Raw genomic sequence first — 57,671 nt, forward strand, 5'->3', positions numbered from 1 at the left:
AAGAAGCGGCGACTATTTTAATGGTGACCCATGATCCGCTAGCCGCAAGTTATTGCAAGCGCATTGTCTTTATTAAAGATGGTGAATTAATTGATGAAATTATCCAAAACGGCAACCAAAAAGAATTCTACGATTTAATCATGGTGAAACTGGCTGAGATTGAAGGTGTCGATAATGAATTTTAATCAGTTTGTTATAAGAAACACGATTCGAAATAAGCATTTATACTTGGCTTATTTCCTAAGTACAATGTTTTCTGTGATGATCTTTTTTACGTTCACTGGTTTTGTCTTTCACCCAGCCTTAGCTAATGGTTTAAATCCTAAAGCACAAATGGGAATGACGGCTGCGGCAATTATAATCTATGGTTTTTCTTTCTTATTCGTTTTATACTCGATGGATGTCTTTATCCAATCTCGGAAAAAAGAGTTTGGAACCTTGATGATTCAAGGGATGAGTCCAAAACAGTTAAAGAAAATGATTTTTATTGAAAACTTAGTGATTGGTTTCTTTGCTACAATTTTTGGTAGCATTTTAGGTGTTGGATTTTCACAGTTTATTTTATGGATTAGCAATTTATTAATGCATCTAGGTTTAGGTTTTTATTTGCCAGTGATGCCGTTTATCATTACTGTCATTTCATTTGCGGTCTTGTTCTTAGTAATTTCTTTCTTTATTCAATTCCGCTTGCCAAAAGCGACACTTCAAGAGCTATTAAAAGCAGGAGAAATGGGTAAAGGTGAAATCAAAAGCTCTAAAGTTAAATCTTTCTTAGCCGTGTTGCTTTTAGTTGTCGGTTACGGAATTGCTTTAGTTGCTAAGGGACAGTTAGTTTTAATGGTGATGTTCCCAGTAATTTTCTTAGTTATTTTAGGGACAAAATTCTTATTTGACCAATTGAGTGTTTCTGTCATTGAACGTTTAAAACGGAAACCAAAAATCTTTTGGAAAAAAACCAATATGGTCGTTTTATCAGATTTAGCATTCCGCATGAAAGATAATGCACGTTCGTTCTTTTTGGTTTCGGTGATATCAACGGTTGCTTTTGCTGCCATTGGAACGTTATACGGCGTGAACGAGATGATTTTTAAAGGAATAAGTTCTGTACCGTACGAACTGACATTGTCTGATTCGACCAACCCAGAAAATCAAGAAATGAAACAATTTGCGACAAAAACATTCCAAGAAAAAAATATTCAGTTTGATGAAGTGGAGTATCCACAATTTACAACAAATGAAGGTATCCGCTTAATTCAAGCATCAGAATATAATAAGTTAGCAAAAATGATTGACGAACCAACGATTGATGGGAATAGCGTAGTTAATTTAAAACAAGAAAATGTTCCTTCAGATATGTTTGTGGACGTAAAAACAGTTAGTTTAGCTAACAATCAAACTTTAAAAGTCGATAAAATCTCTAAAACCAATGTTTTGCCAACAGCTGGAGGGATTTTAGTTGTTCCTGATACAACACCGTTAGACGGAGTTAAAAGTGAAATAAATACCATTTGGCAGCCCAAAGCAGGAACTGATCGTGAAGAATTGATAAAAGCAGAAAATATTATTGGTGACAAGTATCCCATGTTACTAGGAACAGCTGCAATGTCGGCAGCCATTACGCAATTTTATACGCCAGTTCTATTTGTCGGACTATTTATCGGTATCGTGTTCTTTGTTTCGGCGGGTAGTTTCTTATACTTCCGTTTATACAGTGATATGAATACGGACGTTGAAAAATTCAAGATGATTTACAAACTTGGTTTGACGAAAAAAGAATTGAAGAAAATGATTTACCAACAAGTAGGTATTTTATTCTTTACACCGATTGTTGTTTCATTTATTCATGGAGCTGTTGCTTTGAAAGCAATGTATGCCGTGTTAGATCAACCAATGCAATTAGCTGGCTGGGAAGTTTTAGGCGTTTTCTTATTGATTCAGGTCGTTTACTATTTAATTGCTAGAACGTTCTACTTCAAAAAAGTTTATCACTTAGTGAAAGATTAATTATAAAAAATCGTTAAGCATGCACGCTTAACGATTTTTTTTGATGTTCTTCGTGATATTGCATTCAAAGTGAGAATACGTTATAGTTATGAAGCGAATGTAATAGCAGAAATGAGGAAAAGAAATGCAGAAAGAATCCATTTATGGACTGACGAGAGAACAGCTTGTGGACTGGTTTTTAGCCCATGGCGAGAAGAAATTTCGCGCAACACAAGTGTGGGAATGGTTGTATACAAAACGTGTTGCTTCATTTAGTGAAATGTCGAACATTTCTAAATCGTTGATGACTTTATTAGAAGAAAATTTTTCATTAAATCCATTAAAACAAGTCATTGTGCAAGAAGCGCAAGATGGTACCGTGAAATATTTATTTGAATTACCAGATAAAAATATGATTGAAACAGTCTTAATGCGTCAAGAATATGGATTATCTGTTTGTGTGACCACTCAAGTTGGTTGCAATATTGGGTGTACATTTTGTGCTAGTGGGCTATTAAAAAAACAAAGAGATTTAACTGCTGGCGAGATTGTTGCCCAAATTATGTGGGTGCAACATTATTTCGATGAACGTGGGTTGGATGAACGTGTTAGCCATGTCGTTGTGATGGGAATTGGTGAACCATTTGATAATTACGCCAATGTCATGAACTTTTTACGAACGATTAATGATGATAAAGGCTTGGCTATTGGTGCCCGTCATATTACAGTTTCAACAAGTGGTTTAGTGCCAAAAATTCGTGAATTTGCAGACAGTGGACTACAAGTAAACTTAGCAATCTCATTACATGCTCCTAACAACGAAGTCCGTACATCAATTATGCGGATTAATCGTAGTTTTCCAATTGAAAAATTAATGGCAGCAATTGATGAATACATTGAAAAAACCAACCGACGTGTTACATTTGAATATATTATGTTGAGTCAAGTGAACGACCGACCAGAACATGCTCAACAATTAGCAGATTTACTACGGAATAAGAAAAAACTTTCTTATGTTAATCTGATTCCGTATAACCCAGTGAGTGAACACGATCAATATAGCAGAAGCTCTAAAGAAGCGGTTTTAAAATTTTATGATGTACTCAAAAAGAATGGCATCAATTGTGTTATTCGTAAAGAACACGGAACAGATATTGATGCGGCTTGCGGACAATTACGCAGTAAACAAATGAAAAAAGAAAAAGTCAAAAACCAATAACATAGTTAAAATCGGATCAGAAAGGTTTCTTTTTGATTCGATTTTTCGTTTATTTAATAAAAAATCGTCGGTTTTTCAATTCTTGTTTATAAACAAAAGATGAATGCTCTAAAACTTTTATGACAAATTTTCTTTTTGTGGTTTTCAAACTTGAAATTCTAAAAGAAATAGCTATACTGAAAAGAGATCGTCACAGAATTTTTCATGAAAACAGCTATTATTTTCGTTATCTTTTCAAGAAAGTGAAATTTTGTTACGCTTGTTTAGTTTAAATGAAATGAGGGAGTCTATGGAGAAAAAGCAATTAAAAAGAGAGATAACAACGTTTGGTGCGTTATCCACGGTAATGGGTACGGTGATTGGCGCTGGTGTTTTCTTTAAAGCTGCGAGTGTCGTTGGACACGCACAGTCAGCTAGTTTAGCTATCTTTGCTTGGGTGTTAGGTGGTGCCTTAACCATTTGTGCAGGATTAACCAGCGCCGAACTTGCTACAGCAATCCCTGAAACAGGTGGCGCAGTGAAGTATATTGAATATACATATGGTAAATTAGCTGGTTTTCTTTTAGGGTGGGCACAAAGTATCATTTATTATCCTGCCAACATTTCGGCGTTATCCATTATTTTTAGTACACAACTAATCAATTTGTTTCATTTATCGGCAAATTTATTGATTCCAATTGCCATTCTTGCGGGAACCAGTATCACGATAATTAATTTATTAGGAACAAAAATTGCTTCTTTGGTCCAATCAACAACATTGGTGGTAAAACTGATTCCAATTGCCTTGATTTCTTTAGTAGGATTATTTACTCCAGGACAGGTAGCTGTTTCACTTTTTCCTGTTGAAACAACAGCGAATACTGGCTTTTTAGTTGCTTTTAGTGGCGCCTTAGTCGCCACCATGTTTGCTTATGATGGCTGGCTAGGTGTGGGTAACGTGGCTGGTGAAATGAAGCGACCAGAAAGAGACTTGCCTAAAGCCATTATTTTTGGTTTGTTATTGATTACTTTAATTTATGCTTTAATTAATTTTGTATTTCTAAAAACATTACCAATTGAGCAAATCGCTGGGAATTTGAATGCAGCTTCGGATGCTTCTGTGGCTATTTTTGGACCAATTGGCGGCAAAATCGTAACTATTGGGATTTTAATCTCTGTATATGGTGCGTTAAACGGCTACACAATGACAGGGATTGGGATTCCTTATGCCTTAGCCTTAGATAATCTGATGCCTTTTAGTCGTCAGTTTCAAAAGTTGTCTAAACGCTTTGTTGTTCCTTACGTTGCTGGAATTTTCCAGTTAGCTGTAGCCATTATCATGATGTTTTTCGGGACCTTCGATTTATTGACGGATATGTTAGTTTTTGTTATGTGGCTGTTTAATCTATTAATTTTCTTAGCCGTTTTTATTTTAAGAAAACGAGAACCTGAATTAAAACGACCGTATAAAGTTCCTGGCTATCCAATTATTCCAATTATCGCAAGTCTAGGTGGTATCTTCATCTTGGTTACAACGAGTATTACACAGCCTATTCTAGCATTGATTGGTATAGGAATTACGCTTCTAGGAATTCCAGTTTATTTAGTTAATAAACAAAAAACGAAGCCAAAAACGTAAACAATCCAATCGGATTATCATAGTTTTTCTCAAAAATTTTGTGATTCAGAGAAATTTTTGAAAACTAAACGCAAGATTTTTTTAGTATAATACTAAGTGTCTAGGAGTTCCACTATTTTGGGGAAGATAGATGGACAGCGCAAACTTCAAAAAAAGAACCTTCATCTTACTGGTGAAGGTTCTTTTTTTTGCTGAAATCATAAAATAAATGCGTAGTTTATTAGTGAGAGGAGGAAATGAATGACTGAAAATGTAAAAAAATTAGCTCATCAATTAATTGAATGGGGCGTCCTTCATGGGGCGCAAGACGTTTATTTTTTACCCAATGATACTGAAATAGCCATCTCTTTTCGGACAGGGATGCAACGGACACCTTACACACAAGTTTCCGCAGAAATAGGCGAAAAGTTAATTTTCCACTTTAAATTTATCGGTGGTATGGATGTCGGAGAAAGACGAAAAGCGCAATTAGGCGCGACAACTTATCTAATTGGCGAGACGAAGCAACGCTTGCGTTTATCATCTGTGGGAGATTTTCAGAATCGAGAGAGCTTGGTAATTCGTTTTTTGCACCGATTTGGTGAACAAGCTGAACATTTTTTCTTTCCCCACCAGCTAAATGAAATTGAAGCATCTTGTCAGAAACGAGGACTTTATTTATTCAGTGGGCCAGTTGGTTCTGGGAAAACAACAACCATGTATCGTGTGGCTAAACAAAGAAGTGGCGAACAACAAGTGATAGCGATTGAGGATCCTGTTGAAATTGAGGAAAAGCAGTTTTTACAGTTGCAAACAAATGAAAAAATTCAGTTAACGTACGAAGCCTTAATCAAAGTTTGCTTGCGCCATCATCCTGATATTTTGATTATTGGTGAAATTCGTGATGGCGAGACGGCTCAAGCAGTTATTCGAGCCGCCTTAACGGGTCATACTATTTTTGCGACAATTCACGCCCGTAACTTATTGGGGGTGCAACGGCGTTTGATAGAATTAGGTGGCCCAGAGCATGAATTGGCTGAATGCTTGCAAGGTATCATTTATCAACAGATTTTGACAACCACGATTAATAAGGAACAAGTAGCGGGAATTCTTTATGATTATTTCTTCTTTAAGGAAGCTGTTATAAAGAGTAGTTGGCAAAAGAATCTAAGAAAGGCATGGGCGTATGGGTTTATTACAGAAAAAACGTATTTTCAAGCCATCGAATAAATTAACGAAAAAACAACAGCAGCTTTTTCTGAAACTATTAGCGGATTTGCTTGCAAATGGTTTTAATATACAAGAAAGTTTTTCCTTCATGAAAAAATCAAACACCTTACCTCAGCGCAGTATAACTTTTTTAGTTGAAGGCTTTTCCTCAGGCATTGCCTTACAAGCTTTAGTCGAAGAATTAGGATTTTCAACAATGGTCTCGGCACAATTGTCGTTTGCTACTGCACACGGGGATTTGGTAGGGACACTACAAGCGATTTCCGAACATTTTTTTCAAACGGAAAAATATCGGCAACAGTTCTATAAAATAATTAGTTATCCGCTGCTCCTGATTGCTTTTTTGATTCTCGTCATTGTTGGTATTCGGCAATTTTTATTGCCCCAATTAATGGAAAATGATGCCAATAGTTATTCTAAAAATATTGGGATTCTTCTGATTGTTTACAGTCCATACATTCTGGTTACCTTAGTTTTTGTCCTCTCATTTAGTTTCTTCATTTTAAACCGTTATTTGAAGCATCAGTCTGCTATTCAGCGGGCCTTCGTATATCTGAAACTGCCAATTATCCGTGGCCTTTATCGGGAATACGTCAGTGCTTTTTTTGCACTAGAATGGGGGAAGTTGCTTGCACAAGGATTAGAAATGAAAGAGGTCATCGATTTGATGCGCCATACAACCAATTACCCCTTAATGAAAGAATTAGCTGGAGCAATTAGTGAAGGACTGCTAGTTGGTGAAACCTTACATAGACAATTAGCTGCTTATCCTTTTTTTACAAAAGCATTGGGTTTAATGATTCAACAAGGAGAAGTAAAAGGAAAATTAGGCAAGGAGTTGATGGTTTATAGTAATGTCTGTTTCCAAGGTTTTTTCAAAAAAATTGAACGAGTCATTACTCTCGTTCAACCACTTATTTTTATCATAATTGCTTGTTTAATTATCGGTGTTTATGGGGCAATGTTGCTGCCTATTTATGGCAATATGGAAGGAGTTTTATAATGAAAAAGAAACAAAAATACGCGGGGTTTACATTATTAGAAATGTTGATTGTCTTATTGATTATTTCCGTATTGATTTTACTTTTTGTCCCTAACTTAGCGAAACATAAAGAAACAGTTGACAAAAAAGGCAATGAAGCAATCGTAAAAATTGTAGAATCACAAATCGAGCTCTACACACTAGAAAAAAATAAGACGCCTTCCTTAAATGAATTAGTCAACGAAGGCTACATTACTAAAGAGCAGTTAGATAAATATACAGCAGAAAAGCAATGAACAAGTCAGCAGGATTCACATTAATGGAAACACTTGCTAGTTTAACGATTGTTTGCTTTATGACTATGCTCCCAACACTCGCTATTCACCGCTGGCAAGAAACATTAAAAATTGAACAGTTTCTTGCTACGGTAGAAAAACAACTTCGTTTTGCGCAACAGCAAGCAATTGTTTTAGAGGAAACACAAGAAGTTTGGTTTTTTGAAGAACAACAAAGCTTTTCATTTCCTGATAAATTGAACCAACCAGCTCGAAGGACTTCGCTAGCTGTACCTGAAAAAATGACAGTGAGTGGCCCAAGTAAACTCAGTTTTCTTCATTCGTCAGGGAACAATGGCCGTTTAGTGAAATATATTTTTACTTGGACTGAAAAGAAACAGCAACTTATTTTACAATTTCAGATGGGGAGTGGCAAATATACGAAGAAAATTAACTATTTATAGCGGTTTTATTTTATTAGAGAGTCTCGTTAGTTTTAGTATTGTATGTGTGGTAGCAGGGATATTCTCCCTGACTATTACACAATTAATTCAGCAAAATTATCAACGGGAGCAAGAATTAACGCGCACTCGTCTAGGATACGAAGCAATTTTATTTTTAGAGCAGACGGGTGATTTACGTTTCAAAGAGCGGATATATCAAGGAGAAACTTACCGATTTTCTTTGATGGAGAACGAGGGAAGAAGGATACTAAAAGTCACAGATTCAAGAGGAGCGATTTTGATTGGTCAATAAAAAATATGCGGGTTTTACAATGTTAGAGTGTTTAGTGGCACTAGTCGTTTTAAGTTGTATGTGTCAATTGTTTCAGTTGATGATTCAACAAAGTTTTATCGGAAATCAATATTTGAAAAACAATGATTCGAAATCCTGGCATATTTTTTTAATTCAATTAGAAAAAGAATGTCAAAAGCTCGTTTTCCAAACAGGCTCTGCTCAAGAGATTTCTTTCCTCGACTCAGAAACAAACAAGACTATTTCAATTCAAATCAAAGAAGATAAAATTATTAAGCGAGTCAATGGTAAAGGCTATCAACCGCTGTTAATTGGTATCAAAAATGGACAGTTTAAAAATGAAGGACAATCGTTTACTTTGGAAGTTACTTTTACTTCTGGAAAAACATTTGATAGTTTTTTTCCGATAAAGGGAGAATTTTAATGAGGCAAAAATATTCAGGAAACTTATTGTTCACGGCCATGGCCTTTGTTTATTTGATGAGTTTTCTCGCCCTTCAGTTACTAGAAGAACGTCAGTTAACACAAAAATTTACGCAAGCTACCCAGGAATACTATGCAGGGAAAAGTATCCTTCATTTATTTCTTGCAGATGTTAAACAAAATAGACGAAAGTTAAAAACAGAAGAAAAGCTCATGTACGAGCAAGTAACCCTCGATTATACATATAAAAATGAACAATTAAGAATAACTGTTTTATTAAACAAATCTGGTCGAAAATACCAATATCAAGAGAGAGTTTCTCATCAAAAAAAAGCGGAAACAATGCTGGAATAGCGTTGTTTTTCTACAAATTATTAGATTTTAGAAGAAAGACAGTAAAGGCATTGATTATTCTTTCTTTTTTCGTTAAAATAAAACAGGTATGGAAGTTGTTACATTTTGAATAGAATAGAGGTGCTAATTTGTTCCCAGAAAAAATTGAAGAGGCTTTCGAGCCAATGGAACAAGCAATCCAGTTATTGCAACAGTCATTGGATACTTCTTTTTTAGATGCGTATATTGAAAATGGTGAAAATATTTTAGATGATTTTCAAGTACGAGTACTTGACGGAGTACCTAATCCAGAGACAGTGAAACAATTAGAAACGCTGTATCATACGATTAAAAAAATTGATTTAGCTCCTGAAGATGTGCGACGCTTGTCCCAATTACTTTTGTTAAAAGGAACGAGAAAAGAGCAGCTTCAAGCAAATCATCAATTGACGCCAGACGGTATTGGCTTTTTGTTTGTTTATTTAGTAGAACAATTAACAAATAAATCAGAGCCATTAAAAATTTTAGATCCTGCTTCAGGAATGGGAAATTTACTGTTAACGGTTCTGCTAAACCTTGAAACAGCTGGTTACAAAGTTTCTGGTTATGGTGTGGATATCGATGAAACACTTTTGGCGGTATCTTCTGTGAACAATGCTTGGTCACAAGCTAATATTCAGTTGTTCCATCAAGACGGATTGCAAGATTTGTTATTGGATCCAGTTGATTTAGCATTAAGTGACTTGCCGATTGGCTATTATCCAAATGATGAGCGAGCAAAGGGATTTGCTGCTGCTGCGGAGGAAGGCCATAGTTATGCGCATCATTTATTAATGGAACAAGCCATGAAATACGTGAAACCAGCAGGGTTCGGCTTATTCTTAATCCCAACCAATATTTTAGAGACTGAGCAAAGTGAATTCTTTAAAAATTGGTTGACAAAAAACGTCTATTTACAAGGAATGATACAGTTACCTGATGAATTGTTTAAGTCAGAACAATCACGAAAAAGTATCTTGCTTGTTCAAAACAAGGGTGCAGATGCTGAGCAAGTGAAGGAAGTTTTGTTAGCAAAACTTGCCTCTTTGAAAGATATCAATAAAGTAACGGAGTTCTTTAAACAATTTGAAGCTTGGAAAGCTTCAAATTTAAAATAAAATAGTAACGAAGAGGAGAAAATTATGTCTAAAACAATTGCAATTAATGCAGGTAGTTCAAGTTTAAAATGGCAATTATACCAAATGCCAAATGAAGAAGTGATCGCTAAAGGAATCGTTGAACGTATTGGCTTAAAAGATTCTATCTTCACAATTAAATATGGTGAAGGACAAAAATATGAAGTAATTGTTGATATTGATAACCATGAAGTGGCAGTAAAAATGTTACTAGACCAATTAATCGACTTAAACATTTTAGGTTCTTATGATGAAATTACTGGTGTTGGTCACCGTGTAGTTGCTGGTGGAGAAGAATTTAAAGATTCTGTTGTTATTACAGACGAAGTATTAGAAAAAATTGAAGCTTTATCTGAATTAGCACCTTTACACAACCCAGCGAATGCGATGGGGATTAAAGCATTTAAACATATCTTACCAGAAATCATTAGCGTGGCAGTCTTTGATACGTCGTTCCACACAACAATGCCAGAACACAACTATTTATATAGTGTACCGCGTGAATACTATGAAAAATTTGCTGCACGTAAATATGGGGCACATGGAACAAGTCATCGTTATGTCTCTCAACGTGCTGCAGAAATGTTAGGTCGTCCAATTGAAGACTTGAAAATTATCACTTGTCACTTAGGAAATGGTGCTTCAATCACTGCAGTTGATGGTGGTAAATCAGTCGATACATCAATGGGCTTCACTCCTCTTGCTGGCGTTACAATGGGGACTCGTTCAGGGGATGTTGATGCGTCACTATTACCTTATTTAATGACAAAACTTGGCTTGACTGATGTACAAGACATGGTTGATATTTTAAACAAAAAATCTGGTTTATTAGGTTTAACAAATGGTTTATCAAGCGACATGCGCGATATACAATCAAACTTAGATAAACCTGAAGTTCAAACAGCATACAACATTTTTATCGATCGTATTCGTAAATACATTGGTAGCTATGTCACTGTTATGAATGGCGTTGATGCGATTGTCTTTACTGCTGGAATCGGTGAAAATGCAGTTGGCGTTCGTAAAGATATTATTGATGGCATGACTTGGTTTGGTTGTGAAATCGATGATGACAAAAATAATGTACACGGTGAAGAAGCAGTTATCTCAACTGATGATTCAAAAATCAAGCTTCTATTAGTACCAACTGATGAAGAGTTAATGATTGCCCGTGACGTAGAACGTCTAAAATAATTAAACGAACACACCTTGTGAGATGCTCTCACAAGGTGTGCTTAATAGGTAAATAAAAAGAAACTGAGCCAACTATCACTTTTGATAGTTGGCTCAGTTTCTTTTTATTTTTTATTTTTCTTCATTTTTTGGTAATTTGTTGTCTAAATCCGTCCGTACAACGAGAACATCGCAACTAGCGTTACGGATAACTGATTCAGAGACAGAGCCAATAAATAAACGCTCAACGGCATTTAATCCAGTTGCTCCTAACATAATTAAATCAATGTTGTATTCTTTTGGTAATTCTTTGGCAATAATGTTCTTAGGAGAACCATAGGCTAGAACGCTAGAGACTTTTGTTTGTCCCATATCCACCGCTTGTTGTTGGTAGGTGTCTAAGGTTTCTTTTGCCATTGACATTGCTTCTTCTGCTAGCGCACCATCAAAAGAGGACACTGATTGGAAAGAGCGCGTATCAACAACATGTGCTAATAGTAATTCAGCATCGTTTCGTTTAGCGACGTTGACCGCTTTTTTAAAGGCTAAGTCTGCTTCGTCAGAACCATCGATTGCTATCATAATTTTTTGATATTGTTGTAACATAATAACCGCTCCTTTCAGCGTAAAAAAATCATTAATTGTTTCTATAATAATTGTAAAACAAACAAAGAAAAAAAGAAACTGAAACCGCTTCTTTTTTTTCTGAATATTGGCAATTTTTTGTAAAAAAAGAACCTGGGACAAAAATCACTTTGGATTTTTGTCCCAGGCTTAAAAATTGATAAACGGCGGAAACAGAAGCAACTCCTTCGGAAATAAGCCGAAATTCTCCAAAAATTAAAGAACAATTTTCGGAAATTCCTTCTTATTTCTCGGAGTTAAACACTTCTGTCCCGACCTCTTTAAATTCATCGTCTTTTATGACATTTTTTTTGCAAAAGTTAAACTAAATAACGTTGAAAGTAATAAAACAAAAAAGATAAAACCAATTGACAATAACGGGCGATTAAAAATAGCCGCTAGAACACCTAGAATGGCGATAATCAAGTAATAACGCCCAAAACGTTCGATAAACTGTTGACTTTCTGTTGCAGTTTCTTTTTTTAAGAGTGGTAAAAAAGCTGCACTTTTCTTCATCAAATAATAACTGGCTACGCCTGTGACAACGGCGAGTAATAGTACGAGTATACGAATCATCTTGTCCTCCAAAAAAAAACAACTTGCCAGAGCAAATTGTTTAGAAATCTTCATAAAAATGGTAAAATCCGTCGATGCCGGTAATCGTCCTAGAGTATTGAACCCGCAAGATAAGCAGGTGGGTTCCTCGATCGCAGTATTGAACTACCAAAAGAAAAGGCATGTTACCAACTTTGATACAAGCAGGATCCCTAGATATCAATAAAAATGTTCGGTCAACACAGTGAAAGGACAACGCGTACATCACAGATTTACCATCTTTATAATAGCATACTCTCTCAAAATCGGCAACGAGATTGTTTCTTTTTTTGAAAGCGTATTATTTTGTTATTTTTTCTGTTTCCATTCTTGGATACGCTTGAGTTGCTGATGTAAGGCTTGTTCATATTTACCAATATCAATCGGTTCGTAATAACGTGCCTCTTTTAATTTGTCAGGTAAGTATTGCTGATTGACCCAACCGTTTTCAAAATTATGTGGGTATTGATAACCAATGCCACGGTTTAATTCTTTGGCTCCAGCATAGTGGGCATCACGCAAATGATCAGGAACGTCTCCCACAGAGCCTTGTCGAATATCTGCCAAAGCAGCATCAATCGCTGTGACTGCAGAATTTGATTTTGGCGATAAACATAAATCAATGACGACACTAGCTAGAGGAATCCTAGCTTCTGGAAACCCTAGCTTTTCGGCGGCTTGAACAGCGGTGACTGTCCGAGCGGCGGCCGCAGGATTCCCAAGACCGATATCCTCATAAGCAATGACCATTAAACGACGACAAATAATCGGTAAATCACCTGCTTCAACTAAGCGACCCAAATAATGAAGTGCAGCATCTACATCGCTTCCTCGGATCGACTTTTGGAAAGCGGAAATCACGTCATAATGGGCATCGCCATCTTTATCATGGGTTAAGGCTTTTCGTTGCACGCACTCTTCAATAATCGGTAAGGTGATCTTAATTTCGCCTTGTTCATTTTTGGGTGTTGATTTAACAGCTAATTCTAGTCCATTTAGCGCACTACGTAAGTCACCGTTCGTTGCGCGTGTCAAATGTTGTAATGCTTTTTCTTCTAAGTGGACGGGATAATCGCCTAAGCCACGTGTGCTATCGGTTAAGGCTTCTTGAATCGCTTGCTGAATGTCTGTTTCCGTTAAGGGCTTTACTTCAAAAATTTGCGTGCGACTACGAATCGCAGGGTTAATTGTAATATATGGATTTTCGGTAGTGGCTCCAATCATAATAATTCGTCCGTTTTCTAAATGAGGGAGCAAAAAATCTTGTTTTGTTTTATCTAATCGGTGAATTTCATCAAGCAGTAAAATCACTGTGCCACTCATTTTGGCTTCTTCAGCAACGATTTGTAAATCTTTTTTGGTGTCTGTGGCCGCGTTCAACATGCGAAAGGCATAATTTGTTGAACCAGCGATTGCGCTGGCAATACTGGTTTTTCCAGTGCCAGGCGGCCCATAAAGAATCATCGATGAAAGCATTTTGGCTTCGACCATCCGACGAATAATTTTACCAGGGCCGACTAAATGTTGTTGACCAACTACTTCGTCTAAGTGACGAGGTCGCATTCGATAGGCTAAAGGTTGTTGCATAAAAGGACCTCCTTTTTCATAATCATCTTATTATAACATAAAGAACGTACATTCGCTTTTTGGTGGTTTTTTGGGTTTTAGATGGATATAGCGGAAGGTTTCGTGTATGATAGGGAGTGGTGAAAGAAATGAAAGAAACGATAAATATCTTTAACACAAAAACAACTGAAGAAGTGGCGCAATACTTGTTAGGGATGTATTTAGAGCACGAAACAGCAACAGGCGTTTTAGGTGGGTACATTGTGGATGCAGAAGCTTATTTAGGTCCTGATGATGAGGCGGCCCATAGCTTTGGCTTGAGAAAAACGCCACGCTTACAAGCCATGTATGACAAACCAGGCACGATTTATTTATATACTATGCACACGCATTTAATTTTAAATATGGTGACACAAGAACAAGGCAAACCACAAGGGGTGATGATCCGCGCGATTGAACCTGTTGAAGGTGTAGACAAAATGATTGAAAATCGCCAAGGACGTCAAGGCGTGGAATTGACCAATGGACCAGGTAAATTAGTTGCAGCCTTAGGAATTGATAAGCAATTATATGGGCAGTCGATTTTTTCTAGTTCGTTACGGCTTGTGCCAGAAAAACGAAAATTTCCGAAAAAAATTGAGGCACTACCACGAATTGGAATTCCCAATAAAGGTCGTTGGACAGAATTGCCTTTAAGATACGTCGTGGCTGGCAATCCATATATTTCTAAACAAAAAAGAACAGCAGTAGACCAAATAGATTTTGGCTGGAAGGATGAAGAAAATGAAAAAAGCAACAATGCTCACATACTTAGAGGAACAACTTGAAAAACACTTAGGAGATTACGAAGTAGGCCTTGATTGGGATCGTAAAAACCATACCATCGAAGTCATTGTTCGTTTATATGCAGAAAACAATGAGCAAGTGGCGATTGATGATGTTGATGGTACGCTTTCAGAAGAAGAATTCATTGAATTTGAAGATGGTTTGTTATTTTACAATCCGCAAAAGTCAGTCGTTGATGACGAAGAGTATTTAGTCACAATTCCTTATGAAGGAAAAAAAGGGCTACGCAAAGCAGTTTTAGACGGATTCATTCACTATTTAAAAGTGGTTTTAGATGAAGGGCAAAGTGATTTGTTAGACTTTTTATCAGATGAAACAGCGGAAGTTTTTGAATTGCATTGGGAGCCAGCAGATTTTGAAGCGATGATTAAAAAAGTGGCAGAAACAGAAAAAGAACAATGGATTGCGTATCCAAGTTATTAATTTAGAGGTGAGAACATGAAGTGGACAGAAGTAAAAGTAGAAACGGCTAGCGAAGCAGTTGAAGCAATTTCAAACATTATGATGGAAGCTGGTGCAAGTGGCGTGGCCATTGAAGATGCGTTGGACATTGAAAATTTTGAAAGTGATCTGTATGGGGAAATTTTAGATAAAGAGCAATTCACCCACATTAAAGAAGGGGCGATTGTGATGGCTTATTTTCCTGAAACAACCTTCTTACCAGAAATTTTACCATTTATGAAAGAAAATATTTTACGCTTGCCAGAGTACGGCTTATCCATTGGTAAAAACGAAATGACAATTAGTGAAGTAGCAGAAAGCGACTGGGCAACTGCTTGGAAAAAATATTATCATCCTGTCCGTGTCACACGATTCTTAACGATTGTGCCAAGTTGGGAAGCCTATCACGCACAAGATGAAGCAGAAAAAATTATCACATTGGATCCGGGCATGGCTTTCGGTACAGGCACGCATCCAACGACTCGTTTAACCTTGCAAGCTTTAGAAACTGTTTTACGTGGTGGCGAAACAGTTCTAGATGTAGGAACGGGTTCTGGTGTTTTGAGTATTGCAAGTCGCTATTTAGGGGCTAAAGACGTCTACGCATATGATTTAGATGAAGTAGCAGTTGCAGCGGCAAAAGAAAATATGGATTTAAATCCCATTGCGGCCGATGTTCATGTGTCAGCCAATGATTTACTAAAAGGGATTGACCATTCTGCTGATGTAATCGTCGCAAATATTTTGGCAGATATTATTGTGTTAATGATTGAAGATGCTTGGCGTTTGCTAAAACAAGACGGTACCTTCATTATTTCTGGAATTATTGAAGATAAAAAAGCAATGGTTTTAGAAGCACTAACGAAAGTCGGGTTTGTGGTGGACCAACTCTTTAATCAAGGCGATTGGTATGCGATTATCTTGAAGAAACCAGAGGAAGAGTAAAATGCAACGGTATTTCATGAAAGAAGATTATCAAGAAAAAGATTTGTATAAAGTCGCAGATGAAAACTATCATCATATTGTGCGAGTTATGCGAATGACGCCGAATGATCGTTGTTATTTAGTATTTCAAAATAAAACTGCCATTTTAGCTGAGATTGTGGAAATTGATTCAACATCTGTTTACTTTAAAGAAATTAGTAAAGAAGAAATGGACAAAGAATTGCCAATTGAAGTGACGATTGCGTGTGGGTTACCAAAAGGGGACAAGTTAGAATGGATTGTTCAAAAAGGCACGGAGCTAGGTGGCAATCAGTTTATCGGCTTTCCTGCGAAAACTTCCGTTGTCAAATGGGACCACAAAAAAAGAGCAGCCAAAGAAAAAAGATTACAAAAAATTGCCACAGAAGCGGCGGAGCAATCGCATCGGCAGCAGACACCAAGTGTTTCTTTGGTGGAAAAAACACAAGAAATCATTGCGCAATTTGACTCATATGACACAGTCTTGGTTGCGTATGAAGAATCAGCAAAACAAGGAGAAAAAAGTCAATTAGCACAAGTATTATCCACTTGCCAGCCAGGCGCATGTTTGTGTGTGCTCTTTGGACCTGAAGGTGGCTTTGCACCGCAAGAAATTGAACAATTTCTGCAGGCTGGGGCGAAACTTTGCGGGTTGGGTCCGAGAATTTTACGAGCAGAAACAGCACCGTTGTATCTTTTAAGTGCGGTTAGCTACCAAATGGAACTTTTAAATTAAACGAAAGCCCGCCTGTAAAATTCTTGTAGGCATTCTCTTTGAATAAACAGAGAGTAAAAAAGCGACAGTGATTGAAATTTAAGGGAAATTTAGTATAATAGAGTTGTTGAAAGTGCTACTGTTTCAAGTGGTACTTTTCTTTTTTATTAAAATAGATAAAACGTGAACGAAGTGTTCTTTATCCAAAGGTCACCTTCATAGAGGAGTGAATACCATGCCAAAAGAAGAAATACTGACAGGCCCAGCGGTCATCAAAATTGTAAGTACCTATATGGGACCAGAACATGTTGAGTTGGTTCAAAAAGCATTAACTTATGCTGAAAAAGCACACGAAGGTCAAGTCCGACAATCAGGTGAACCTTACATCATCCATCCGATTCAAGTGGCAGGCATTCTGGCTGAATTACATATGGATCCCCATACTGTAGCAACAGGATTTTTACATGATGTTGTCGAAGATACGGACGTAACACTGGACGATTTAAAAGAAGAATTTGGCGAAGACATCGCAATGTTAGTCGATGGCGTAACGAAACTAGGAAAAATTAAATATAAATCTCATGAAGAACAATTAGCCGAAAACCATCGGAAAATGTTATTGGCAATGGCGCAAGATTTACGGGTCATTATGGTGAAACTAGCCGATCGTTTGCACAATATGCGCACATTAAAACATTTACGTGAAGATAAGCAACGACGGATTGCGCAAGAAACTTTAGAAATTTATGCGCCTTTAGCACATCGCTTAGGGATTAGTCGAATTAAATGGGAATTAGAAGATACGGCCTTACGTTATATTAACCCCAACCAATACTATCGAATTGTTAATTTGATGCAAAGTAAACGCGATGAACGTGAAGCTTATGTGGCAGAAGCAGTCGAAGATATTCGTTTAGCTACGGAAGATTTAGAAATTTACGCAGAAATATATGGTCGACCAAAACATATTTATTCAATCTATCGTAAAATGAAGGACCAAAAGAAACAATTTAATGAAATCTATGACTTATTAGCGATTCGTGTTATTGTCGATTCCATTAAAGATTGCTATGCCGTGTTAGGGGCGATTCATACACGTTGGACACCAATGCCAGGTCGCTTTAAAGATTATATTGCTATGCCAAAAGCGAATATGTATCAGTCTATCCATACGACAGTTATTGGGCCAAAAGGGAATCCAGTAGAGGTCCAAATTCGGACCCATGAGATGCACCAAATCGCCGAATTTGGGGTGGCGGCTCACTGGGCCTATAAAGAAGGCAAAGCGGAAAAAATTGAAACAGATGAACTGACGAAGCAAGTCGATTGGTTCCATGAAATTATTGAATTACAAGATGAAAGCTACGATGCTTCTGAATTTATGCAAGGTGTGAAAGAAGACATTTTTAGCGACAAAGTCTATGTCTTTACGCCAAGTGGAGATGTAACCGAACTGCCAAAAGGCTCCGGACCACTAGATTTTGCCTACAGCATTCATACTGAAATTGGGAATAAAACAACCGGTGCGAAGGTCAACGGCAAAATGGTACAGTTAGACTATGTCCTAAAAAATGGGGATATTATTGAAGTCCTAACATCACCGAATTCTTTCGGACCTAGTCGCGACTGGCTGAAAATGGTTAAAACAAGTAAAGCCAAAAATAAAATCAAACGTTTCTTTAAAGAACAAGACCGTGAAGATAACATTATTAAAGGGCATGATGCTGTCATTAAATACATGACAGAAATCGGCTTTACACCGAAAGAATTTTTAACGAAGAATAAAATGGCGGAAGTGCTAGATAAATTTAAATTTCAAACGGAAGATGATTTATTTGCGGCAGTAGGTTATGGCGAAGTAAGTGCGCAAGTAGTGTGCAATCGTTTAACAGAAAAAGAACGCCGCGAACAAGAGTTGGAACGTCAACGCCAAGAAGCAGAAGAGTTGTTAAATCAGCCAGCTAAAAAAGAATCAGAAAAAATGAAAGTTCGTCATGAAGGCGGCATCGTGATTCAAGGGGTGGACAACCTATTGATTCGTTTAAGCCGCTGTTGTAATCCAGTGCCTGGTGATGAAATCGTTGGTTACATTACCAAAGGACGGGGCGTTTCAATTCATCGTGCGGACTGTCCTAACGTACAACATCAAGAAGAATTAGCACAACGTCTAATTGAAGTTGAGTGGGAAGATACCGAGCACAGTCGCAAAGAATACGCTGCCGATTTGGAGATTTACGGCTATGATCGTAGTGGCTTACTGAGTGATGTTTTACAAGTCATTAGTTCGATGACAAAAAATTTAGTCGGCGTTGAAGCTCGTCCATCCAAAGATAAGATGGCCCAGATTCATGTCACTGTGAAAATTCAAAACCTTTCTCATTTAAAAACCATCGTTGACAAAATTAAAAGTGTACCAGATGTTTATAGTGTTCGTCGAACCAATGGGTAAGTGTTAAAAGTGAGGCAAAAAAGATGAAAGTAGTTATTCAAAGAGTCAGTCAAGCACAAGTTGCGATAGAAGAGCAGATAGTGGGACAAATCAAACAAGGCTTCATGGTGCTGGTGGGCATTCATCAAGAAGACACGCCAGAAGATGTGGCTTATGTTGTTGGCAAAATCAGTAAATTACGTGTTTTTGAAGATGACGAAGGAAAAATGAATCGCAGTATTCAAGAGATTGAAGGATCAATTTTGAGTATCTCTCAATTTACCCTCTATGCAAAAACTAAAAAAGGCAATCGTCCCAGTTTTATTGAAGCGGCTCGTCCAGATGTGGCGATTCCTTTGTATGAATTATTTAATCAACAATTAGAAGCAGAAGGAATAGCGGTAGCCACAGGAGAATTTGGCGCGGATATGCAAGTGTCGTTGACCAATGATGGTCCAGTGACCATTGTGATTGATACACGAGAAAAATAATTGATTTTCCTGTCGGAAACCCTTGACTTTCTAAGAGAACTTTAGTAGTTTATAGATAATATTAAAAATCTACGAAGGAACGAGTAAGTTTCATCTGTCTGCGAAGAGAGAGTTGCCGTGGCTGAGAGCAACTTCAACAGTGAAAGTGAAAGACATTCTGGAGATGGACGGAAGAAAAGCCGTCCCGTTACGAGCGTTAATCGTTGAGGAAAGAGTCAAATCTTTCAAAACTAGGTGGTACCGTGTAAAAGAGACTTTTACGCCCTTGTATGTTCAACATACAAGGGCTTTTTTCATTTTTAGAAAAAAGAAAATGGCGCACACATTTTTGTGGAATGATAGAAGGAGAGAAAGACAATGAGTTATCAAAAACCAAAAGGAACAAACGATATTTTGCCAGGAACTTCTGAAAAATGGCAATTTGTGGAAGAAACAGCTCGTTTGATTTTTAAAGATTATCAATACCAAGAAATCAGAACCCCGATTTTTGAACATTATGAAGTGATATCTCGCAGTGTTGGCGATACTACAGATATTGTTTCAAAAGAAATGTATGATTTTTATGATAAAGGAGACCGTCACGTGACGCTACGTCCTGAGGGGACAGCGCCAATTGTTCGGGCCTTCGTTGAAAATAAATTATATGGTCCGGAATATACGAAACCATATAAAACCTATTACATGGGGCCGATGTTCCGCTATGAACGCCCACAAGCTGGTCGTTTGCGTCAATTCCATCAAATTGGTGTGGAAGCATTTGGTAGTGAAAACCCAGCATTGGATGTTGAAATTATGGCTATGGCTTTGGACTTCTTCAAACAATTAGGCATCCAACAAATCAAATTAGTTATTAATTCCTTAGGGGATAAAGAAACACGTGCTACGTACCGTCAAGCATTAATCGATTATTTAGAGCCCCATATGGCAGAATTAAGCGAGGATTCACAACGTCGCTTACACGAAAATCCATTGCGGGTGTTAGACAGCAAAGATAAAAAAGACAAGGTGATCGTCGCAGAAGCGCCCTCCATTTTAGATTATTTAAATGAACCATCTAAAGCACATTTTGAAGCAGTAACTGATATGTTAGATTTACTAGAAATTCCTTATGAAATTGATAGTAATATGGTTCGCGGCCTGGATTATTACACACACACAATTTTTGAAATTATGAGTGAAGCGCCTAAAATGGGTGCGCAATCAACTATTTGTGCAGGAGGCCGATACAATGGTTTAGTTGAAGAATTAGGCGGCCCAGACACACCAGGTTTTGGTTTTGGTATGGGCATTGAGCGAGTGTTGTTAACAATGGAAGCTGAAGAAGTTGTGATTCCAGCGTTATCTGAATTAGACGCATATGTGGTTGGGATTGGTTCAGAAACCAACGTCGCAGCTTTGCAACTTGTTCAAAGCATTCGTAACTTTGGTTTCTCAGCTGATCGTGATTACATGAATCGCAAACCAAAAGCGCAATTTAAAACGGCCGATAAATTACAAGCAAAATTAGTTTTAACAATCGGTGAAAATGAATTGAATGAAGGCATTGTCAACGTAAAATCAATGGCAACACGCGAAGAAAAAGCCTTCCCGTTAAGTGCTATTCATGATTCATTTGATGAAGTGTATGACGAAATGATGACAAAAATGATTGAAGAATAAAAAGGAGAGATTGAGAAATGGCAAAACGCACAACCTATTGCGGCAATGTATCTGCCGAATTTATTGAAAAAGAAGTTGTATTAAAAGGATGGGTTCAAAAACGTCGTGACTTAGGAGGCGTTATCTTTATTGATTTACGTGACCGTGAAGGAATCGTCCAAGTGGTCTTTAACCCAGAAAAGTCAAAAGAAGCATGGGAAATTGCTGATAAATGTCGTAGTGAATACGTCATCGAAGTTAAAGGTCAAGTCGTTTATCGTGATAAAGAAGCGATTAATCCCAAAATGAAAACTGGCGAGTTTGAAGTGATGGCGACTGACATTACGATTTTAAATACTGCGAAAACAACGCCATTTACCATTGAAGATGATAATAACGTTAATGACGAATTGCGCATGAAATATCGTTATTTAGATTTACGTCGTCCATCAATGACAAACAACATTAAATTACGTCACCAAGTAACGAAAACAATCCGTCACTATTTAGATAATCATGACTTTTTAGACATTGAAACTCCTTATTTAGGCAAATCAACACCAGAAGGCGCTCGAGATTATTTGGTTCCTTCTCGTGTCCATGCCGGTCATTTTTATGCTTTGCCACAATCACCACAACTCTTTAAACAATTATTAATGGGGGCAGGCTTCGATCGCTATTACCAAATCGTTCGTTGTTTCCGTGATGAAGATTTACGAGGCGACCGTCAACCAGAATTTACACAAATCGATATCGAAACGACCTTTTTAACACCAGAAGAAATTCAAACATATACAGAAAATATGTTGGCTGAAGTGATGAAAGAGACAAAAGGAATTGAGATTTCTGTTCCGTTTCCACGAATGAGCTATGACGAAGCGATGGCACGCTATGGTAGCGATAAACCCGACACTCGTTTTGCTATGGAATTAATTGATGTTGCAGATGTAGTGAAAGACGTAGACTTCAAAGTTTTCCAAGCAGCGTTGGAAAATGGTGGACATGTGAAGGCTTTGAATGCAAAAGGCGCCGCAGATAAGTATTCTCGTAAAGATATGGATAACTTAGGTAAGTATGTGAGTCAATTTGGTGCAAAAGGCTTAGCTTGGTTAAAAGTTGAAGAAGATGGCTTAAAAGGACCAATTGCTAAATTCTTAACAGAAGTTAGTGATGAATTAATTGCTGCTACCAATGCAGAAGTCGGTGATATTTTAATGTTTGGTGCCGATAAACCTGAAATCGTAGCCGCTGCTTTAGGTGCGGTACGTACACGTTTAGGTAAAGAATTAGGTTTAATTGATGAATCGAAATTCAATTTCTTATGGATTGTGGATTGGCCGTTGTTTGAATATGATGAAGAAGCTGGCCGCTATGTTTCTGCTCATCATCCATTTACACAACCAAAAGCAGAGGATGTGGCCCGCTTAGCAACAGACCCAGCCTCTGTGTATGCTGAAGCTTACGATGTTGTCTTAAACGGCTACGAATTAGGCGGTGGCTCATTACGGATCCATACACGAGAATTACAAGAAAAAATGTTTGAAACGTTAGGTTTTACAAAAGAAGAAGCACAAGACCAATTTGGTTTCTTGCTAGACGCATTAGATTACGGCTTCCCGCCACATGGAGGGATTGCTTTAGGGCTAGACCGCTTAGCAATGCTATTGGCTGGGGAAGAAAATATTCGTGAAGTGATTGCCTTCCCTAAAAACGGGAAAGCAATTGACCCAATGAACAACGCACCAAGTTTAGTTTCTCCATTACAATTGTTTGAATTAAACATTGATGTAACAGCCATTGACGAATAAATGTTAAATCTAAAGAAAGAGTGACTTCATTGACGGATGAGGTCACTCTTTCTTTGGGAAGGAAAAGGATAACAAAATAAAAAGTGGCTGAGCTAAAAATCTGCCAATTGGCTGTTTTTTCTTTTTAGAAAACTTTGTATGATAACTGAGTGTATAAAGGAGCGAAACAAATGACAAAAATAATTTTAACAATTGGCGGTTCCGATCCTTTTTCAGGTGGCGGGATTCAAACAGATTTAAAAACGTTTGAAAATCATCAAGTCTTTGGCTTATCAACTTTAACTTGCCTTGCTACAGCCCCCAAGAATCATTTTCAGATTCATGACCTGGAGACTTCTTTGGTGAAAGAGCAACTCGCTTCCATACCTGCCGGGAGTTTAGACGGCATCAAGATTGGCTTGATTCACAGTGAAGAAAGTATGCTACAAATTGCAACCTTTTTGAAAAAGCACGCAGGTCTGCCGGTGGTGTTGGATCCTGTCTTGGCTTTTAAAGAAACGACTTCAGTTTATGAAAAAAGATACATGCAGTTATTGATTGAAAAACTTTTTCCATTCGCAACGATTATAACGCCTAATTTAAAAGAAGCAGAATTACTCATTGGCAGAAAATTAACAACCGTCGAAGAAGTTCAACAAGCGGCGGAAGAGTTAAACTCTTTAGGAGCGGCAACGGTGGTGATTAAAGGTGGTAATCGTTGGCTTGGCCAAGAAGCACGTGACTTTTTTTATGATGGACAACAACATATTCAATTGGTCAAAGAAAAAGTAATGGCCCACACCATTGATGGCGCTGGTTGTTCCTTTGCCTCTGCAATTGGTGCGAATTTAGTTAAAGGATATCCGTTAATTGAAGCAGTTGATTTAGCAAAAACATACGTTCATGAAGCCATTGTTTCTGGGGTCCAGCTAAATGCAGCTTTTGGAAGTGTGTGGCATGAAGGATTACTAGCAGGAGGTGTGGCGGATAATGACAAGAAAAATTAGTCTATATGCAGTAATTACCGCTTTAACAGTGGCTGTGTCAATGGTCTTTATTATCCCCGTCCCAGCAACAAATGGCTTTGTTACATTGGCGGATGCAGGGATTTACATTGCTAGTTTACTTTTTGGTCCGATTGGTGGCTTGACAGTCGGAGCTTTAAGCGGTGGTTTAATTGATTTATTGTCAGGCTATCCACAATGGTTCGTTTTTTCGTTATTGATTCATGGCGGACAAGGTTGGTTAGCAGGGCACTTCTTTAATAAAAATAAAAAGATGCAAACGCTAGGATTACTTTTAGCCAGTCTCCTCATGATTAGCGGGTATGCTTTAGCGACTAGCTGGCTTTATGGCGTGGGTGCGGGGATTGCCTCATTACCAGGGAATATCATTCAATCCTTATTTGGGGTGATTGTAGCATTGCCTCTTAGTCAAACATTAAAACGTGTGTTACCAAAAAATGGTCGTTTAGAAGAAAGAAGGATGAACAAATGACTATCGATGAAAAAATGTTAAAAGAACAGTTAGTGACAATTACAGAAGAAGTCATTACAGCAGGAAATTTACAAAAAGGGGACCTATTTGTTTTAGGTTGTACCACTAGCGAGGTAGTAGGTGGCGTCATTGGTAAAAATTCCAGTGCCGAAGTAGGACAATGGATTGTCTCAACCTTAATTGAACAATTAGATAAAAAAGGCATCTCTTTGGCTGTCCAAGGATGCGAACATATTAATCGTGCTTTAGCGATGGAACGTCGTGTGGCTGAAGAAAAAGGCTTTGAAATTGTCTCGGTAGTACCACAATTACATGCTGGCGGTTCTTGTTCAGTGGCTGCCTTTGAAAAATTTGATGAACCTGTGGAAGTGGAGCATATTGTTGCTCAAGCAGGGATTGACATTGGCGATACATCTATCGGTATGCATGTAAAACATGTGCAAGTTCCTCTTCGCTTGAGCATTCGAACGTTAGGTGCGGCCCATGTTACAGCATTATATTCTCGTCCTAAATATATTGGTGGACCAAGAGCCCATTATGAAACAACCCAAGAACGAAATCGTTAAGATTTCGTTCTTTTTTCATTTCTATAAACATTTGATGAATCTTCCGTAATTATTATAGGAATCTCTTTTTTTCTCTCGGTAAACCACGTATAATATGAAAAGAAATGTAATTTATTGAAAACCTGAAACGAGGCTATTATTTATGAAAAAAATTTATGACGGACTGCCAGTTCATGACTATACAACAAAATTTTCCGTGTCGATTGTCTATGCTATTCTTGCATCAATTGCCATGAACTTTTTCTATCAACCAGGAAATATTTATTCCAGTGGCTTAACAGGCTTGGCACAAATTTTAACAACCCTCTCAACAAAAATTGTCGGTTTTAATGTGCCTGTCTCCATTACATTGTATCTTTTAAACGTGCCGTTATTCTTTATTGCGTGGAAAAAAATAGGTAAGAAGTTTACAATTTTTACTTTCATTACCGTGACTTTAACTTCATTATTTATGCATATTGTTCCGCAAACGGTGATGACTCAAGATCCAATTATCTGTGCTATTTTTGGTGGGGCGATTTCTGGATCAGGAATTGGTTTTGTTTTAAAAAACGGGGTTTCTTCTGGGGGCTTAGATATTCTAAGCATTACCATTCGGAAAAAAACGGGGCGTTCCGTTGGCTCGATTTCAATTTATTTTAACGCACTAATTGTCTTCGTTGCAGGTTATTTATTTGGCTGGCAGTACATGTTCTACAGTGCGTTATCAATTTTTGTAAGTGGGAAGGTCACAGATGCCGTTTATACTAAGCAAAAGAAAATGCAAGTTATGATTGTCACTAAAAACCCAGATCGAGTCGTGGATGAGATTCAAAAGAAAATGCGCCGCGGTATTACAATTATTCATGAAGCGGAAGGGGCGTATCGCCACGATCGCCAAACTGTTTTGCTAACTATTGTGACACGCTTTGAGTTGCCAAGTTTAGAAGCAGCCATGAAAGAAAGTGATCCGAATGCCTTTGTCAGCATCTCAGATAATGTTAAAATTTTAGGACGTTTTTACGAAGAAGATTACAAATAAAAGGATATGAAGCAACGAGAGAATGGCTGTGTCTATTCTTTCGTTGCTTTTTTTGAAAAATAAGTAAAAAAATGCTTTGTGTGAGGACCTGAAATTCCCATTTAAACAAGAAGTTAATTGAAAGACGTTCGTGAATTCCTTTGCTTTTGGTTTAATTAAATCTAATTATTCGGAAATAAGTCGCTATTGTTTCTCGCAAACGAATGCTTTGTTTGGATTTGAAAGAAAACGATGAAAAAAGAATCATTTTTATTGAAAAGACCCAAAAAAACTGGTACACTAAGTGTGTAATTGATAAGTACTTTTAATACTGTTATGAATAAATAGTAGGAAAAACGAACATCAATTCTATTTTTTTAAAGTTCATAGGTCGTTTTCAGTCTTACTTGGACATATTTCGACCCACAAAAGGAGCGCATCATGTTAAAAGAATTTAAAATGATTGAAGCAGTTGCTCCAGATATGCTCGATGTATTACAAGAAAGATTCCAAATTCTTCGCAATATTTATTGGATGCAACCTATTGGACGTAGAAGTTTATCAGAAACGATGGGAATTACAGAGCGAGTCTTGCGTACAGAAACAGATGTTTTGAAGCAGCTCAACCTGATTGAACCTTCAAAAAGCGGAATGACATTAACAGAACGCGGTTTGGAAGTCTACCAAGGCTTAGAATTAGTCATGAATCAATTGCTTGGCATGCACCAAATCGAAAAAGAAATGACACAGTACTTTGGCATTCAACGTTGTATCGTTGTTGCAGGAGATAGTGATATCCAAAAGAAAGTTCTTTCGGACTTTGGAGATGTCTTAACCAATACGCTGAATTTACTCTTACCAAATGGTGAGAATACAATTGCGGTTATGGGTGGGACAACAATGGCCATGGTGGCCGAAAATATGGGATCACTAGAAACTGAAAAACGTCATAATTTGTTTGTTCCAGCCAGAGGAGGGATTGGTGAAGCAGTTTCTGTCCAAGCCAATTCAATTAGTGCTGTAATGGCCAACAAAACGGGTGGTAACTACCGGGCGTTATATGTCCCAGAACAATTGAGTCGTGAAACGTATAATAGTTTATTACAAGAACCCTCGATTCAAGAAGTTCTTACGTTAATTAGTCATGCCAACTGTGTGGTGCACAGTATTGGTCGAGCGTTGCACATGGCGGCACGCCGAAAAATGTCTGATGACGAAATGGTTATGCTCAAACAAAAAAATGCCGTGGCAGAATCGTTCGGTTATTTCTTTGATGAAGAAGGAAAGGTGGTCTATAAAATTCCACGAATTGGTCTTCAATTAAAAAACTTACAAGAAATTCCCTATGTCGTCGCAATTGCGGGCGGCAAAACGAAAGCCAAAGCCATTCGCGCATATATGAAAAATGCACCAAAACAAACGTGGCTCATCACAGATGAAGCTGCTGCAAACGAGATTTTAAAAGGGGTAACCCTTTAAAATAAAAAATTTTTGATTTTCATAAGGAGGAAATCTTTAATGACAGTTAAAGTAGGTATTAATGGATTTGGACGTATCGGACGCTTAGCTTTCCGTCGTATCCAAGATGTAGAAGGAATCGAAGTAGTTGCAATCAACGACTTAACAGATGCTAAAATGTTAGCACACTTGTTAAAATATGACACAACTCAAGGCCGTTTCAACGGTACAGTTGAAGTTCACGAAGGTTCATTCAACGTTAACGGCAAAGAAATCAAAGTTTTAGCTAACCGTAACCCTGAAGAATTACCATGGGGCGAATTAGGCGTAGACATCGTTTTAGAATGTACTGGTTTCTTTACTTCTAAAGAAGCTGCTGAAAAACATTTAACTGCTGGTGCAAAACGTGTAGTTATTTCAGCTCCTGGTGGTAACGATGTACCAACAATCGTTTACAACACAAACCATGAAACATTAACTGGAGAAGAAACTGTAATTTCAGGCGCTTCTTGTACTACAAACTGCTTAGCTCCAATGGCTAAAGCTTTACATGACAACTTTGGTGTTGTTGAAGGTTTAATGACAACTATCCACGCTTACACAGGTGACCAAATGACATTAGACGGACCACATCCTAAAGGCGACTTCCGTCGTGCGCGCGCTGCTGCTGCAAACATCGTACCTAACTCAACTGGTGCTGCTAAAGCAATCGGCTTAGTAATCCCAGAATTGAACGGTAAATTAGATGGCGCTGCTCAACGTGTTCCTGTAGCTACTGGTTCATTAACTGAATTAGTTACTGTATTAGACAAAGAAGTTACTGTTGATGAAGTAAATGCAGTAATGGAAAAAGCTGCTAACGAATCTTATGGTTATAACACAGACGAAATCGTTTCTTCTGATATCGTAGGTATGACTTACGGTTCATTATTCGATGCAACTCAAACAAAAGTTATGACAGTTGGCGACAAACAATTAGTTAAAACTGTTGCTTGGTATGACAACGAAATGTCATACACTGCTCAATTAGTTCGTACTTTAGAATACTTCGCTAACTTATAAGATTCATTCTTATCATTAGTGAAATTTGAACAATTGTGAAATAATAAGCGGGGAAGCAACGCGCTTCTCCGCTTTCTTTTTTTAAAAAAGAAAAATCCTAAAATTGACAATACAGGAGGTCTACTCATGGCTAAAAAGACAATTAAAGATGTAGATTTAAAAGACAAAAAAGTCCTTGTCCGTGTTGACTTTAACGTTCCGTTAAAAGATGGCGTGATCACAAACGATAATCGTATCGTAGCGGCTTTACCAACAATCAAATACGTGATTGAAAATGGCGGAAAAGCAATTCTTTTCTCTCATTTAGGTCGTGTAAAAACAGAAGAAGACAAAGCTGGCAAATCATTAAAACCAGTGGCTGAACGTTTAAGCGAATTACTAGGTCAACCAGTTACTTTTGTTCCAGAAACACGTGGTAAAGAATTAGAAGACGCTGTTAACAATATGAAAGACGGCGACGTTTTAGTATTTGAAAACACTCGTTTTGAAGATGTTGACGGCAAAAAAGAAAGTGGCAATGACGCTGAATTGGGTAAATACTGGGCTTCTTTAGGCGATGTATTTGTCAATGATGCTTTTGGTACTGCACACCGTGCACATGCCTCAAACGTTGGAATTGCTTCAACTGGTATCCCAACAGTTGCTGGTTTCTTAATGGAAAAAGAAATTAAATTCATCGGCGAAGCTGTTGAAAATCCAAAACGTCCATTCGTAGCAATCTTGGGTGGCGCAAAAGTTTCTGACAAAATCGCTGTCATTGAAAACCTAATTGAAAAAGCCGACAAAATTTTAATCGGTGGCGGTATGGCTTACACATTCATGAAAGCACAAGGCTATAGTGTTGGTTTATCTTTACTTGAAGAAGATAAAGTGGACTTAGCGAAAAGCTTAATGGAAAAAGCTGGCGACAAATTAGTTTTACCGGTTGATACAGTTGTCTCTAAAGAGTTCAGCAATGACGCTCCTTTCCACACGGTTCCTTCAACTGAAATCCCAGATGATGAAGAAGGCTTGGATATCGGTGAAAAAACAATTGAATTATTCGCTAACGAATTACAAGGTGCGAAAACAGTTGTTTGGAATGGACCAATGGGCGTATTTGAAATGAGTAACTTTGCCAAAGGAACAATTGGTGTTTGTGAAGCGATTGCTAATTTAGAAGACGCAACAACAATCATCGGTGGTGGGGACTCTGCTGCTGCAGCAATTCAATTAGGCTACGAAAACAAATTCTCTCACATCTCAACAGGTGGCGGAGCAAGTTTAGAATTATTAGAAGGCAAAACTTTACCAGGTTTAGCTTCTATTAACGATAAATAATCAGTTTAAAAGACAATATTTTTAAAAAAAGAAAAGGATGTGCTTTTCATGCGCAAACCAATTATCGCTGGTAACTGGAAAATGAACAAAACTTTAAGCGAAGCACAAAGCTTTGCAGAAGCAGTAAAAAATGCTGTTCCATCAAACGACGTTGTTGACGCTGTGATTGGATCTCCAGCATTATTCTTAGCTCCTTTAGCTTGGAACCTAAAAGATTCTGAAGTGAAATTAGCTGCACAAAACTGCTACTGGGAAAACGCTGGTGCCTTCACTGGTGAAAACTCACCAGCTGCAATTGCCGATTTAGGTGTAAACTATGTGATTATCGGACACTCTGAACGTCGCGAATATTTCCACGAAACAGATGAAGATATCAATAAAAAAGCCAAAGCAATCTTTGCAAATGGTATGACACCAATCTTCTGTTGTGGTGAAACTTTAGAAACGTATGAAGCTGGTAAAACAGCGGAATGGATCGAAGGTCAAATCACTAACGGCTTAGTTGGTTTATCAAACGAACAAGTTGCTTCAATGGTTATCGCTTACGAACCAATCTGGGCAATCGGAACTGGTAAATCTGCAGATGCTAATATTGCAGATGAAATCTGTGGTGTTGTTCGTTCAACAGTTGAAAAATTATACGGCAAAGAAGTTTCTGAAGCTGTTCGTATTCAATACGGTGGTTCTGTTAAACCAGAAAACATCGCTGAATATATGGCAAAAGAAAACGTTGACGGTGCTTTAGTCGGCGGCGCAAGCTTAGAAGCAGATTCATTCCTAGCTTTATTAGATGCTGTAAAATAAGAAATCACTAACGGTAACGTTTTCTCAATGACTTTTGCAAAAAAATGTTTGCATAGTTTGCGAGAATTAACTACAATCATACATGAGGGAATCCCCTTAGTATAAATACAAACTCAAAGGAGAGACAAAACATGTCAATTATTACTGATATTTACGCACGCGAAGTCTTAGACTCACGCGGTAACCCAACAATCGAAGTAGAAGTTTACACTGAAAGCGGAGCTTTCGGCCGTGGAATGGTTCCTTCAGGAGCTTCAACTGGTGAATACGAAGCAGTTGAATTACGTGATGGCGACAAAGCTCGTTACTTAGGTAAAGGTGTTACTAAAGCTGTAGATAACGTAAACAACATCATTGCTGAAGCAATCATCGGTTACGATGTACGCGATCAAATGGCTATCGATAAAGCAATGATCGATTTAGATGGAACTCCTAACAAAGGTAAATTAGGTGCTAACGCTATTCTTGGTGTGTCTATCGCCGTAGCTCGTGCTGCTGCTGATTACCTAGAAGTGCCTTTATATCATTACTTAGGCGGATTCAATACAAAAGTATTACCAACTCCAATGATGAACATCATCAACGGTGGATCACATGCTGACAACAGTATTGACTTCCAAGAATTCATGATCATGCCTGTAGGTGCGCCTACATTCAAAGAAGCTTTACGTATGGGTGCAGAAGTATTCCACGCATTAGCTTCAATCTTAAAAGGTCGCGGCTTAGCTACTTCAGTAGGTGACGAAGGTGGTTTCGCTCCTAACTTAGGTTCAAACGAAGAAGGTTTCGAAGTAATCATCGAAGCTATCGAAAAAGCTGGCTATGTTCCTGGTAAAGACGTTGTTCTTGCTATGGATGCTGCTTCTTCAGAATTCTACGACAAAGAAAAAGGCGTTTACGTTTTAGCTGACTCAGGAGAAGGCGAAAAAACAACTGAAGAAATGATCGCGTTCTACGAAGAATTAGTTTCTAAATACCCAATCATTTCAATCGAAGACGGCTTAGACGAAAACGACTGGGACGGATTCAAAAAATTAACTGAAGTATTAGGCGACAAAGTTCAATTAGTTGGTGACGATTTATTCGTAACAAACACAACTAAATTAGCTGAAGGTATCGAAAAAGGTATCGCTAACTCAATCCTAATCAAAGTTAACCAAATCGGTACTTTAACTGAAACATTTGAAGCAATCGAAATGGCTAAAGAAGCTGGCTACACTGCAGTTGTATCTCACCGTTCTGGTGAAACAGAAGATTCAACAATCTCTGATATCGCTGTTGCAACAAACGCTGGCCAAATCAAAACTGGTTCATTAAGCCGTACTGACCGTATTGCTAAATACAACCAATTATTACGTATTGAAGATCAATTAGGCGATGTAGCTGAATACAAAGGCTTAAAATCTTTCTACAACTTAAAAAACAAATAATTCATTTAATGAATAACGCTTAAAGGGACAATTGGTTAATGAACCAATTCTCCTTATACTCGGACGTAAAAACACGCCTTTCTGCAAAGAAAGGCGTGTTTTTTTATATTTATAAAAATATTGAAAAAAATAGATTAGAAATAACTTCAACCGTACATCGCTCTATAATCACTTGTTTAAAAATAACAAAACATTAACAAAACAACATTATATAAAAATTTAATAAAACAAAATAATTGTTATTTTATAATTTTAGTATTGACTGGTTTCAGATAACGCTGTACGCTTAAAGAAATAGTATAGAATTTCACAAAAAAATGAAAATACAAATTTAACTTGGAGGATGTTGAGTAGTGAGCAACGGGAAAAAGATTTTTATTAGTCATAGTTCAAAGGATTAAGAATATGTGGATGCGTTTATCCAATTGTTGAAAAAGTTTGGGTTTCGAACACAGGATATTTTTTATAGTTCCGCTATTGAAACAGGTGTACAGCCAGGAGAATTAATTTTTGACACGATTAAAAGGGAGCTAACCAATCAACCTGTCATGCTGTATTTTTTATCTGATCATTATTATCAGAGTATTCCATGTTTAAACGAAATGGGTGCTTCTTGGATGCTATCAGATAAACACTATCCAATTGCGTTAAATAATTTTTCTATGAAAGATATGAAAGGTGTTATTAGCAGTGAGCGTTTGGCGATTGCGTTTAATGATAAGACAAGTACTAATGAAATCAACTGCTTATTAAAAAAGTTATCTCATGACACAGATGTACAAGCTGAGCCAGATTTTGAACTAAACGTTGAGAAAAATATTCAGCCATTCCAAAATAAACTGACACAACTGATTCGACAAGCAAGTTATTTAAAACCTGATGAAAAGGGATATTTTGAAACGACTCTTAGCACTCATCGTCCTGTGTATGGCACAGCAAAAGGGGTGTATGACTGTTTTAAATTACCTAGCTTAATTGAGCCTAAAAGTTTAGGTTTAGACACGCTATCAGAGGATGAAAGCCATTGGCTATTCTTTTTTCTTACGTGGGGAACTTTTCAAGAAGGCGAAAAAGTGCGGTTTAAATTGAAAAAGGATAAGGCGTATAACAATCGGGAATTCAGTGATATTGGTAAATGTAAAAATATTTACGTCTCTTATTTAGAGAAGGTAGAGTAATTGGAGGAGGTAATAAATGAAAATGAATTGGCGTCAGTTGGTTGGTACATATCGTATTTCTGATAATGGTAAACAATATCAAAATGACTGGTTAAATAAGCAAGTTGATTTAGCCACAGAACTTCGTAAATCTTTAGATAGTGACTATCGTAGAGTAATTAAAAGTGATGCATTTAGACGTTTACAAGACAAAACACAAGTTTTTCCTTTAGAACGTAATGATTTTGTAAGAACGCGTTTAACGCATAGCTTAGAAGTGGCAATGCATAGCAGGGATATACTTAGATTAGTTATTTCACAGTTGAACGAACGAAACATTGAGGTTATGGAATTATCAGAATGCTATCGGTTGTTAGAAACAGCTGCATTAATCCATGATATTGGCAATCCCCCTTTTGGACATTTTGGGGAAGAAGCCATTCGTATTTGGTTTGAAAAAAATGGTCCTTTGTATGCTTGTTGGTCTGATTTTTCGGAGCAACAACAAAATGATTTTCTTAACTTTGAAGGAAACGCTCAAACCATCCGACTTTTAACAAAACTGCATCATGATAATGGGACTTCTAAAGCAGGAATGAAACTAACTGCCACGACATTAGATACAGTTATCAAATATACGGCATCTTCAGATCAATTAAATAAGCAACAGCTTTTGTCTAAAAAAGTTGGCTATTTTTACTCGGAAAAACAAGTGTTTAACGCCATTAAATTTGCGACAGGAACACAAAATAAGCGACACCCATTAGTCTTTTTGCTAGAAGCCTCAGATGATATCGCCTATACTTTTTCAGATATCGAAGATGCCTATAATTATGGTTTATACAGCTATCAAGATTTAAAGCAGTTTGTTGATGGGCAAACAGGAACAAAAAAATTTTTAATGTTAGAAAAAGATAAAACAGAAGAAGCTACCTTACAAGAATTTTTGAGAAAGACACAAAGAGCTGTTTGTCAAAGCGTAGCGAAAAATTTTGCTAATCATTATGACTTAATTATGAGAGGTATCTATCATAATGAAATTATCATTGAAGATTGTGATGAAGTGAAATGCTTTCAGGCATTAAAAAACTTTTCTAGAGTCTATGTTTTTCAAACAAAAACAATTTTGGATCAAGAGGTATTGGGCTTCAATATCATCAATCGTTTACTAGATGAATTTGTTCCAGTCGTACTGAAATATGAAAAAGTTTCCATGAATAAGTATGAGGAGCGAATCTTTAATAATATTTCGGAAAGCGCGAAAGCGTTGTATAGAAGAGAAGCAAAGAACGCTACAGAAGCAGAAAAAGACTATTATCGTTTGAAAATGGCGGTGGACTTTGTATGTAATATGACGGATGGATATGCCAAAAAAGTTTATGATACATTATTCACTTAAAATTTGAGAAAAAGCTTCTCAGCGGTTGCCGCCGCTGAAGAAAACTAGTTCATTGCACAGGCTGATCGTTTCAGTAAAAATTTTAAAGATGCTAGTAATTTCACTGAAAATCGGGTACACTAAAATTAGCTAGTGTAACTAGCAAAAAAGGCAACTGGAATAGATAGGTTGTGCTGTCTATGAAGGGCTTTGTTTGTCAGGTGGTGCTGACATGCAAAGTGCCTTTTTTCTTTTTCTCAACATTTTAAGGACAAAAAACGATTGCAACATGTCACAATCGCTAACCTCGGAGAAAAAGGAATTTTTCTCCAATGGTCATTTCGATAACCTGTTGTGTGTTTCGAAACATTCAGAACGGTGGTGCGTTCTTTCAGTGCCTAATTATCCAATTCGTTTCTTGTTCCTCTATTTACAGTATACTGAATGAAAGCCTATTCTGCAATGATAGAATCAGGTTCCTGTGATTAAATAACATAAAAAATGGGCTCCTTATATAAAGAAAAATAACAAAAGAAATTTTGAATATTGACGTTTTTTTTAGGTACGTTATGATAAATGAGAGGTGATTTTATGTTAAAAATGCAAATTGTTGATTATTTACGCAATCAAACAGCTTTTTTTGAACCATCTTTAGTCAGTGAAATTTTCACAGCAAGCAATATTGCAACGACATTTTCTATCAAACGAAATACAGCTAGTCACTATTTAAATCAGTTAAACGAAGAAGGGATTCTAGTTAAGATCAATACACGACCAGTTTACTTTTTTCATAAAGAAGCGTTTCAACAACAAAACTATCTTTTAAAAAGAACTGTTTATCAAAGTTTCCAAGAAATGATCGATGAACAGCCTGTTTTTGATCGCAAAAGTGATTTTTTTCAGTCGGTCATTGGTTATCGAGGTAGTTTAGCCCAGACCATCGAACAATTAAAAATGGCAGCGCTTTATCCTGGCGGTGGATTGCCTGTCTTAATTACAGGTGAAAGTGGTACGGGTAAAAGTTTTTTAGCATCCTTATATTATCAGTTTTGTCTTTCAAAAGAACTACTTGACGATTCAGCACCTTTTGTGACAGTTAATTGTGCGCAATATGCCAACAATCCAGAGCTTTTAACTAGTCAATTATTTGGGCATCTTAAAGGCGCTTTTACGGGAGCAGATTCCGATAAAATTGGAGCCTTTCAAAGTGCAGAAGGGGGCGTTTTATTTTTAGATGAAGTTCATCGTTTGAGTCCTGAAGGGCAGGAAAAATTGTTTACATTTTTAGATCAGGGTATTATTTATCGGATGGGTGAAACCAATCGGCCCATTCCTGTTACGTGTCGGTTGTGCTTTGCCACAACTGAAGAAATTTCTAGCACCTTTTTAACGACATTTTTAAGACGAATTCCTATTCAAATTAAAATCCCAAGTCTTGCTGAACGCACTCAAGCGGAAAGAAAACAATTAATTATGCGAGCATTTTATGAGGAACAGCAAGCTATTCAAAAAGCAGTTACTATCACGCCACAAGTTATCCAACTTTTAGAAAACCACCATTATGTAGGCAATGTAGGTGAATTAAGAAATAATATAAAAATTATTACTGCACGCAGCTTTGCCGCCAATCTTGATAAACGTGTTATTCCAATCACTTTACACGATCTACCGAAAGAATTTCTGGATCAATCAATCAAACTAGCTCCTAATGAAAATGAATTGCCTATTCGTTTAGATGAGCAAACAAATCTGATTAGTTTGTTAGAGGAAACAGAGCTTGCGCAAAGAAGAATTATCCAGAGTTATGAACGAATCCTTCGTCTTTATGTCTCTCACCATCATCATCTTTCCACTGCCAATAACGACATCTCGAAAGAAATTGAACGCTTATTCGATGATTTATTATTTGAAAAGAAGCGAGAGAAAAATCACGAAATGCTATTGTTTATTACGCAAAATATCCGTCAATTATTGGAAACGATTGAATCGTCTTATCAAATTCGGTTTAATGGCAGTTTAGTCTATGCATTAAGCACCTATCTGTTTCAACGAAGATGTATTGATTGGTTTCCAGAAAAAGAACCTACAACAGTCATTGACGAACTTTTAACAGAAGTTCAAACTAAATTAGCAACTAGTTATGGCTACGCTGAACAACTGTTAACTTTAGTGAAACGTTCATTAGATATTGAACTATCCCAGATGGATCGAATTATTGTCACCATTTATCTTCACTATTCGGGTTCAGTAAAGGAAAGTCACTATCCGAAAGCGGTGATTGTTGCCCACGGATATGCCACAGCAAGTAGTATTGCGAATGTTGCAAATCGGCTGTTAAATGTGCCAATTTTTCAATCGTTTGACATGCCGTTAGATGTTACTCCCAAAAAAATTTCCGAACACTTAATTCACTATATGGAACGTCAAGAAACGAGGAATGGTTTAGTAATTCTTTTTGATATGGGTTCATTGAAAGAAATTTATCAGTATTTTCCGGCAGAAGAAGAAGGTCCTTTTTTATTAATGAATAATGTGACAACAAGCTTGGCTCTATCTATAGGAGAAGCCATTAAAGACGAAGTTTCTTTTGAAGAATTGCCCCAAAAAGCGTTAACGGTTCATCCAAATGAATGGGAAATCATATTACCTGAAAATAAAACGGAACGTGTCATTTTAACAACGTGTAGTACCGGAATTGGCACAGCCGTTAAAATTAGAGATTTACTTGAAAAAAGTTTACCTGCGGAAGCACAATTAAAGATTATTCCTTGTGAATATAATCAATTACGTAATGCAGAGTCGATCAAAGAAAGTTTTCCAGAATATGAGATTGTCGGCATCATCGGTACAAACAACCCGTCTTCAAATGACCTCCCGTACATCTCTTTAGAAGAGTTGATTGCAGGAAAAGGAATTACGACCCTTTTAGAATGGACAAAGAGAGAATTAACTAAAGATATGCTGTCTTATGTAAATCATGAGTTGATTCGGAACTTTTCATTAGATCGGGTCATTCAATCAGTGACGATTTTAGATACAGAAAAAATTATTCGACAAGTAGAAGTCTTTTTAATTCAATTAGAAGAGCGGTGGCAACAAACAATTCAAAATGATCGTAAATTAGCGGTATATGTCCATGTCAGTTGTTTAATTGAACGATTAATCCGGAATGAACCTATTGAAAATTATAATGGCGCCGAACAACTAAAGCAGTGTCAAAGAACGGTCTTGCAAGAGTTAAAAGAGGCGTTTAGTGTCATTGAAAAAGTTTATAGTGTCAATATACCTGAATCGGAGCTTTTTTATGTCTATGATGTGTTGTTTGGAAAAACGGAGTTTAACAACGCAGAAAGCGATTTTTAAAATAAAAAGGAGGGAGTGCCACTTTTTTGGCACTCTTTTTGCTATATAAAGAAGTAAGTGAGGTGAAGAAAATGGAACGTAAAATTATTCTGGCAACACATGGTAATTTCGCTGCAGGGATTCAGACATCATTAGCTTTAATTTGTGGTGAAACAAAGAATGTGGAATGTCTTTGCGCTTATATGGAACAACCTTATGATTTAGCCAAGACGGTCAAAGACATTTTAAAGAACAATCAACAAAATGAATTAATTGTGATTACAGACCTATTTGGCGGAAGCGTGAATAACGAATTCTTTAATTATGTGGGGAAACAAGCAATGCATTTAATTTCAGGATTAAATTTAGCAACATTAATTGAAATATATACCCAAATAAATACTGTTGATTCATTAGTTGATTTAGTAAAACGTGCCGTTGAAAACGGACAAGAAAGTCTTTGTTATTGTAATGAGTTATCTAGTAAAGAAATTTTAGAAGAAGAATTTTAGGAGGAAATGAAATGATTAAATTGTTAAGAGTCGATCATCGCTTGTTACATGGTCAAGTGGCTTTTTCATGGACCCAAGGCTTAGGCGCCGATTGTATTTTAATCGCAAATGATGACGTACCTAAAAATGATATTCGAAAAACAACCATTAAGCTAGCTAAGCCAGCAGGAGTAAAACTGGTCATTAAAACGATTGAAGATGCGATTGCCGCACTAAAAAGTGGTGTTACAGAAAAATACAAACTTTTTATTGTAGTTGAGAGTGTAGAAGATGCTTATCGATTGGCTACTGCTTATCCAGAAATAAAAGAAATTAACTTAGGAGGGATGAAAGTAAGGGAAAATACTCGAAACATTTCTAAAGCAATTAATATCACACCGGATGAAGAAAAAATGGTTAAAGAATTGGTCGCAAATGGTTGTGAAGTTGAAATTCGACAAGTCCCAAATGACAAAAAAGTAGCAGCATTAAATGTCTTGTAGAAAGGAGAAATACAAATGATAGGACAAGCGATTCTTTTAGGTTGCATCGCTTTTATTGCGCAGTCGGAATATGCTTTAGGAACCTCGTTGCTTTCAAGACCAATTGTAACCGGTTTATTTGTCGGAATTGTATTAGGTGATGTCAAAACGGGCGTAATCATGGGCGCGACCTTAGAGTTAGCTTTCATCGGTTCTTTTTCAGTGGGCGCATCAATCCCACCTGATGTAGTGACTGGTGGGATTCTTGGTACAGCGTTTGCTATTACTGCTGGCGCAGGAACAGAAACAGCCTTAGTCTTAGGCTTGCCAATCGCAACGTTAACGTTGATTCTTAAAAATATTTATTTGGGTTTGCTCATCCCAATCATGAGTCAAAAAGCTGATCAGTATGCTGAAGAAGGAGCATATAAAGGGGTGGAGCGCATGCATTTACTTGCAGGCTTTGGCTTATCGTTCATGCTAGCGCTCATTGTAACTATTTCATTTGCCGTGGGCAGCAACACCATTAAAGGCTTACTTGATCTGATCCCTGAATTTATTCAACATGGGTTGTCTGTTGCAACTGGGATTATTCCAGCGCTAGGATTTGCGATGCTTGCACGCTTACTGATTAACAAACAAGTGGCGCCATATTTCTTTTTAGGCTTTGTCTTAATGGCTTACTTTAAGTTACCTGTAACAGGAGTAGCAATTTTGGGTGCCATTACAGCAGTAATTGTTGTGAATATCATGAATTATGCCAAAGGAAAGAATGAAACAATACAAACAACAAGTGGGGAGGTAATTGATGATGACGAAGACTTCTAAAACTAAGACAGAAAACTTAATTACAAAAAAAGAACTTAATCAAGTCTTTTGGCGTTCATTCCAAATGGAATTTTCATGGAATTATGAACGTCAGATGAATATGGCTTATGTCTATGCCATGATCCCTATTTTAAAGAAATTATATCCTCAAAAAGAAGAGATGGCGGCAGCTTTAAAACGGCATCTTGCTTTCTTTAATACCACGCCGCATATCGTGACGTTTATTTTAGGAATTAATGCTGCAATGGAAGAAGAAAATGTTCTGGACGAAAATTTTGAAGTTGGAACAATCGATAGTATTAAAACCTCGTTAATGGGACCTTTAGCTGGTTTAGGTGATTCCTTTTTCTGGGGAACCTTACGCTTGATTGCAACAGGTGTTGGAACTTCGTTAGCTTTACAAGGGAATGTGTTAGGGCCAATTCTATTTTTACTCATTTTTAACGTCCCCCATGTGATTGTTCGTTATTTACTGAATCGTTGGGGCTATAAATTAGGAACTGGTTTTCTCAAAAAAATTCAAGCAAATGGCATGATGGAAAGTCTCACATTAGGCGCTTCAATAATTGGCTTGATGGTGGTAGGTGCTATGACCGCCTCCATGATTGATTTAACTATCCCGATTACAATCAGCGGAAGTGGCAAAAATGCAGTCACGGTTCAAAGTATCTTTGACGATATCATGCCTAAATTATTACCGCTTGCATCCTTTGGTTTTGTTTTTTATTTATTGAAAAAAGAAGTAAAACCTTTAGCGATTTTAGGTGGCATGGCAATTGTCGGAATTCTTGGCTCATTAATTGGTCTATTTTAGGAGGCAAAATATGAAAACGATGCTGGATTATATAAATGAGGAGCAAGCAGCCCTAACTCAGATTCTTAACCAATTTCAATTAACTGATACAGACGTTTCAAAGGTCACGCACTGTCTAATTTTAGCAACTGGCTCGTCACATAATGCTTGTCAGGCGGCTAAAGTTTACCTTGAAGAAGTGGCGCCTATTTATGTGGAAATCCAAGAGCCGTTCAATTTTGCTCATTATGGCAAAGTGAATGATCGGTTTGATCTGGTCGTAGCGGTTTCGCAAAGTGGTAAAAGTGCTTCAACAATTGATGCCATTGCAAAAATTAAAAACCAAACGTCTGTAAAAACAGTGGCCTTGACAAGTGATGTCACCAGCCCGATTACGGAGGTTGTGGATGAAGTCCTGGATTTAAAAATGGGGCTTGAAACAGTTGGTTTTGTCACAAAAGGCTATACGGCAACACTTTTAAATTTATTTCTATTTGGTTTGAAACTGGGCTATCAAAAGCATCAATTAACAAAAGTAGAGGTTGAAGAAGAATTAGCAAAACTTGCCAAAGCAATTCAGGAAATCGATTCGGTGATTTATAAAACCGAACAATTTTGGCAAAAAACGAAAAAAGAATTAACAGAGGGGACACAATTTATCGCAATTGGTTATGGGCCCAATATTGGTACGGCGAAAGAGTTTGAGACGAAGTTTACAGAAACAGTTCGCTTACCTTCCCAAGGATTTGAAGTCGAAGCCTATATGCATGGGCCTTATCTTGAAGCGGATACTACACATCTTTTGTTTTTTATTGAGAATCAAAGTCCTATTCAAGCACGTAGCCAAGCCTTGAAAAATTATCTAGCCAGTTATGTTGGCCAATGTTACACAATTACAACGGGTTCAACGAGAGCATCAAATACGTTAGGTTTAGCAAGTGATGTCGAAGAAAAAATTAGTCCGTTATTATTAGTTATTCCATTTCAATATTTGGCGTATCAAGTAGCTACAAGTAAAGGAATTGATTTATCTCAACGGATTTTTGATGATTTTGATTGTGTCCTAAAAAGTAAAATAGCAAAGAAAGAGGGAAATCAGCCATGTTAAAATTTAATGAAGAACAACAAATCAAAGACATACGAGGTGCCTTAGCCTTGCGTTCAGATGTTGAAAAAGTTGTTGATCAAGTTTGGACGAAAGGATTTGATGCGGTCTATTATTTAGGAATCGGCGGTACTTATGCTTCAGCCATGCAAGCAGTTACTTATGCGAATGGAAAAAGTAATTTACCAATCTATGTTCAACATGCTGCTGAGTATTACACAACAGGCAATAAACGTTTAACAGAAAAATCATTCGTCATCTTGTCTTCCGTTACTGGGACAACACAAGAAGTGGTGCAAGCCGTTCAAGAAATCAAAAAGGTCGGCGCAACGTTATTTGGTTTTATCGATGCAAAAGACAGTCTTTTAGCAGATTTATGTGATTATGTGGTGACTTATCCAGCTCCAGGAACTGAGCAAATCAAGTTCTTTATGGTAGCTGATCGTTTAATGCAAAAAAACAACGAATTTACAGATTACGAAAATTATTACCAAGAATTGGAAGAATATTTGCCTACAGGTTTAGCTGAAGCCGAAAAAAGTGCCGATGCGTTTGGCTTAGCTTTTGCGGAAAAACATCGTCATGATAGCATTCACTATTTTATTGGCGCAGGAAACCAATGGGGAGCGGTCTATTCTTATGCAATGTGCTATTGGGAAGAGCAAAGTTGGCTTCGTTCAAAATCAATTCATGCAGCAGAGTTCTTACATGGAACGCTAGAAATTGTAGATGAAACTACGCCAGTAACGTTGTTTATTGGAGAAGACGAGCAGCGACCGTTGGCAGAACGAGTAGCAAAATTATTGCCGAAAATCTGTGCCAATTATACAATTATTGATTCGAAAGCGTATGAACTTCCAGGAATTAGTGAAAAATATCGTGGCCGAGTTGTTTCATTTCTCCTAATGCATGCGGTAACGCAACGCATTGATGCGCATGTAGAAAAATTAAATTGTCACCCATTAGAGATTCGTCGTTATTATCGTCAATTTGATTACTAAGACAAAATAGCCTCTTTTTCCAGCAAGCCTGTGGTAGACTGAAGAGAGAATACTTCAGAAAGTAGGAAAACCAATGACAAAACCGAAAATCTATACAATGACCTTTGCCAGTGTTTACCCGCTATACATCCAAAAAGCAGAACGTAAAAATCGAACGCAAGCGGAGGTTGACGAAATTATTTACTGGTTAACTGGTTATGATGAAAAAGGCTTGCAACAACAATTGGCTCAAAAAGTAACGATGGAAACATTTTTTGAAGAAGCACCCAATTTTAATGAAAACGCCCAATTGATCAAAGGCGTAATTTGTGGCTATCGCGTGGAAGAAATTGAAGATCCTTTAATGCAAAAAATCCGTTACCTAGATAAATTAATCGACGAATTGGCCAAGGGAAAAGCGATGGAAAAAATTTTAAGAACATGAAGAGGTCGGGACAGAAGTGTTTAACTCCGAGAACCAAGTAGGTACTGTTTAACATCTATTTGCTTTGCAAATAGTGTTTCTCAGCAATAAGAAGGAATTTCCGAAAATTGTTCTTTAATTTTTGGAGAATTTCGGCTTATTTCCGAAGGAGTTGCTTCTGTTCCCGCCGTTTATCAGTTTTTGAGCGTGGGACAAAAATTCAAAGTGATTTTTGTCCCACGCTCTTCATGTTTTCTTGTACACGGAATTTAACTATTTCCTGTATTAACGAAAGAGGTAACTCTTGCGTGTAGGGAAATTGAATGGCACCTTTCGAGGTTTTAAAAGGGCGTAATTCTTTGCTGAAACGTTGGATGGCTGATGGCGTAGGATAGAAACCTAAATGTTGCTTGGCCGCCGCAAAATGCACTAAATTGCCATTTAAGTAAAAGGTCGGCATTCCATAAGCGATTTTTTCAGTAGTCTCCTGAGGAACAACCGCTAAAATTGCTTGGTAGATTTCTGTTAACTGTGTTTGATGTTGGGATTGCTGGCGTATATAGTTTGCAATGATGGTCATCTAAAAACACCTCCGTTTGTTTCAGTATACTATGTAAAAAATAAAAGGCGAAGAGGATACAAAAAAACCGTCTAGTATTTTTTCTTTACTAAACGGCTTTTAGCTTAAATAACTACCTAAAGGGTCTTGCATGGAAATGTTTGTCACTCCTTAGTTTAATTGTTTTAAGTGTGCAATTGCTTCTTCAATTGTGTGACCAGTTGCTGTTTTACTTTCATTTTTTGCATCGAAAACAATGAAAATATTTTTGTCTGTGTCTAATTGAATACGGTATTGAATGTTTTTTACTTTGTAAGTCATAGTTATTCTCCTTTCATAAAGTACTCTAAAAAGGCGACGATAACTGATAACGAAATTCCATTGTTACTATACCACTGGAAAATTATTTTTGCAACAAATAACATTTTTTCTTTACCATTCCTTAGACTTCTTTGCTAGCTACTTCTTTACATTCTTTTTCAAGAAGCATAAAATAAATACATTACTAGTTTTTGAATAGGAGATCGATGTGAAAAAGAGAGTTGAGAAATTTAGACGATGGCCCTACCGCTACCTTTTGTATGGAATCGGGTTCATCTTATTAATTATTTTTAGTAATTTATATTTGCAATGGTGTCAGAATAACTTGTCTGTTGATTTAGCCTTCAAGTTTGCTTTTTCGTGGCATACGGAAAAGTTTTTCTTAGGTTGTTTTGTGCTAAGCGTTTTTTTACTTTTTTTATGTAGTTTGGCAGGCTCATTAGGAGTTGGCGCTCTTTTATATAGTGTCATAATAGGTGTTTTAGGATTTGCGGACTATCAAAAGATGTTTTATCGTGTCGAACCTATTTACCCAGACGACTTAAAAATGATCACAGAAGTTAGTTTATTAAAAGAAATGGTTGGTTTATGGCCGTTTATTTTTGTGGTAGCGTTAGGTTGTGTAGCACTTTTTTTCTTAGGAAAAGCCTTTTATAAAAGTTTCTTTTTATCGAAGAAAAAACAAACGATTCGTGTGTTAAGTCTTGTTCTTTCGATTGGTCTATTTTCATATATTGGTGATTTTAACAATCCGCAAAATTTGTTACGTAAAGCCTATAATAAAACCGCGTTATGGATTCCTTACAGCCAAAAAATGAATTACTACAATACAGGATTTATTGGTGGTTTTCTATATAATTTAAAAGTAGAGGCTATGGACCAACCAAAGGGTTATTCAAAAGAAGCTATTTCAGAAATTACTCAGAAATATCAAAAGTTGGCCGAGGCGAAAACAGTGCCGAGCAATGAGCAACTAAATATTGTGTTTGTCATGAGTGAAAGTTTTTCAAATCCAGATCATCTGAAAGGTTTGTCCATTATTGGTAACCCTTTAGCTGATTATCAGCAAATCGCTGATAAAACTTACAGTGGCCAGATGCTTTCACAAAACTACGGGGGCGGAACTGCGAATATTGAATTTGAAGCCCTAACAAGTTTTTCGATGGAATTAATGAATGCCCAAATGACTACACCTTATACAATGATGATTCCTAAGATGACGGAATTGCCTTCCATTGTTTCATTACTTAAGGAACAAAAGTACCAAACAACGGCTATTCATCCGTACAATACATCTATGTATAAACGAAAAGATGTGTATAAAATTTTAGGTTTTGATCAATTTATCAATGAAAAAACAATGAACTATACGGATAAACTAGAAAATAATCCTTACATTTCAGATCAAGCAGCGTATCAGGAAGTGACGACACTGCTTAAAGAAAAAGAGCAACCGCAATTCATTCATTTAGTTACTATGCAAACACATATGCCCTATGAAAATAAATACACAACGTCCAATTATTTTTCTCAAGGAAACGGCAATCAAGTCGCGCTCAATAATTACTTGCAAGATATTGCCTACAGTAGCGAAGCTTTGAAAAATTTCCTACAAGAAATCGAAAAAATGCCCAAACGCACATTAGTCGTTTTTTGGGGAGATCACTTACCAAGTATTTATGATGAAAACATTCAAACGTTGAATGAAGGGGCAGCCCTTCACCAGACAGAATTTCTAATGTATGATACGGCGAACCAGTTAACAGAAAAAAATCAGCATCAAGCAACTATTAGTCCATTTTATTTTGCTCCCTCACTTTTCCAACAAAGCGGCTTACCGCAATCGGGATTTTACGCTATGCTAAATGAGGTACAAGAACAATTGCCTGCTTTTGAAAAGGGGAATTACTATCTCGGCGGGGAATGGAAAAAAACAGTAGAAATGAATAAAAAGCAAGAACAACTATATGAGGAATACCGACTGATTCAATATGACATTGTTTCAGGGAAGCAATATAGTTTAGAAAATCAATTTTTTAGCTAAAAAAAACACACGAAATATTCGTGTGTTTTTGATTTTTATTTTAAAGTTTTACGATAAACAATGACATAATAGCTGAAAGCTAACAGACAAGCAAAACTTAAAAAGTAAAGCGGTAAGACCCAAATGGTACCATTGTGAAAGTAACTAATCAAATAGGTAAAGAAACTAACAAACAAGTAATAGACAAAACTAAAAATTCCACTGGCAGTACCAATTACAGATTCATAGCCTTTTAAGGCCATACTTAAGGCATTGGGCAAAGTAATATTAATCCCTAAGAAAAAGAGAAAAATAAACAAAATAAGACCAATGATTGTTTCAAATTGTGTCATTATTAATAAACAGCAAGCCGCAAAGATACTTAGCAGCAAACCAGCAAAGGCAATTTTTTCCGCTGACCAATATCCTAGCAACCAATTGATAAGAACTGCAGCAAGAATACTAGACACAGCTAAAACTAAACCAAGAAAGCCATATTGGACACTGCTAAAGCCAAAGTGATTGATGAAAATAAACGGAGCTTCTGCATAGTAGCTAAACAATAAACCATTAATGCCCCCAATCAATAAGCCGTAGCACCAAACTTTCGAATCGAAGGAAAGGCGTTTCGCCACGGACCAAAAAGGCGCTTTCGTTAAGGTATTTCCTAAGTGAAAGGTTTCTGGTAAACGATAAAAACTATAGAAAAGTAATAGAACAGCCATGACAATTAAGGTGCTAAAGACATGCTGATAGCCAAAATAGGTTTGAACAAGTCCGCCGACTAAGGGTCCGATGGCAGGAGATAGCGATAGGGCAGCGCTTGTTTGAGCAAAAATTTTCCCTCTTTGAAGATCGTTAAAGCTTTCCCGCATCATCGATTGGGTAATAACAGAACCAACGCTTGCACCAAATGCTTGAATTAAACGGAAGAATAACAGCCAAGGAAACGTCGGACTCAAAAAAAGGCCAATATTTCCAATTAAATAGCATAAAATTCCTAATAACATAGCTGGGCGACGTCCAATCGTATCGGATAGAATTCCCCAGAATAAAACGCCAACGGCAAAGGCAACAAAATAAATACTCATGGTTAATTGTGCCACGCTATCGTGAATGTTAAAAGCAGAACTAAGCGCTGGCAAAATGGGTGTGAAAATCGACTCGCTGATTTGTGGAAATCCCACAAGCAAAATAATAATTAGTAATGATGGGACGGTGTTTCGGGTGTTTTTCATGATTTTTCTCCTTAAAAGTTTAATCTAATCAAAAACACCCATTGTCTTTTACAACCGCCAAATTTAAAATAAGTAAAATAATGTCACCAACTTTCCTTGAAATTTTTTATTATACAAAGTCTAAATGAAGAAGCGCTTCTTCTTGACTAAATTCATAAGTGTAGCGACCGGATAAACCGGCAAGCTCACCTGATGCTTGAAATAGTTCACCTGGGCAGTCTAAAAGACCCTGTGTAAACGTCCCTTTTTCGCAAGCAGTAAAGGTGCTTTTTTTTCCTAAATAAGTTCCTTCGAAATGTAGGAAACCGACCACTTGAGCCACAGCTTCAAGCCCATCTGCCATTGAAGAGCCTTGATAAGTCATTAAGTATTCCACAGAAGCTGTCCCAGATAAGGCCCCTGACAATTGATAAGTAGCGCTCGCTTGATTCACTGGGAAATTTTCATTAAGATTGTCAATCGGTTGTTCTTGCCAACTAGATACAGTAAATGATGCTTGCTCCATTGCTGTCCCTTCTTTCTTATTAATAAGAATAGGGTAGCGGGAAGCGCACTATTTGTCAACAATCCACCACTTTAACTCTTCATTTTTTGCACAAAAGAATGTAACGCTAAGCGGTTGATGTGATAAGCAGTTCCTTGTTTTTGAATAAAGCCGCGCTCTCGAAATTGTTTGAAGGTATAAATAAGATGGCGATAACTAACCCCTAAGTATTCGGCAATCTCAGTATGTTTTTCTTTATAAACATCTTCGTGATTAGCGGCAACCAATAGCAATTCCGCTAGCCGATAACTTAGTTCATAGGTCTGATTCGTTGTAAAGTGGTCCACCCGTTGGAGCATTTTTATCCCTAGATAATGGCTGAGTTGCTGCATAAAAAGTACCTTGTTTTTTAAAACAGTTTCTGCGTAAGCTAAAGGTACAGCCAAACAACAGGTTTCACCTAAGGCGATAACGTCCTTGGTTATCGTTTCCGCTTGAACTAATGTTAAATCGCCAATTAAATCACCTGTCGTTAAAAACTGAACAATGGATTGGCGGCCATTGCGTTCTGTTTTTAAAATTTTCGCTTTTCCTTTGATTAAATAAAAAAGATAATTTAATGGCTCTGCTTGGTGATGAATGAATTCTTGATTTTCAAAATCGATAATAAAACTGTGTTTTAAATCAGTTTCATTAAAAAAAGGCGTATTTTTAGCTAATTCTTGTTTCGGTGATTGTTGGTAGGCTGTTTTAAGCATTTTTTTCTCCTTATAATAGGAGATATCTCCTATTTGTTTCTTCTATTGTAGCACATAATAGACGTATCAAGAGTAGAGGAGTTTTTATAATGTGGAAGAAAAAAATTGTACTATCGTTTCTTTTTTATTTAATTAGTGCATTGGGCATCAGTTTGACAATTCAAGCAGGCATCGGGGTTAGCAGTTTTAATGCGTTTAATGTGACCTTTGCAACACTTACACATTTAAAAGTCGGAACTGTTACCACAGCTATCAATTTCGCTTTTTTAGGCACGTGTTGGTTGTTAGATCAGCAGCGTAAAATTCAGGACTATTTGATTATTTTGGTGGCGTTAATTGGCTTTGGTTTTGTCATTAATTTTTTCTTATATCAATTATTTGGTTCGCTTGTTTTTCAAAATTATTTGGTTAAAATTGTTCTATTTATTTTAGGGACAATCATAGCAGGAATTGGGACAGGACAGGTAGTTGCGCTAGGTGTTTTGCAATTTCCCATTGAAAAATTTTGTACACTTATTTCTGAAAGAACGCGCTATAGTTTTCAGTTTTATCGTTATTTAGTTGATATTTTTTGTGTCAGTTTAGCACTAGGATTGTCCATTAGTTATCATTTGCCGATTTTTGTTCGTGAAGGAACCGTGATTAGTCTTTTCTTACTTTCTTGGGTTATTAGTTGGTCGCGAAAGCGGGGACAACAGCGTATTTTACGAATACAAATCAAGAAACTGGAATCCGAATGAAAGGATTTCAGTTTTTTTCAAATGAGCAGAACTTTTATTTGAAAAAAAGAGTGGAAAACGGTATACTAATTAAGTAATTATTCATAACATTGGTTCTCCAATCAATGTTAAATAGTTTTTTCATGAGGGAGTAACTGACAGTATTTATGCTGTGACAACATCACCAACTCCGAAAGCAATTTCTGGTGTTGTCTTAAACGGTGAGACTTATGTATGTTCGACGAAGTAGCATACACAAGTCTATTTTTTTTCATTTATTTTTGATGAAATGTAAAATAGAACTTGGAGGATGCTGCAAAAAATAGAGGAGGAAGAACATGTCAGAAGAAAAGAAAACACAATTGTCTGAAGCGTTTTACGCACAAGACGACACAGTTGTTTTGGAGAAAATGAACACAACAACTGATGGATTAAGTGCACAGGAGGCTCAAAAGCGTTTAGAAACGTACGGGGAAAATGTGCTAGATGAAGGGAAGAAAAAATCACTTGCCGTGAAATTCTTTGAGCAATTCAAAGATTTTATGATTATTGTTTTATTAGCGGCAGCGGTCATTTCAGCCGTCTTTTCCCATGATGTGGTAGACTCGATTATCATCTTAGTGGTTGTTATCTTGAACGCCATCTTTGGGGTCATCCAAGAAGCCAAAGCGGAACAAGCCATTGAAGCATTAAAAGAAATGTCTTCACCAAATGCGAATGTTCGCCGTGATGGACACGTCATTACTGTTAAAAGTGATGAATTAGTGCCAGGTGACATTGTTTTATTAGAAGCAGGGGATGTCGTTCCAGCCGATTTACGTTTATTGGAAGCGAATAGCTTAAAAATTGAAGAAGCAGCGTTAACCGGTGAATCTGTTCCAGTTGAAAAAGAAGTAACCATCTTAGAGGGAACCGATATTGGTATCGGTGACCGAATCAATATGGCTTATTCCAATAGTAATGTGACGTATGGACGTGGTCTTGGCGTTGTGGTTGGCACAGGAATGAATACAGAAGTCGGTAAAATTGCTGGCATGCTAGCAAGCGAACAAGAAACGGAAACGCCTTTAAAACAAAACTTAAACCAATTGGGTAAAATGTTAACAATTGCCATTTTAGTCATTGCAGCGGTGATGTTTGTGGTAGGAATGATGAATGGTCGTTCATGGATTGACATGTTATTAACGTCAATTTCGTTAGCTGTAGCGGCAATTCCAGAAGGATTACCAGCGATTGTCACAATTATTTTGGCTTTAGGGACCCAAAAAATGGCCAAGAAAAATGCGATTGTCCGTAAGTTACCAGCCGTTGAAACATTAGGAAGTACAGACATTATCTGTTCAGATAAAACAGGTACGTTAACCTTAAATCAAATGACCGTTGAAGCGTTGTATACAGATGGTCAAGTTTTATCTGCTTCCACAGAAATCCCTACCGATAATATGGCTTTAAAAATCATGAACTTTACGAATGATACAAAAATCGCTCAAGATGGTTCATTAATTGGTGACCCAACAGAAACTGCCTTAGTACAATTTGGTTTAGATCATGCGTTTAACGTAACCGAAAAAGTAGCAGCTGAACCTCGTGTGGCAGAGATTCCTTTTGACTCTGATCGTAAATTAATGACTACTGTTCATGAATTAAAAACAGGTGGCTTCCTAGTTTCTGTCAAAGGTGCACCAGATGAATTATTGAAACGTTGTACGGAAATCTTATCAAATGGAGAAACAAGTCCATTAGATGAAACAAAACGTCAAGAAATTTTGAAAACCAACACCTCATTAGCGAAACAAGCCTTACGTGTTTTAGGAATGGCTTATAAATATGTTGAGACGATTCCAGCCGAAATGAGTTCTGAACTTGTGGAAAAAGATTTAACATTTGCTGGTTTAGTCGGTATGATTGACCCAGAAAGAAAAGAAGCTGCAGATGCTGTAAAAGTCGCGAAAGAAGCGGGTATTCGTCCAATTATGATTACGGGTGACCACCGTGATACAGCAGAAGCAATTGCGGCACGTTTAGGCATCATCAAAGAAGGCGACGACGATGCAGTCATTACAGGCGCTGAATTAAATGAATTGTCAGATGAAAAATTCGCACAAGTCGTGGGACACTACTCTGTCTATGCTCGTGTTTCACCAGAACACAAGGTTCGGATTGTTAAAGCGTGGCAACAAGAAGGAAAAGTGGTTGCGATGACTGGTGATGGCGTAAATGATGCCCCAGCCTTAAAAGCTGCTGACATCGGCATTGGTATGGGGATTACCGGAACAGAAGTATCAAAAGGTGCTTCAGATATGGTCCTTGCCGATGATAACTTTTCAACAATTATTGTGGCAGTAGAAGAAGGACGTAAAGTTTTCTCAAATATCCAAAAAACGATTCAATATTTACTTTCAGCTAACTTAGGGGAAGTATTAACCTTGTTTATTGCAACAATGCTCAATTGGGATACCTTGTTACCTGTTCACTTATTGTGGATTAACTTAGTAACGGATACTTTCCCAGCGATTGCGTTAGGTGTGGAACCAGCAGAACGTGATGTGATGAGCCATGAACCTCGTGGTAAAAAATCGAACTTCTTCTCTGGCGGCGTTTTAAGCAGTGTTGTTTATCAAGGGATTACGCAAGGGGCATTGACTTTGATTGTGTATAAAATGTCAATTATGTTCCCAGCACATACCGCAGCTAACACAAACTTATCGGCGCAAGCGTTGTATGATTTACAACACGGCGATGCTTTAACCATGGCCTTTGCTACTTTGGGATTAATTCAATTGTTCCATGCCTTTAATGTGAAGTCGATTTATCAATCAATTTTCAAAGTTGGCTTATTCCGCAACAAATCATTTAACTATGGGATTCTTGTTTCGTTCTTGCTATTAGCTGCAACGATTGTTATTCCAGGATTTAATGATTTATTCAGCGTTACACATTTAGATGCATATCAATGGGCAATTGTAGCAGGTACTTCTTTTGCTATCATCCCAATTGTGGAAATTGTGAAGTTCTTCCAACGTAAAGCAGGTAAAGGTGCTTAATAAATAAGAAAAGAAAATTGGCTGGTACTTAAACCAGTCAATTTTTCTTTATGTAAGGAGTGAAAGGGCTTGAAACGGAAAATTATTTTCGAAACACAACGACTTATTGTCAGAGAATGGCAGTCGGAAGATGAAGTGGAATTGAAAAAATTTTTGCAAGATGAAAATGTGATGTATGCCTATGAACACGCTTTTTCTGATGAAGAGGTTGCAAACTGGCTAAAGTGGAACTTACAGTCCTATCAAGAATACGGCTACGGCTTATGGGCGTTAGAGAAGAAACGAACAGGCGAAGTCATCGGCGAGTGTGGTCTCACCAATCAATTAGTAAAAGGTAAGAGCTATCCAGAAATTGGTTATCATTTATGTGTGAAAGAATGGCACAAAGGGTATGCGATTGAAGCTGCCGCAGCGGCAAAACAGTACGCATTCGATGTATTAAATTTTCCAGAAGTTATTTCAACGATTCGTGATACGAACTTAGCCTCTATGAATGTCGCTATTCGAAACCAGATGCTTGTTAGGGATCGATACATTAAAACATACCGTGGCAAAACGATGCCTCACTATGTTTTCTCTGTTAAAAATCAAAAGAATGAAGACTGAAAAAGTGCCACTTGTCAGATGGAATAGAAAAAGTGTAAAATGGAGTGAAAGAGAAAAGGGAAAAGAGGGATGGTTATGAGACCAAATTTAGGATTTTACGTTCAAACAATTAATGATATCGTTAAAACAACAGAAGACATTGGCGAAGTCATGAATCCATATTACGAAGAAGTTCGTCAAGCGATCGATAAGAATAAAGTGAATGATTTAACAGCCGAACGAATTGCAGAAATTCAAGCAAAATTTAAAGAAGGTACTGAAAAATATGCATTAATGCTCAAAAAAGTCGGAACATTAAAACCGACGCCACAAGTACTTGGCATTCACAAAAAATTTCAACATGCTTATACAGAATATGTAGCAGGATGCAATGAAATGATTTTAGCAACAGATCCAGAAACAGGTATTGATGCAGATTTATTTAATGCTTCAGAGGAAAAGCAGGATCAAGCAACGGATGAATTAACCTTTGCCATTACGCGGATGAGCAACATTCTTTTGAAAAAATAAAAAACTAATAAAAATAACTAACGAATTTAATATTTTTTTCATGTCTTTTTTATGGACAAAAGAGAAAGTGTATTGTATTATTAATTCATACCAACAACAACCTTTTTATTTTTCATTTTACTCTTATTGAGTAAATACTCCTTTTCCATCGGCAAAACTGCCGGTGGTTTTTTTGTTATTTTTTTTATTTTGAAACATTGTTATGTTTTTTAGGTAGCATCATTTAAAATGTGCGTAATGTTGCGTGCATAAATAAGACTAGTCAAAATCTTTTAAGTATAGTAAAGTGAAATTATCATCGGAGAAAGAGTGAGCAGATATGACAAGAACTAAGTACATGGAAATTTATGAAAGCCTACGTGATAAAATTGATACTGGTATTTATCATGAAATGATGCCTTCTGAAAATACTTTAGTAAAAGAGTATGGAGTCTCACGCAATACAATCCGTCGCGCGTTAAAAGAATTAACGAATCAAGGATTAACAGTTAGTATCCCTGGGAAGGGTGTCTCAATTATAAGTACACCACATTCGTTAGGTGTTTCGCTAGATAAAATAGAAAGTTTTAAACAATTCACTAATCGCACACATCTAGAAATGTCTACGAAGGTATTGTCTTTTTCTGAAGAAGTGATGACGGAAGAATTGACCAAAAAATTACCTTTTCAAGTGGGAGAAACAATTTATCGAATTGTTCGATTAAGAATGCAAAAAAATGATCCAATCGTTGTGGATGAAAATTATTTTCTAAAAGATGTTGTGCAAAGTTTGTCTACTGAAATAGCAGAAGATTCCATTTATGAATACTTGGAAAAAACGTTGAATATTCATGTTTCAACATCAAAACGCGTCATTACAGTTGAACTATTAACGAAAGAAGATAAAGATCTATTGCACAGCCATAGCTATGATACTGCAGTGATCATTAGAAATACGGCCTATACACAGTTAGGTAAATTGTTTGAATACACAATTTCTAAACATAGACCGGATAAATATGTATTTACAGAAGTGGTGGTCCATTAAAAAAACAAAAGCCAGTTGGCTTTTGTTTTTTTATTATTTAGTAACCTGTTTAAACAAGTTGTTGACTAACTTGTTTAAACAGGTTACAATAATTTTGTAAACGTTTGCGGTTAAATGATGAGTTTCTTGGCCAGTAAACTCATGAAGGAGGAGAAGATAGTGAAATCAAATTATCAAGAATTGGCACAGGCAATTATTGTTGGCGTTGGTGGAGAAGATAATATTGAAAAAGTATTTCATTGCATTACACGTCTGCGATTTACTTTAAAGGACATCGAGAAAGTAAATCAAGAGGAACTGGAAAAGCTTTCAGCACCTAAAGTTCCTTCAGTAAAAGCTTTTTATAACACCAATTTAAATCAGTATCACGTGGTGATTGGTCAAGCGGTTGAAGATGTTTATACTGCTGTAGATAGTCAATTAGCTACAAAAGATTTTAAAAATCAAACAGATAAATCAGCAAAATTACCAAAGAAACAACCACAAGGCTTTAAAGAAATTATTTCTCACTATTTTCAAATAATTATCGGAACAATAACAGGATCCATGATTCCTGTTATTGGGTTATTAGCTGCTGGTGGATTAATTAACGGCTTACTAGCTATTTTCACAAAAGGGAATGGATTAATTAATGTGCTTGATCCACACAGTACAACGTATTTATTAATTTCAACATTATCAATGGTTCCATTTTATTTTTTACCTGTTTTAATCGGTTTTTCTGCCGCAAAACAACTAAAAGCTGATCCATATGTCGTAGCGGCAGTCGGGGCAGCCATGATTGCACCAAACATTCGTAATATTGTTAGTTTGGATCATCCAACAGTAGTCAATTTTACAAAAGGAGCAATCGAGACCGCAAATCAAGCAATTGCGGCAGCTGGCGTAACAACGAATGGAGCAACGGCGATAGCAAATTATGATGTTCATGGTGTTTTAACAGGATGGACAGTAACTGCAGGTAAGTTATTTCAGATGTTTGGAGCAACAGGACCTACATTTAATGCTGATTATTTTGGTATTCCGATTGTGTTGCCTAACTATGCGTACTCTATATTTCCAATCATTGTAGCAGCGGCTATAGCTGCACCTTTAGGAAGGTGGCTCAAAAAAGTTTTACCGATTGCACTTCAGCCAATTTTTAGACCGTTAATTACTTTTTTTGTGACAGCATCAATCATTTTTATTGGCGTTGGTCCTGTTATCTCAATGATTTCATCTGCTTTTGGTTCTGGTGTTGAATTTTTAATTGGTAATGGACAAAATGTTATTCAACTTGGGATAGCCGGTTTAATAATTGGTGGATTCTATCAATGTTTGGTGATTTTTGGTCTCCATTGGTTAGTTGTTCCAATCATTTCATTACAAATTGCTACAACTGGTGAGTCTAGTTTAAATATGTTGGCTAGTTATACAATGCTTGCTCAAGGAGCAGGAACGCTGGCGGTATTCTTAAAAACACGCAAAGCGCCAGTTAAAGGATTAACTTTACCAGCTGCAATTTCTGCCTTTTGCGGTGTAACGGAGCCTGCAATGTATGGTGTAAACTTAAAATATCCACGTGTGTTTATTATGAGTTCCATTGGTGCAGCTGTTGGTGCAGGAGCGGCGGGCTTTCTAAATCTCCATATGTATGGATTTTCTGGTTCGCTAATTGGTTTTCCAAACTTTGCAGCTAAAGGAGTATTGAATCCTACTACACAAGAATGGGTAAACGGAAATCCAAATAATTTTCTGGTTTTTTGGGTGACAACAATTTTGTGTATCACTGTTTCTATGGCACTCGTTTGGTTTTTTGGTTATAAAGATGATGATGTTATGGGAACTGGTATAGAAAAGAAAAATGTTTTTAAAAATGCAGTAAATTAAGGATGGAATAGAAGATGACAAACGAAAATTGGAAATCAGGCACGATTTATCAAATTTATCCACGTTCATTTAAGGATACGAATAATGATGGATTTGGTGATATCAAAGGAATCATTGAAAAATTAGATTATCTGGAAAATTTAGGTGTTTCCTATCTTTGGTTAACCCCTATGTATGTCTCTCCGCAAAGAGATAATGGCTATGATATTGCTGATTACTATAACATTGACTCGAAATTTGGGACAATGGCTGATTTTGAAGAATTATTAAATAAAGCACATGAAAAAAATATCCGAATAATGATGGATTTAGTTGTTAATCATACTTCTTCTGCACACTATTGGTTTCAAGAAGCTTTGAAGGGCAAAGATAATCCTTATCGAAATTATTATATCTGGAAAGACCCTGTCAATGGAAAAGAGCCAAATAATTGGGTATCTAAATTTTCTGGTTCTGCATGGGAATACGAGCCTAACTCAGGACAATATTATTTACATTTATATGAAAAAACAATGCCCGATCTGAATTGGGAAAATCCTAAATTACGAGAAGAAATAATCACTATGATGAAATGGTGGGCGGAAAAAGGAATTGATGGTTTTCGTTTAGATGTGATTAATAATATTTCTAAAGACCAATCCTTTCCTAATGATACATTAGAGACACCGAAAAATGATGGGCGAACGTACTATTCGGATGGACCACGTATTCATGAATTTTTACATTTAATGAATAAAGAAGTTTTTAAACCGTATCAATTAGTGACGGTGGGGGAATTATCATCTACTACGCCTGAACAAGTTATTTTATATACGAAACCTGAACGCCAAGAACTTTCAATGGCTTTTAACTTTCACCATATGAAAGTTGATTATCCAAATGGGGAGAAGTGGGCAGTAAGTGACTATCAGTTAACGGAACTAAAAAAAATAATGGCGTATTGGCAACAAAAAATGTACAATGAAGGCGGCTGGAATGCTTTGTTCTGGACGAACCATGATCAACCACGTGCGCTGGCACGCTTTTTAGATGATGAGGAATTTCGGACTGAAAGTGCGAAAAATTTAGCAATTACAGAATTTGGCTTACATGGTACAACTTTTGTCTATCAAGGGGAAGAAATTGCCATGAAAGATGCTTATTTTCAAAATATTTCA

At 36.9% G+C, this 57,671-nt stretch carries 58 protein-coding genes and 1 other RNA gene (2 of these 59 cut by a window edge); 50 read left to right on the top strand and 9 right to left on the bottom strand.

The window, feature by feature from the left end; genetic code table 11:
- From IGK86_RS05750 to IGK86_RS05810, 13 genes are all read left to right on the top strand, one after another.
- On the top strand, positions 1-185 hold the 3' end of the coding sequence (locus IGK86_RS05750) for an ABC transporter ATP-binding protein (RefSeq protein ID WP_002384339.1). The gene continues 565 nt to the left of window position 1, outside the view; the window shows 185 of its 750 coding nt (coding positions 566-750); its start codon lies beyond the left edge, outside the window; the stop codon is at positions 183-185.
- On the top strand, positions 175-2,004 hold the full coding sequence (locus IGK86_RS05755) for an ABC transporter permease (protein ID WP_010713274.1): 1,830 nt from the start codon (positions 175-177) through the stop codon (positions 2,002-2,004). The genes IGK86_RS05750 and IGK86_RS05755 overlap by 11 nt, the downstream gene beginning before the upstream one ends.
- 124 nt (positions 2,005-2,128) lie before the next feature.
- On the top strand, positions 2,129-3,202 hold the full coding sequence (rlmN, locus tag IGK86_RS05760) for a 23S rRNA (adenine(2503)-C(2))-methyltransferase RlmN (RefSeq protein WP_002356987.1): 1,074 nt from the start codon (positions 2,129-2,131) through the stop codon (positions 3,200-3,202).
- Between the two features lie 289 nt (positions 3,203-3,491).
- The gene (locus IGK86_RS05765) at positions 3,492-4,820 is read left to right on the top strand and encodes an APC family permease (RefSeq protein ID WP_438742149.1); all 1,329 of its coding nucleotides are present in this window, start codon (positions 3,492-3,494) and stop codon (positions 4,818-4,820) included.
- Positions 4,821-5,060: 240 nt separating this feature from the next.
- Entirely contained in the window at positions 5,061-6,029 is a 969-nt protein-coding gene (gene comGA, locus IGK86_RS05770) for a competence type IV pilus ATPase ComGA (protein ID WP_002374519.1), read from the top strand.
- On the top strand, positions 5,986-7,032 hold the full coding sequence (gene comGB / locus IGK86_RS05775; RefSeq protein WP_002401325.1) for a competence type IV pilus assembly protein ComGB: 1,047 nt from the start codon (positions 5,986-5,988) through the stop codon (positions 7,030-7,032). Before comGA ends, comGB begins: the two co-directional genes overlap by 44 nt.
- The gene (gene comGC, locus IGK86_RS05780; RefSeq protein ID WP_002356991.1) at positions 7,032-7,307 is read left to right on the top strand and encodes a competence type IV pilus major pilin ComGC; all 276 of its coding nucleotides are present in this window, start codon (positions 7,032-7,034) and stop codon (positions 7,305-7,307) included. Before comGB ends, comGC begins: the two co-directional genes overlap by 1 nt.
- Positions 7,304-7,750 (top strand): competence type IV pilus minor pilin ComGD, encoded by a 447-nt coding sequence (gene comGD / locus IGK86_RS05785; protein ID WP_016626571.1) that lies wholly within the window; start codon positions 7,304-7,306, stop codon positions 7,748-7,750. The genes comGC and comGD overlap by 4 nt, the downstream gene beginning before the upstream one ends.
- The gene (locus IGK86_RS05790) at positions 7,716-8,042 is read left to right on the top strand and encodes a type II secretion system protein (RefSeq protein ID WP_010775953.1); all 327 of its coding nucleotides are present in this window, start codon (positions 7,716-7,718) and stop codon (positions 8,040-8,042) included. Before comGD ends, IGK86_RS05790 begins: the two co-directional genes overlap by 35 nt.
- The gene (comGF, locus tag IGK86_RS05795) at positions 8,032-8,466 is read left to right on the top strand and encodes a competence type IV pilus minor pilin ComGF (RefSeq protein ID WP_002357060.1); all 435 of its coding nucleotides are present in this window, start codon (positions 8,032-8,034) and stop codon (positions 8,464-8,466) included. The genes IGK86_RS05790 and comGF overlap by 11 nt, the downstream gene beginning before the upstream one ends.
- Entirely contained in the window at positions 8,466-8,819 is a 354-nt protein-coding gene (comGG, locus tag IGK86_RS05800; RefSeq protein WP_002362054.1) for a competence type IV pilus minor pilin ComGG, read from the top strand. Before comGF ends, comGG begins: the two co-directional genes overlap by 1 nt.
- A gap of 128 nt (positions 8,820-8,947) precedes the next feature.
- Positions 8,948-9,955, top strand: a complete 1,008-nt coding sequence (locus IGK86_RS05805; RefSeq protein WP_002357063.1) for a class I SAM-dependent methyltransferase — start codon at positions 8,948-8,950, stop codon at positions 9,953-9,955.
- A gap of 24 nt (positions 9,956-9,979) precedes the next feature.
- Positions 9,980-11,167, top strand: a complete 1,188-nt coding sequence (locus IGK86_RS05810; protein ID WP_002357064.1) for an acetate/propionate family kinase — start codon at positions 9,980-9,982, stop codon at positions 11,165-11,167.
- A gap of 111 nt (positions 11,168-11,278) precedes the next feature.
- On the opposite strand, the gene IGK86_RS05815 is transcribed toward IGK86_RS05810, so the two are convergent.
- From IGK86_RS05815 to IGK86_RS05830, 4 genes are all read right to left on the bottom strand, one after another.
- On the bottom strand, positions 11,279-11,752 hold the full coding sequence (locus tag IGK86_RS05815; RefSeq protein ID WP_002357065.1) for a universal stress protein: 474 nt from the start codon (positions 11,750-11,752) through the stop codon (positions 11,279-11,281).
- A gap of 315 nt (positions 11,753-12,067) precedes the next feature.
- Complete coding sequence (locus IGK86_RS05820) at positions 12,068-12,400, bottom strand: hypothetical protein (RefSeq protein WP_002357068.1); 333 nt, start codon at positions 12,398-12,400, stop codon at positions 12,068-12,070.
- Between the two features lie 7 nt (positions 12,401-12,407).
- Positions 12,408-12,601, bottom strand: a non-coding RNA gene (gene ssrS / locus IGK86_RS05825) — 6S RNA.
- A gap of 72 nt (positions 12,602-12,673) precedes the next feature.
- Positions 12,674-13,951 carry a replication-associated recombination protein A gene (locus IGK86_RS05830; RefSeq protein WP_002360030.1) on the bottom strand — a complete coding sequence of 426 codons (1,278 nt, stop codon included), beginning with the start codon at positions 13,949-13,951 and terminating at the stop codon, positions 12,674-12,676.
- Positions 13,952-14,079: 128 nt separating this feature from the next.
- Here IGK86_RS05830 and IGK86_RS05835 point away from each other — a divergent pair, with 128 nt between their 5' ends.
- The 29 genes from IGK86_RS05835 (at position 14,080) to IGK86_RS05975 (ending at position 43,377) form a co-directional block, all read left to right on the top strand.
- Complete coding sequence (locus IGK86_RS05835) at positions 14,080-14,757, top strand: DNA-3-methyladenine glycosylase (RefSeq protein ID WP_002364174.1); 678 nt, start codon at positions 14,080-14,082, stop codon at positions 14,755-14,757.
- Positions 14,714-15,199 carry a DUF3013 family protein gene (locus tag IGK86_RS05840; protein ID WP_002388170.1) on the top strand — a complete coding sequence of 162 codons (486 nt, stop codon included), beginning with the start codon at positions 14,714-14,716 and terminating at the stop codon, positions 15,197-15,199. Before IGK86_RS05835 ends, IGK86_RS05840 begins: the two co-directional genes overlap by 44 nt.
- A gap of 15 nt (positions 15,200-15,214) precedes the next feature.
- Positions 15,215-16,162, top strand: a complete 948-nt coding sequence (prmA, locus tag IGK86_RS05845; RefSeq protein ID WP_002357075.1) for a 50S ribosomal protein L11 methyltransferase — start codon at positions 15,215-15,217, stop codon at positions 16,160-16,162.
- 1 nt (position 16,163) lies between these two features.
- Positions 16,164-16,916, top strand: a complete 753-nt coding sequence (locus IGK86_RS05850; protein ID WP_010816132.1) for a 16S rRNA (uracil(1498)-N(3))-methyltransferase — start codon at positions 16,164-16,166, stop codon at positions 16,914-16,916.
- 214 nt (positions 16,917-17,130) lie between these two features.
- Positions 17,131-19,344 (top strand): RelA/SpoT family protein, encoded by a 2,214-nt coding sequence (locus tag IGK86_RS05855; RefSeq protein ID WP_002357079.1) that lies wholly within the window; start codon positions 17,131-17,133, stop codon positions 19,342-19,344.
- 23 nt (positions 19,345-19,367) lie between these two features.
- A complete protein-coding gene (dtd, locus tag IGK86_RS05860) occupies positions 19,368-19,814 on the top strand; it encodes a D-aminoacyl-tRNA deacylase (RefSeq protein ID WP_002357080.1) in 447 nt (148 codons plus the stop codon).
- 139 nt (positions 19,815-19,953) lie between these two features.
- Positions 19,954-20,175 carry a hypothetical protein gene (locus tag IGK86_RS05865; protein ID WP_002383130.1) on the top strand — a complete coding sequence of 74 codons (222 nt, stop codon included), beginning with the start codon at positions 19,954-19,956 and terminating at the stop codon, positions 20,173-20,175.
- Positions 20,172-21,473 (top strand): histidine--tRNA ligase, encoded by a 1,302-nt coding sequence (hisS, locus tag IGK86_RS05870; protein WP_002362049.1) that lies wholly within the window; start codon positions 20,172-20,174, stop codon positions 21,471-21,473. The genes IGK86_RS05865 and hisS overlap by 4 nt, the downstream gene beginning before the upstream one ends.
- Before the next feature lie 17 nt (positions 21,474-21,490).
- Entirely contained in the window at positions 21,491-23,260 is a 1,770-nt protein-coding gene (gene aspS / locus IGK86_RS05875) for an aspartate--tRNA ligase (RefSeq protein WP_002360034.1), read from the top strand.
- A gap of 149 nt (positions 23,261-23,409) precedes the next feature.
- A complete protein-coding gene (locus IGK86_RS05880; protein WP_002385835.1) occupies positions 23,410-24,246 on the top strand; it encodes a bifunctional hydroxymethylpyrimidine kinase/phosphomethylpyrimidine kinase in 837 nt (278 codons plus the stop codon).
- Positions 24,230-24,736, top strand: a complete 507-nt coding sequence (locus tag IGK86_RS05885; RefSeq protein ID WP_002357086.1) for an ECF transporter S component — start codon at positions 24,230-24,232, stop codon at positions 24,734-24,736. Before IGK86_RS05880 ends, IGK86_RS05885 begins: the two co-directional genes overlap by 17 nt.
- Positions 24,733-25,302 (top strand): TIGR01440 family protein, encoded by a 570-nt coding sequence (locus tag IGK86_RS05890; protein ID WP_002365825.1) that lies wholly within the window; start codon positions 24,733-24,735, stop codon positions 25,300-25,302. Before IGK86_RS05885 ends, IGK86_RS05890 begins: the two co-directional genes overlap by 4 nt.
- A 142-nt stretch (positions 25,303-25,444) precedes the next feature.
- The gene (locus IGK86_RS05895; RefSeq protein WP_002357090.1) at positions 25,445-26,323 is read left to right on the top strand and encodes a YitT family protein; all 879 of its coding nucleotides are present in this window, start codon (positions 25,445-25,447) and stop codon (positions 26,321-26,323) included.
- A gap of 420 nt (positions 26,324-26,743) precedes the next feature.
- Positions 26,744-27,781, top strand: a complete 1,038-nt coding sequence (locus IGK86_RS05900; protein WP_002357092.1) for a sugar-binding transcriptional regulator — start codon at positions 26,744-26,746, stop codon at positions 27,779-27,781.
- Between the two features lie 39 nt (positions 27,782-27,820).
- Positions 27,821-28,822, top strand: a complete 1,002-nt coding sequence (gene gap / locus IGK86_RS05905) for a type I glyceraldehyde-3-phosphate dehydrogenase (RefSeq protein WP_002357093.1) — start codon at positions 27,821-27,823, stop codon at positions 28,820-28,822.
- A 126-nt stretch (positions 28,823-28,948) separates the two neighbouring features.
- Positions 28,949-30,142 (top strand): phosphoglycerate kinase, encoded by a 1,194-nt coding sequence (locus IGK86_RS05910; protein WP_002357094.1) that lies wholly within the window; start codon positions 28,949-28,951, stop codon positions 30,140-30,142.
- Positions 30,143-30,190: 48 nt separating this feature from the next.
- Complete coding sequence (gene tpiA / locus IGK86_RS05915) at positions 30,191-30,946, top strand: triose-phosphate isomerase (protein ID WP_002362045.1); 756 nt, start codon at positions 30,191-30,193, stop codon at positions 30,944-30,946.
- 131 nt (positions 30,947-31,077) lie between these two features.
- Positions 31,078-32,376 (top strand): phosphopyruvate hydratase, encoded by a 1,299-nt coding sequence (eno, locus tag IGK86_RS05920; protein ID WP_002357098.1) that lies wholly within the window; start codon positions 31,078-31,080, stop codon positions 32,374-32,376.
- A gap of 407 nt (positions 32,377-32,783) precedes the next feature.
- Complete coding sequence (locus IGK86_RS05925; RefSeq protein WP_438742152.1) at positions 32,784-33,554, top strand: toll/interleukin-1 receptor domain-containing protein; 771 nt, start codon at positions 32,784-32,786, stop codon at positions 33,552-33,554.
- Between the two features lie 16 nt (positions 33,555-33,570).
- On the top strand, positions 33,571-34,932 hold the full coding sequence (locus tag IGK86_RS05930; RefSeq protein WP_002400674.1) for a deoxyguanosinetriphosphate triphosphohydrolase: 1,362 nt from the start codon (positions 33,571-33,573) through the stop codon (positions 34,930-34,932).
- 211 nt (positions 34,933-35,143) lie between these two features.
- A complete protein-coding gene (locus tag IGK86_RS05935; RefSeq protein WP_002357102.1) occupies positions 35,144-35,359 on the top strand; it encodes a hypothetical protein in 216 nt (71 codons plus the stop codon).
- Positions 35,360-35,502: 143 nt separating this feature from the next.
- A complete protein-coding gene (locus IGK86_RS05940; RefSeq protein WP_049095681.1) occupies positions 35,503-38,274 on the top strand; it encodes a sigma 54-interacting transcriptional regulator in 2,772 nt (923 codons plus the stop codon).
- Positions 38,275-38,345: 71 nt separating this feature from the next.
- Complete coding sequence (locus IGK86_RS05945; protein WP_002389037.1) at positions 38,346-38,765, top strand: PTS sugar transporter subunit IIA; 420 nt, start codon at positions 38,346-38,348, stop codon at positions 38,763-38,765.
- An 11-nt stretch (positions 38,766-38,776) separates the two neighbouring features.
- Positions 38,777-39,247 carry a PTS sugar transporter subunit IIB gene (locus tag IGK86_RS05950; protein WP_002357106.1) on the top strand — a complete coding sequence of 157 codons (471 nt, stop codon included), beginning with the start codon at positions 38,777-38,779 and terminating at the stop codon, positions 39,245-39,247.
- A gap of 15 nt (positions 39,248-39,262) precedes the next feature.
- Positions 39,263-40,054, top strand: a complete 792-nt coding sequence (locus tag IGK86_RS05955; protein WP_002357107.1) for a PTS mannose/fructose/sorbose/N-acetylgalactosamine transporter subunit IIC — start codon at positions 39,263-39,265, stop codon at positions 40,052-40,054.
- Positions 40,035-40,868: a PTS system mannose/fructose/sorbose family transporter subunit IID gene (locus tag IGK86_RS05960; RefSeq protein ID WP_002384383.1), complete on the top strand. Its 834-nt coding sequence runs from the start codon at positions 40,035-40,037 to the stop codon at positions 40,866-40,868. The genes IGK86_RS05955 and IGK86_RS05960 overlap by 20 nt, the downstream gene beginning before the upstream one ends.
- Before the next feature lie 10 nt (positions 40,869-40,878).
- Positions 40,879-41,955, top strand: a complete 1,077-nt coding sequence (locus tag IGK86_RS05965; protein ID WP_438742154.1) for an SIS domain-containing protein — start codon at positions 40,879-40,881, stop codon at positions 41,953-41,955.
- Positions 41,949-42,953 (top strand): SIS domain-containing protein, encoded by a 1,005-nt coding sequence (locus tag IGK86_RS05970; protein WP_002369188.1) that lies wholly within the window; start codon positions 41,949-41,951, stop codon positions 42,951-42,953. Before IGK86_RS05965 ends, IGK86_RS05970 begins: the two co-directional genes overlap by 7 nt.
- A gap of 73 nt (positions 42,954-43,026) precedes the next feature.
- Positions 43,027-43,377: a DUF2200 domain-containing protein gene (locus IGK86_RS05975; RefSeq protein ID WP_002360043.1), complete on the top strand. Its 351-nt coding sequence runs from the start codon at positions 43,027-43,029 to the stop codon at positions 43,375-43,377.
- A gap of 199 nt (positions 43,378-43,576) precedes the next feature.
- Here the strand turns inward: IGK86_RS05975 and IGK86_RS05980 are convergent, their stop codons facing one another.
- Together IGK86_RS05980 and IGK86_RS05985 are read right to left on the bottom strand one after the other, a co-directional pair.
- The gene (locus IGK86_RS05980; protein WP_002400669.1) at positions 43,577-43,936 is read right to left on the bottom strand and encodes an iron chaperone; all 360 of its coding nucleotides are present in this window, start codon (positions 43,934-43,936) and stop codon (positions 43,577-43,579) included.
- Positions 43,937-44,086: 150 nt separating this feature from the next.
- On the bottom strand, positions 44,087-44,236 hold the full coding sequence (locus tag IGK86_RS05985; RefSeq protein ID WP_002357118.1) for a hypothetical protein: 150 nt from the start codon (positions 44,234-44,236) through the stop codon (positions 44,087-44,089).
- A 208-nt stretch (positions 44,237-44,444) separates the two neighbouring features.
- On the opposite strand from IGK86_RS05985, the gene IGK86_RS05990 reads away from it, so the two are divergent.
- Positions 44,445-46,280 (top strand): LTA synthase family protein, encoded by a 1,836-nt coding sequence (locus tag IGK86_RS05990; RefSeq protein ID WP_438742156.1) that lies wholly within the window; start codon positions 44,445-44,447, stop codon positions 46,278-46,280.
- Between the two features lie 35 nt (positions 46,281-46,315).
- Here the strand turns inward: IGK86_RS05990 and IGK86_RS05995 are convergent, their stop codons facing one another.
- The 3 genes from IGK86_RS05995 to IGK86_RS06005 all read right to left on the bottom strand — a co-directional run bounded on the left by IGK86_RS05995 (position 46,316) and on the right by IGK86_RS06005 (position 48,739).
- Complete coding sequence (locus IGK86_RS05995; protein ID WP_002365813.1) at positions 46,316-47,497, bottom strand: multidrug effflux MFS transporter; 1,182 nt, start codon at positions 47,495-47,497, stop codon at positions 46,316-46,318.
- A 109-nt stretch (positions 47,498-47,606) separates the two neighbouring features.
- Positions 47,607-48,002 (bottom strand): DUF3224 domain-containing protein, encoded by a 396-nt coding sequence (locus IGK86_RS06000; protein WP_016616934.1) that lies wholly within the window; start codon positions 48,000-48,002, stop codon positions 47,607-47,609.
- Between the two features lie 71 nt (positions 48,003-48,073).
- The gene (locus IGK86_RS06005; RefSeq protein ID WP_016616933.1) at positions 48,074-48,739 is read right to left on the bottom strand and encodes a cyclic nucleotide-binding domain-containing protein; all 666 of its coding nucleotides are present in this window, start codon (positions 48,737-48,739) and stop codon (positions 48,074-48,076) included.
- An 89-nt stretch (positions 48,740-48,828) separates the two neighbouring features.
- Between IGK86_RS06005 and IGK86_RS06010 the strand changes: the two genes are divergently transcribed.
- From IGK86_RS06010 to IGK86_RS06040, 7 genes are all read left to right on the top strand, one after another.
- The gene (locus IGK86_RS06010) at positions 48,829-49,479 is read left to right on the top strand and encodes a YczE/YyaS/YitT family protein (RefSeq protein WP_002385840.1); all 651 of its coding nucleotides are present in this window, start codon (positions 48,829-48,831) and stop codon (positions 49,477-49,479) included.
- A 317-nt stretch (positions 49,480-49,796) separates the two neighbouring features.
- Positions 49,797-52,502 (top strand): cation-translocating P-type ATPase, encoded by a 2,706-nt coding sequence (locus tag IGK86_RS06015; RefSeq protein WP_010707395.1) that lies wholly within the window; start codon positions 49,797-49,799, stop codon positions 52,500-52,502.
- Positions 52,503-52,571: 69 nt separating this feature from the next.
- Positions 52,572-53,108, top strand: a complete 537-nt coding sequence (locus tag IGK86_RS06020) for a GNAT family N-acetyltransferase (protein WP_002364151.1) — start codon at positions 52,572-52,574, stop codon at positions 53,106-53,108.
- Between the two features lie 69 nt (positions 53,109-53,177).
- Positions 53,178-53,618 (top strand): hypothetical protein, encoded by a 441-nt coding sequence (locus IGK86_RS06025; protein ID WP_016616932.1) that lies wholly within the window; start codon positions 53,178-53,180, stop codon positions 53,616-53,618.
- Between the two features lie 319 nt (positions 53,619-53,937).
- Positions 53,938-54,645: a GntR family transcriptional regulator gene (locus IGK86_RS06030; protein WP_016616931.1), complete on the top strand. Its 708-nt coding sequence runs from the start codon at positions 53,938-53,940 to the stop codon at positions 54,643-54,645.
- Between the two features lie 141 nt (positions 54,646-54,786).
- A complete protein-coding gene (locus tag IGK86_RS06035; protein ID WP_029679873.1) occupies positions 54,787-56,514 on the top strand; it encodes a PTS transporter subunit EIIC in 1,728 nt (575 codons plus the stop codon).
- Positions 56,515-56,528: 14 nt separating this feature from the next.
- Positions 56,529-57,671 carry the 5' portion of an alpha,alpha-phosphotrehalase gene (locus tag IGK86_RS06040; RefSeq protein ID WP_016616928.1) on the top strand. It continues 525 nt past the right edge of the window, so the window shows 1,143 of its 1,668 coding nt (coding positions 1-1,143); its start codon is at positions 56,529-56,531; the stop codon falls past the right edge of the window.

Origin of the sequence: Enterococcus sp. DIV1206 (assembly GCF_051712485.1) — a bacterium.
Lineage (GTDB): Bacteria > Bacillota > Bacilli > Lactobacillales > Enterococcaceae > Enterococcus > Enterococcus faecalis.

What these genes read in the sequence shown, in the direction of transcription:
- IGK86_RS05755 (WP_010713274.1), top strand. Translation starts at nt 175, where the DNA reads ATGAATTTTAATCAGTTTGTTATAAGAAACACGATTCGAAATAAGCAT.
- rlmN (WP_002356987.1), top strand. Translation starts at nt 2,129, where the DNA reads ATGCAGAAAGAATCCATTTATGGACTGACGAGAGAACAGCTTGTGGAC.
- IGK86_RS05765 (WP_438742149.1), top strand. Translation starts at nt 3,492, where the DNA reads ATGGAGAAAAAGCAATTAAAAAGAGAGATAACAACGTTTGGTGCGTTA.
- comGA (WP_002374519.1), top strand. Translation starts at nt 5,061, where the DNA reads ATGACTGAAAATGTAAAAAAATTAGCTCATCAATTAATTGAATGGGGC.
- comGB (WP_002401325.1), top strand. Translation starts at nt 5,986, where the DNA reads ATGGGTTTATTACAGAAAAAACGTATTTTCAAGCCATCGAATAAATTA.
- comGC (WP_002356991.1), top strand. Translation starts at nt 7,032, where the DNA reads ATGAAAAAGAAACAAAAATACGCGGGGTTTACATTATTAGAAATGTTG.
- comGD (WP_016626571.1), top strand. Translation starts at nt 7,304, where the DNA reads ATGAACAAGTCAGCAGGATTCACATTAATGGAAACACTTGCTAGTTTA.
- comGG (WP_002362054.1), top strand. Translation starts at nt 8,466, where the DNA reads ATGAGGCAAAAATATTCAGGAAACTTATTGTTCACGGCCATGGCCTTT.
- IGK86_RS05810 (WP_002357064.1), top strand. Translation starts at nt 9,980, where the DNA reads ATGTCTAAAACAATTGCAATTAATGCAGGTAGTTCAAGTTTAAAATGG.
- IGK86_RS05815 (WP_002357065.1), bottom strand. Translation starts at nt 11,752, where the DNA reads ATGTTACAACAATATCAAAAAATTATGATAGCAATCGATGGTTCTGAC.
- IGK86_RS05820 (WP_002357068.1), bottom strand. Translation starts at nt 12,400, where the DNA reads ATGAAGATTTCTAAACAATTTGCTCTGGCAAGTTGTTTTTTTTTGGAG.
- IGK86_RS05830 (WP_002360030.1), bottom strand. Translation starts at nt 13,951, where the DNA reads ATGCAACAACCTTTAGCCTATCGAATGCGACCTCGTCACTTAGACGAA.
- IGK86_RS05835 (WP_002364174.1), top strand. Translation starts at nt 14,080, where the DNA reads ATGAAAGAAACGATAAATATCTTTAACACAAAAACAACTGAAGAAGTG.
- IGK86_RS05840 (WP_002388170.1), top strand. Translation starts at nt 14,714, where the DNA reads ATGAAAAAAGCAACAATGCTCACATACTTAGAGGAACAACTTGAAAAA.
- prmA (WP_002357075.1), top strand. Translation starts at nt 15,215, where the DNA reads ATGAAGTGGACAGAAGTAAAAGTAGAAACGGCTAGCGAAGCAGTTGAA.
- IGK86_RS05850 (WP_010816132.1), top strand. Translation starts at nt 16,164, where the DNA reads ATGCAACGGTATTTCATGAAAGAAGATTATCAAGAAAAAGATTTGTAT.
- IGK86_RS05855 (WP_002357079.1), top strand. Translation starts at nt 17,131, where the DNA reads ATGCCAAAAGAAGAAATACTGACAGGCCCAGCGGTCATCAAAATTGTA.
- dtd (WP_002357080.1), top strand. Translation starts at nt 19,368, where the DNA reads ATGAAAGTAGTTATTCAAAGAGTCAGTCAAGCACAAGTTGCGATAGAA.
- hisS (WP_002362049.1), top strand. Translation starts at nt 20,172, where the DNA reads ATGAGTTATCAAAAACCAAAAGGAACAAACGATATTTTGCCAGGAACT.
- aspS (WP_002360034.1), top strand. Translation starts at nt 21,491, where the DNA reads ATGGCAAAACGCACAACCTATTGCGGCAATGTATCTGCCGAATTTATT.
- IGK86_RS05885 (WP_002357086.1), top strand. Translation starts at nt 24,230, where the DNA reads ATGACAAGAAAAATTAGTCTATATGCAGTAATTACCGCTTTAACAGTG.
- IGK86_RS05890 (WP_002365825.1), top strand. Translation starts at nt 24,733, where the DNA reads ATGACTATCGATGAAAAAATGTTAAAAGAACAGTTAGTGACAATTACA.
- IGK86_RS05895 (WP_002357090.1), top strand. Translation starts at nt 25,445, where the DNA reads ATGAAAAAAATTTATGACGGACTGCCAGTTCATGACTATACAACAAAA.
- IGK86_RS05900 (WP_002357092.1), top strand. Translation starts at nt 26,744, where the DNA reads ATGTTAAAAGAATTTAAAATGATTGAAGCAGTTGCTCCAGATATGCTC.
- gap (WP_002357093.1), top strand. Translation starts at nt 27,821, where the DNA reads ATGACAGTTAAAGTAGGTATTAATGGATTTGGACGTATCGGACGCTTA.
- IGK86_RS05910 (WP_002357094.1), top strand. Translation starts at nt 28,949, where the DNA reads ATGGCTAAAAAGACAATTAAAGATGTAGATTTAAAAGACAAAAAAGTC.
- tpiA (WP_002362045.1), top strand. Translation starts at nt 30,191, where the DNA reads ATGCGCAAACCAATTATCGCTGGTAACTGGAAAATGAACAAAACTTTA.
- eno (WP_002357098.1), top strand. Translation starts at nt 31,078, where the DNA reads ATGTCAATTATTACTGATATTTACGCACGCGAAGTCTTAGACTCACGC.
- IGK86_RS05930 (WP_002400674.1), top strand. Translation starts at nt 33,571, where the DNA reads ATGAAAATGAATTGGCGTCAGTTGGTTGGTACATATCGTATTTCTGAT.
- IGK86_RS05935 (WP_002357102.1), top strand. Translation starts at nt 35,144, where the DNA reads ATGCAAAGTGCCTTTTTTCTTTTTCTCAACATTTTAAGGACAAAAAAC.
- IGK86_RS05940 (WP_049095681.1), top strand. Translation starts at nt 35,503, where the DNA reads ATGTTAAAAATGCAAATTGTTGATTATTTACGCAATCAAACAGCTTTT.
- IGK86_RS05945 (WP_002389037.1), top strand. Translation starts at nt 38,346, where the DNA reads ATGGAACGTAAAATTATTCTGGCAACACATGGTAATTTCGCTGCAGGG.
- IGK86_RS05950 (WP_002357106.1), top strand. Translation starts at nt 38,777, where the DNA reads ATGATTAAATTGTTAAGAGTCGATCATCGCTTGTTACATGGTCAAGTG.
- IGK86_RS05955 (WP_002357107.1), top strand. Translation starts at nt 39,263, where the DNA reads ATGATAGGACAAGCGATTCTTTTAGGTTGCATCGCTTTTATTGCGCAG.
- IGK86_RS05960 (WP_002384383.1), top strand. Translation starts at nt 40,035, where the DNA reads ATGATGACGAAGACTTCTAAAACTAAGACAGAAAACTTAATTACAAAA.
- IGK86_RS05965 (WP_438742154.1), top strand. Translation starts at nt 40,879, where the DNA reads ATGAAAACGATGCTGGATTATATAAATGAGGAGCAAGCAGCCCTAACT.
- IGK86_RS05970 (WP_002369188.1), top strand. Translation starts at nt 41,949, where the DNA reads ATGTTAAAATTTAATGAAGAACAACAAATCAAAGACATACGAGGTGCC.
- IGK86_RS05975 (WP_002360043.1), top strand. Translation starts at nt 43,027, where the DNA reads ATGACAAAACCGAAAATCTATACAATGACCTTTGCCAGTGTTTACCCG.
- IGK86_RS05980 (WP_002400669.1), bottom strand. Translation starts at nt 43,936, where the DNA reads ATGACCATCATTGCAAACTATATACGCCAGCAATCCCAACATCAAACA.
- IGK86_RS05985 (WP_002357118.1), bottom strand. Translation starts at nt 44,236, where the DNA reads ATGACTTACAAAGTAAAAAACATTCAATACCGTATTCAATTAGACACA.
- IGK86_RS05995 (WP_002365813.1), bottom strand. Translation starts at nt 47,497, where the DNA reads ATGAAAAACACCCGAAACACCGTCCCATCATTACTAATTATTATTTTG.
- IGK86_RS06000 (WP_016616934.1), bottom strand. Translation starts at nt 48,002, where the DNA reads ATGGAGCAAGCATCATTTACTGTATCTAGTTGGCAAGAACAACCGATT.
- IGK86_RS06005 (WP_016616933.1), bottom strand. Translation starts at nt 48,739, where the DNA reads ATGCTTAAAACAGCCTACCAACAATCACCGAAACAAGAATTAGCTAAA.
- IGK86_RS06010 (WP_002385840.1), top strand. Translation starts at nt 48,829, where the DNA reads ATGTGGAAGAAAAAAATTGTACTATCGTTTCTTTTTTATTTAATTAGT.
- IGK86_RS06015 (WP_010707395.1), top strand. Translation starts at nt 49,797, where the DNA reads ATGTCAGAAGAAAAGAAAACACAATTGTCTGAAGCGTTTTACGCACAA.
- IGK86_RS06025 (WP_016616932.1), top strand. Translation starts at nt 53,178, where the DNA reads ATGGTTATGAGACCAAATTTAGGATTTTACGTTCAAACAATTAATGAT.
- IGK86_RS06030 (WP_016616931.1), top strand. Translation starts at nt 53,938, where the DNA reads ATGACAAGAACTAAGTACATGGAAATTTATGAAAGCCTACGTGATAAA.
- IGK86_RS06035 (WP_029679873.1), top strand. Translation starts at nt 54,787, where the DNA reads ATGAAGGAGGAGAAGATAGTGAAATCAAATTATCAAGAATTGGCACAG.